At 72.9% G+C, this 53,937-nt stretch carries 52 protein-coding genes and 8 pseudogenes (1 of these 60 only partly in view); 26 read left to right on the top strand and 34 right to left on the bottom strand.

All coding sequences use genetic code 11. From position 1 onward, the window contains the following. The 4 genes from AB0L21_RS34055 to AB0L21_RS34040 all read left to right on the top strand — a co-directional run. On the top strand, nt 1-212 hold the 3' portion of the coding sequence (locus AB0L21_RS34055) for a DUF3592 domain-containing protein (protein WP_365710316.1). 388 nt of this gene lie to the left of the window's left edge; only the last 212 of its 600 coding nucleotides appear in the window; its start codon lies beyond the left edge, outside the window; the stop codon is at nt 210-212. Between the two features lie 221 nt (nt 213-433). Continuing rightward, on the top strand, nt 434-1,402 hold the full coding sequence (locus AB0L21_RS34050) for an acetylxylan esterase (RefSeq protein ID WP_365788167.1): 969 nt from the start codon (nt 434-436) through the stop codon (nt 1,400-1,402). Between the two features lie 109 nt (nt 1,403-1,511). Then, nucleotides 1,512-2,711: a serine hydrolase domain-containing protein gene (locus AB0L21_RS34045; protein ID WP_365788166.1), complete on the top strand. Its 1,200-nt coding sequence runs from the start codon at nt 1,512-1,514 to the stop codon at nt 2,709-2,711. Between the two features lie 153 nt (nt 2,712-2,864). After that, complete coding sequence (locus tag AB0L21_RS34040; RefSeq protein ID WP_365788165.1) at nt 2,865-3,608, top strand: GntR family transcriptional regulator; 744 nt, start codon at nt 2,865-2,867, stop codon at nt 3,606-3,608. Here the strand turns inward: AB0L21_RS34040 and AB0L21_RS34035 are convergent. The 3 genes from AB0L21_RS34035 to AB0L21_RS34025 form a co-directional block, all read right to left on the bottom strand. Next, nucleotides 3,578-4,351, bottom strand: coding sequence for a class I SAM-dependent methyltransferase (locus tag AB0L21_RS34035; RefSeq protein WP_365788164.1), 774 nt, complete (start codon nt 4,349-4,351; stop codon nt 3,578-3,580). The genes AB0L21_RS34040 and AB0L21_RS34035 overlap by 31 nt on opposite strands. Nucleotides 4,352-4,475: 124 nt before the next feature. Further along, on the bottom strand, nt 4,476-4,940 hold the full coding sequence (locus tag AB0L21_RS34030; protein ID WP_365788163.1) for a hypothetical protein: 465 nt from the start codon (nt 4,938-4,940) through the stop codon (nt 4,476-4,478). 27 nt (nt 4,941-4,967) lie between these two features. Then, nucleotides 4,968-5,582, bottom strand: coding sequence for a PadR family transcriptional regulator (locus AB0L21_RS34025; protein WP_365788162.1), 615 nt, complete (start codon nt 5,580-5,582; stop codon nt 4,968-4,970). Between the two features lie 76 nt (nt 5,583-5,658). On the opposite strand from AB0L21_RS34025, the gene AB0L21_RS34020 reads away from it, so the two are divergent. Then, nucleotides 5,659-6,057: a nuclear transport factor 2 family protein gene (locus AB0L21_RS34020; RefSeq protein ID WP_365710270.1), complete on the top strand. Its 399-nt coding sequence runs from the start codon at nt 5,659-5,661 to the stop codon at nt 6,055-6,057. Nucleotides 6,058-6,087: 30 nt separating this feature from the next. Here AB0L21_RS34020 and AB0L21_RS34015 read toward each other — a convergent pair whose 3' ends face one another. Further along, nucleotides 6,088-6,969, bottom strand: a complete 882-nt coding sequence (locus AB0L21_RS34015; protein WP_365788161.1) for a hypothetical protein — start codon at nt 6,967-6,969, stop codon at nt 6,088-6,090. Between the two features lie 113 nt (nt 6,970-7,082). Beyond that, nucleotides 7,083-8,255: pseudogene (locus tag AB0L21_RS34010) on the bottom strand (cytochrome P450). A gap of 455 nt (nt 8,256-8,710) precedes the next feature. Between AB0L21_RS34010 and rho the strand changes: the two are divergent. Both rho and AB0L21_RS34000 read left to right on the top strand, forming a co-directional pair. After that, nucleotides 8,711-9,859 (top strand): transcription termination factor Rho, encoded by a 1,149-nt coding sequence (rho, locus tag AB0L21_RS34005; RefSeq protein WP_365788160.1) that lies wholly within the window; start codon nt 8,711-8,713, stop codon nt 9,857-9,859. 101 nt (nt 9,860-9,960) lie between these two features. Beyond that, on the top strand, nt 9,961-11,145 hold the full coding sequence (locus AB0L21_RS34000; protein ID WP_365710276.1) for a serine hydrolase: 1,185 nt from the start codon (nt 9,961-9,963) through the stop codon (nt 11,143-11,145). A 311-nt stretch (nt 11,146-11,456) separates the two neighbouring features. On the opposite strand, the gene AB0L21_RS33995 is transcribed toward AB0L21_RS34000, so the two are convergent. The 11 genes and pseudogenes from AB0L21_RS33995 to AB0L21_RS33945 form a co-directional block, all read right to left on the bottom strand. Beyond that, entirely contained in the window at nt 11,457-12,383 is a 927-nt protein-coding gene (locus tag AB0L21_RS33995; RefSeq protein ID WP_365788175.1) for a glutaminase, read from the bottom strand. A 144-nt stretch (nt 12,384-12,527) separates the two neighbouring features. Then, on the bottom strand, nt 12,528-13,940 hold the full coding sequence (aspA, locus tag AB0L21_RS33990) for an aspartate ammonia-lyase (protein WP_365788159.1): 1,413 nt from the start codon (nt 13,938-13,940) through the stop codon (nt 12,528-12,530). Nucleotides 13,941-14,056: 116 nt separating this feature from the next. Then, a complete protein-coding gene (locus tag AB0L21_RS33985) occupies nt 14,057-15,073 on the bottom strand; it encodes an asparaginase (protein ID WP_365788174.1) in 1,017 nt (338 codons plus the stop codon). A gap of 41 nt (nt 15,074-15,114) precedes the next feature. Then, nucleotides 15,115-16,554, bottom strand: coding sequence for an amino acid permease (locus AB0L21_RS33980; protein WP_365788158.1), 1,440 nt, complete (start codon nt 16,552-16,554; stop codon nt 15,115-15,117). After that, entirely contained in the window at nt 16,551-17,228 is a 678-nt protein-coding gene (locus tag AB0L21_RS33975) for a FadR/GntR family transcriptional regulator (protein ID WP_365710322.1), read from the bottom strand. Before AB0L21_RS33975 ends, AB0L21_RS33980 begins: the two co-directional genes overlap by 4 nt. A 185-nt stretch (nt 17,229-17,413) precedes the next feature. Then, nucleotides 17,414-18,250, bottom strand: coding sequence for an undecaprenyl-diphosphate phosphatase (locus tag AB0L21_RS33970; RefSeq protein WP_365710282.1), 837 nt, complete (start codon nt 18,248-18,250; stop codon nt 17,414-17,416). Nucleotides 18,251-18,325: 75 nt separating this feature from the next. Next, a complete protein-coding gene (gene crcB / locus AB0L21_RS33965; RefSeq protein ID WP_365788157.1) occupies nt 18,326-18,700 on the bottom strand; it encodes a fluoride efflux transporter CrcB in 375 nt (124 codons plus the stop codon). 101 nt (nt 18,701-18,801) lie between these two features. Further along, nucleotides 18,802-19,263 carry a CrcB family protein gene (locus tag AB0L21_RS33960; protein ID WP_365788156.1) on the bottom strand — a complete coding sequence of 154 codons (462 nt, stop codon included), beginning with the start codon at nt 19,261-19,263 and terminating at the stop codon, nt 18,802-18,804. Between the two features lie 69 nt (nt 19,264-19,332). Next, nucleotides 19,333-20,292 carry an SMP-30/gluconolactonase/LRE family protein gene (locus AB0L21_RS33955; protein ID WP_365788155.1) on the bottom strand — a complete coding sequence of 320 codons (960 nt, stop codon included), beginning with the start codon at nt 20,290-20,292 and terminating at the stop codon, nt 19,333-19,335. Nucleotides 20,293-20,342: 50 nt separating this feature from the next. Next, a complete protein-coding gene (locus AB0L21_RS33950; protein WP_365710290.1) occupies nt 20,343-20,630 on the bottom strand; it encodes a helix-turn-helix domain-containing protein in 288 nt (95 codons plus the stop codon). Nucleotides 20,631-20,821: 191 nt separating this feature from the next. After that, a pseudogene (locus tag AB0L21_RS33945) lies at nt 20,822-21,712 on the bottom strand (arabinogalactan endo-1,4-beta-galactosidase); the annotation flags it as partial. Nucleotides 21,713-21,984: 272 nt separating this feature from the next. On the opposite strand from AB0L21_RS33945, the gene AB0L21_RS33940 reads away from it, so the two are divergent. Next, a complete protein-coding gene (locus tag AB0L21_RS33940; protein WP_365710292.1) occupies nt 21,985-22,335 on the top strand; it encodes a VOC family protein in 351 nt (116 codons plus the stop codon). A gap of 73 nt (nt 22,336-22,408) precedes the next feature. Further along, entirely contained in the window at nt 22,409-22,843 is a 435-nt protein-coding gene (locus AB0L21_RS33935) for a MarR family transcriptional regulator (protein ID WP_365710294.1), read from the top strand. Nucleotides 22,844-23,231: 388 nt separating this feature from the next. On the opposite strand, the gene AB0L21_RS33930 is transcribed toward AB0L21_RS33935, so the two are convergent. Further along, nucleotides 23,232-23,630 carry an SseB family protein gene (locus tag AB0L21_RS33930; protein WP_030644112.1) on the bottom strand — a complete coding sequence of 133 codons (399 nt, stop codon included), beginning with the start codon at nt 23,628-23,630 and terminating at the stop codon, nt 23,232-23,234. Nucleotides 23,631-23,890: 260 nt separating this feature from the next. On the opposite strand from AB0L21_RS33930, the pseudogene AB0L21_RS33925 reads away from it, so the two are divergent. Continuing rightward, nucleotides 23,891-24,159, top strand: a pseudogene (locus tag AB0L21_RS33925) (alpha-L-fucosidase); the annotation flags it as partial. Nucleotides 24,160-24,491: 332 nt separating this feature from the next. Here the strand turns inward: AB0L21_RS33925 and AB0L21_RS33920 are convergent. From AB0L21_RS33920 to AB0L21_RS33905, 4 genes are all read right to left on the bottom strand, one after another. Further along, a complete protein-coding gene (locus AB0L21_RS33920; RefSeq protein ID WP_365788154.1) occupies nt 24,492-25,079 on the bottom strand; it encodes an isochorismatase family protein in 588 nt (195 codons plus the stop codon). Further along, nucleotides 25,076-26,605 carry a cytosine permease gene (locus AB0L21_RS33915; RefSeq protein WP_365788153.1) on the bottom strand — a complete coding sequence of 510 codons (1,530 nt, stop codon included), beginning with the start codon at nt 26,603-26,605 and terminating at the stop codon, nt 25,076-25,078. The genes AB0L21_RS33920 and AB0L21_RS33915 overlap by 4 nt, the downstream gene beginning before the upstream one ends. An 88-nt stretch (nt 26,606-26,693) precedes the next feature. Then, nucleotides 26,694-26,840 carry a hypothetical protein gene (locus AB0L21_RS33910; protein ID WP_365788152.1) on the bottom strand — a complete coding sequence of 49 codons (147 nt, stop codon included), beginning with the start codon at nt 26,838-26,840 and terminating at the stop codon, nt 26,694-26,696. A gap of 15 nt (nt 26,841-26,855) precedes the next feature. Continuing rightward, nucleotides 26,856-27,011, bottom strand: coding sequence for a hypothetical protein (locus AB0L21_RS33905; protein WP_365788151.1), 156 nt, complete (start codon nt 27,009-27,011; stop codon nt 26,856-26,858). 183 nt (nt 27,012-27,194) lie between these two features. On the opposite strand from AB0L21_RS33905, the gene AB0L21_RS33900 reads away from it, so the two are divergent. Then, nucleotides 27,195-27,389, top strand: coding sequence for a DUF2795 domain-containing protein (locus AB0L21_RS33900; protein WP_014670942.1), 195 nt, complete (start codon nt 27,195-27,197; stop codon nt 27,387-27,389). A gap of 59 nt (nt 27,390-27,448) precedes the next feature. On the opposite strand, the gene AB0L21_RS33895 is transcribed toward AB0L21_RS33900, so the two are convergent. Then, entirely contained in the window at nt 27,449-29,164 is a 1,716-nt protein-coding gene (locus tag AB0L21_RS33895; RefSeq protein WP_365788150.1) for a hypothetical protein, read from the bottom strand. Between the two features lie 451 nt (nt 29,165-29,615). Here AB0L21_RS33895 and AB0L21_RS33890 point away from each other — a divergent pair, with 451 nt between their 5' ends. Continuing rightward, a complete protein-coding gene (locus tag AB0L21_RS33890) occupies nt 29,616-30,461 on the top strand; it encodes a CAP domain-containing protein (RefSeq protein ID WP_365788149.1) in 846 nt (281 codons plus the stop codon). Here AB0L21_RS33890 and AB0L21_RS33885 read toward each other — a convergent pair. Further along, nucleotides 30,428-30,636, bottom strand: a pseudogene (locus AB0L21_RS33885) (MFS transporter); the annotation flags it as partial. The gene AB0L21_RS33890 and the pseudogene AB0L21_RS33885 overlap by 34 nt on opposite strands. Here AB0L21_RS33885 and AB0L21_RS33880 point away from each other — a divergent pair. Continuing rightward, nucleotides 30,635-30,948, top strand: a pseudogene (locus AB0L21_RS33880) (AraC family transcriptional regulator); the annotation flags it as partial. The pseudogenes AB0L21_RS33885 and AB0L21_RS33880 sit on opposite strands and share 2 nt — an antisense overlap. A 7-nt stretch (nt 30,949-30,955) precedes the next feature. Here AB0L21_RS33880 and AB0L21_RS33875 read toward each other — a convergent pair. Both AB0L21_RS33875 and AB0L21_RS33870 read right to left on the bottom strand, forming a co-directional pair. Next, complete coding sequence (locus tag AB0L21_RS33875; RefSeq protein WP_365788148.1) at nt 30,956-32,950, bottom strand: sigma-70 family RNA polymerase sigma factor; 1,995 nt, start codon at nt 32,948-32,950, stop codon at nt 30,956-30,958. A gap of 165 nt (nt 32,951-33,115) precedes the next feature. Beyond that, nucleotides 33,116-33,250, bottom strand: a pseudogene (locus AB0L21_RS33870) (transcriptional regulator); the annotation flags it as partial. Here AB0L21_RS33870 and AB0L21_RS33865 point away from each other — a divergent pair. Next, nucleotides 33,246-33,548: pseudogene (locus tag AB0L21_RS33865) on the top strand (alpha/beta hydrolase); the annotation flags it as partial. The pseudogenes AB0L21_RS33870 and AB0L21_RS33865 sit on opposite strands and share 5 nt — an antisense overlap. A 33-nt stretch (nt 33,549-33,581) precedes the next feature. Here the strand turns inward: AB0L21_RS33865 and AB0L21_RS33860 are convergent. Further along, nucleotides 33,582-34,163 (bottom strand): DUF4232 domain-containing protein, encoded by a 582-nt coding sequence (locus AB0L21_RS33860; RefSeq protein WP_365788147.1) that lies wholly within the window; start codon nt 34,161-34,163, stop codon nt 33,582-33,584. A gap of 341 nt (nt 34,164-34,504) precedes the next feature. Here AB0L21_RS33860 and AB0L21_RS33855 point away from each other — a divergent pair, with 341 nt between their 5' ends. Both AB0L21_RS33855 and AB0L21_RS33850 read left to right on the top strand, forming a co-directional pair. Further along, nucleotides 34,505-35,578: an NAD(+)/NADH kinase gene (locus tag AB0L21_RS33855; protein WP_365710310.1), complete on the top strand. Its 1,074-nt coding sequence runs from the start codon at nt 34,505-34,507 to the stop codon at nt 35,576-35,578. A 123-nt stretch (nt 35,579-35,701) separates the two neighbouring features. Beyond that, entirely contained in the window at nt 35,702-36,202 is a 501-nt protein-coding gene (locus AB0L21_RS33850) for a peptidylprolyl isomerase (RefSeq protein WP_365710312.1), read from the top strand. A 73-nt stretch (nt 36,203-36,275) separates the two neighbouring features. Here the strand turns inward: AB0L21_RS33850 and AB0L21_RS33845 are convergent, their stop codons facing one another. Beyond that, nucleotides 36,276-37,055, bottom strand: a complete 780-nt coding sequence (locus AB0L21_RS33845) for an alpha/beta fold hydrolase (protein ID WP_365788146.1) — start codon at nt 37,053-37,055, stop codon at nt 36,276-36,278. A 138-nt stretch (nt 37,056-37,193) separates the two neighbouring features. Between AB0L21_RS33845 and AB0L21_RS33840 the strand changes: the two genes are divergently transcribed. From AB0L21_RS33840 to AB0L21_RS33830, 3 genes are all read left to right on the top strand, one after another. Next, nucleotides 37,194-37,871 carry a PAS domain-containing protein gene (locus tag AB0L21_RS33840; protein ID WP_365788145.1) on the top strand — a complete coding sequence of 226 codons (678 nt, stop codon included), beginning with the start codon at nt 37,194-37,196 and terminating at the stop codon, nt 37,869-37,871. Between the two features lie 14 nt (nt 37,872-37,885). After that, nucleotides 37,886-39,085, top strand: a complete 1,200-nt coding sequence (locus AB0L21_RS33835) for an alanine racemase (RefSeq protein ID WP_365788144.1) — start codon at nt 37,886-37,888, stop codon at nt 39,083-39,085. Nucleotides 39,086-39,161: 76 nt separating this feature from the next. Beyond that, complete coding sequence (locus tag AB0L21_RS33830; protein WP_365788143.1) at nt 39,162-40,145, top strand: threo-3-hydroxy-L-aspartate ammonia-lyase; 984 nt, start codon at nt 39,162-39,164, stop codon at nt 40,143-40,145. Here the strand turns inward: AB0L21_RS33830 and AB0L21_RS33825 are convergent. From AB0L21_RS33825 to AB0L21_RS33815, 3 genes are all read right to left on the bottom strand, one after another. Further along, nucleotides 40,120-40,734 (bottom strand): hypothetical protein, encoded by a 615-nt coding sequence (locus tag AB0L21_RS33825; RefSeq protein WP_365788173.1) that lies wholly within the window; start codon nt 40,732-40,734, stop codon nt 40,120-40,122. The genes AB0L21_RS33830 and AB0L21_RS33825 overlap by 26 nt on opposite strands. A gap of 87 nt (nt 40,735-40,821) precedes the next feature. Continuing rightward, nucleotides 40,822-42,246: a phosphotransferase gene (locus tag AB0L21_RS33820; protein ID WP_365788172.1), complete on the bottom strand. Its 1,425-nt coding sequence runs from the start codon at nt 42,244-42,246 to the stop codon at nt 40,822-40,824. Between the two features lie 5 nt (nt 42,247-42,251). Then, entirely contained in the window at nt 42,252-42,752 is a 501-nt protein-coding gene (locus AB0L21_RS33815; protein WP_365788142.1) for an NUDIX domain-containing protein, read from the bottom strand. 310 nt (nt 42,753-43,062) lie between these two features. Here AB0L21_RS33815 and AB0L21_RS33810 point away from each other — a divergent pair, with 310 nt between their 5' ends. After that, nucleotides 43,063-44,082: a sigma-70 family RNA polymerase sigma factor gene (locus AB0L21_RS33810; protein ID WP_365788141.1), complete on the top strand. Its 1,020-nt coding sequence runs from the start codon at nt 43,063-43,065 to the stop codon at nt 44,080-44,082. A gap of 369 nt (nt 44,083-44,451) precedes the next feature. On the opposite strand, the gene AB0L21_RS33805 is transcribed toward AB0L21_RS33810, so the two are convergent. Both AB0L21_RS33805 and AB0L21_RS33800 read right to left on the bottom strand, forming a co-directional pair. Next, a complete protein-coding gene (locus AB0L21_RS33805) occupies nt 44,452-46,524 on the bottom strand; it encodes a SpoIIE family protein phosphatase (RefSeq protein WP_365788140.1) in 2,073 nt (690 codons plus the stop codon). 89 nt (nt 46,525-46,613) lie between these two features. After that, on the bottom strand, nt 46,614-47,093 hold the full coding sequence (locus tag AB0L21_RS33800; RefSeq protein ID WP_365788139.1) for an ATP-binding protein: 480 nt from the start codon (nt 47,091-47,093) through the stop codon (nt 46,614-46,616). A gap of 324 nt (nt 47,094-47,417) precedes the next feature. Between AB0L21_RS33800 and AB0L21_RS33795 the strand changes: the two genes are divergently transcribed. The 3 genes from AB0L21_RS33795 to AB0L21_RS33785 all read left to right on the top strand — a co-directional run bounded on the left by AB0L21_RS33795 (nt 47,418) and on the right by AB0L21_RS33785 (nt 50,573). Then, on the top strand, nt 47,418-48,275 hold the full coding sequence (locus AB0L21_RS33795; protein WP_365788138.1) for a hypothetical protein: 858 nt from the start codon (nt 47,418-47,420) through the stop codon (nt 48,273-48,275). A 283-nt stretch (nt 48,276-48,558) separates the two neighbouring features. Further along, nucleotides 48,559-49,443: an endonuclease/exonuclease/phosphatase family protein gene (locus AB0L21_RS33790; protein ID WP_365788137.1), complete on the top strand. Its 885-nt coding sequence runs from the start codon at nt 48,559-48,561 to the stop codon at nt 49,441-49,443. 146 nt (nt 49,444-49,589) lie between these two features. Further along, the gene (locus AB0L21_RS33785; RefSeq protein ID WP_365788136.1) at nt 49,590-50,573 is read left to right on the top strand and encodes a peptidase; all 984 of its coding nucleotides are present in this window, start codon (nt 49,590-49,592) and stop codon (nt 50,571-50,573) included. Nucleotides 50,574-50,627: 54 nt separating this feature from the next. On the opposite strand, the pseudogene AB0L21_RS33780 reads toward AB0L21_RS33785, so the two are convergent. After that, nucleotides 50,628-51,272, bottom strand: a pseudogene (locus tag AB0L21_RS33780) (MFS transporter); the annotation flags it as partial. Between the two features lie 98 nt (nt 51,273-51,370). Continuing rightward, a complete protein-coding gene (locus AB0L21_RS33775; RefSeq protein ID WP_365788135.1) occupies nt 51,371-51,769 on the bottom strand; it encodes a hypothetical protein in 399 nt (132 codons plus the stop codon). Nucleotides 51,770-52,033: 264 nt separating this feature from the next. On the opposite strand from AB0L21_RS33775, the gene AB0L21_RS33770 reads away from it, so the two are divergent. From AB0L21_RS33770 to AB0L21_RS33760, 3 genes are all read left to right on the top strand, one after another. Then, nucleotides 52,034-52,372, top strand: a complete 339-nt coding sequence (locus tag AB0L21_RS33770; RefSeq protein WP_365710672.1) for an antibiotic biosynthesis monooxygenase family protein — start codon at nt 52,034-52,036, stop codon at nt 52,370-52,372. Next, on the top strand, nt 52,369-53,256 hold the full coding sequence (locus tag AB0L21_RS33765) for an NAD(P)-dependent oxidoreductase (protein WP_365788134.1): 888 nt from the start codon (nt 52,369-52,371) through the stop codon (nt 53,254-53,256). The genes AB0L21_RS33770 and AB0L21_RS33765 overlap by 4 nt, the downstream gene beginning before the upstream one ends. Next, on the top strand, nt 53,253-53,937 hold a 685-nt coding region (locus AB0L21_RS33760), incomplete at its 3' end, for an amidohydrolase family protein (protein ID WP_365788133.1). The genes AB0L21_RS33765 and AB0L21_RS33760, both read left to right, overlap by 4 nt.

The raw sequence follows: 53,937 nt of genomic DNA, 5'->3' as shown, positions 1-53,937 counted from the left end.
ACTCCCGGGGCCGTAGCGTCGCGCCGCCCGCGGACGACGTCGCGGTATGGCAGCACGCCATCACCGTGGGGCTGTGCGCGGCGGGCGGTACGGCGACCGTCGTCTTCCTCGGGCACGCCATCGAGCGCCGGATCGCCCTGCGCCACCGGCTGGCCGAGTGGGAGCGGGAGTGGGCCCGGACAGGACCGCGCTGGACCCAGCCGCGCGCCTGACATCCGGCCTCCCGCCGCGGCTGCCAGGTGACCCGACCACTGAGAGCGTCCTCCCGCACTCACCCGCCTACGGAGCAAGCGCTTACTCACTTCCGGGCCAGCCGCAACGACACCCGCGAAGGAACATCCGACCCTGGCGCCCCCCGCATGACCCTGGTGAGTCATCCGATCACCCACGTACGGTGAGGCGACGCAGTCACCCTTCACGAAGGCGGTTGTTGATGGCCCTGTTCGATCTGCCCCTCGACGAACTCCGCGCGTACCGCAGCGAGTCAACCGAGCCGGACGACTTCGACGCCTTCTGGGACAAGACGCTCCAGCAGGCCCGCGAGCACGAGCTGGACGCGCGCTTCGAGCCGGTGGAGACCGGACTGTCCACGGTCGAGGTGTACGACGTGACGTTCGCCGGGTTCGGCGGTCACCCGGTGAAGGGCTGGCTGCGCCTTCCGGCCGGCGCCACGCGACCGCTGCCGCTGGTCGTGGAGTTCATCGGCTACGGCGGCGGGCGCGGCCTGCCGCACGAGAACCTGCTGTGGGCGTCGACGGGACGGGCCCACTTCGCGATGGACACCCGCGGCCAGGGCAGCGCCTGGGGCAGTGGGGGCGGGACGCCGGACCCGGTGGGCGCGGCACCCGCGTACCCGGGCTTCATGACGCGGGGCGTCGACGCGCCGGAGAACTACTACTACCGCCGGGTGTTCACGGACGCCGTGCGCGCGGTCGAGGCCGCCCGTACCCACCCGCTGGCCGACCCGGCACGGACGGCGGTGACCGGCGCGAGCCAGGGCGGCGGCATCGCCCTGGCGATCGGCGGCCTGGTCCCGGACCTGGTGGCGGTCGCCCCGGACGTGCCGTTCCTGTGCGACTTCCCGCGCGCGACGACCCTGACGGACCGTCACCCGTACCGGGAGATAGGGCTGTTCCTGAAGACGCACCGCGGGCGTTCGGCGGACGTGCTGCGCACGCTGTCCTACTTCGACGGGGTGCACTTCGCGTCCCGGGGCCGGGCACCGGCCCTGTTCTCGGCGGCCCTGGAGGACCAGACCTGCCCGCCGTCGACCGTGTTCGCGGCGTTCAACGCGTGGGCGCACGAGGACAAGGCGATCGAGGTGTACGAGTTCAACGACCACGAGGGCGGCGGCCCCTTCCAGGAGGCGGAGAAGGTGCGCTGGCTGCGGTCGTACGCCTGAGGGCCGGTGCCGGCGGCGCCGGTCTTTCCTCCGGTCCGACCAGTCGGTACGTTCGGAGCGCCCGGGCCGCAGTGCCGCGGCCCGGGATCCCGGCGACGACGGAGGCCACATGTCCGCGCACGAAGCCCAGGAGACACGGCAGGCACCGGAGACGGACGCACGGATCCACGGGCACTGCGATCCGCGGTTCGCAGCGGTGAGGGAGGCGTTCGCGGAGAACTTCCGCGAACGCGGGGAACTCGGCGCCGCGGTGGCGGTGACCGTCGCCGGGGAGACGGTGGTGGACCTGTGGGGCGGCTGGGCGGACGCGGCCCGCACCCGGCCCTGGGCACGGGACACCGTGGTGAACGTGTGGTCGACCACCAAGGGGCCCGTGGCCCTGTGCGCGCACATCCTCGCCGACCGGGGGCTGCTCGACCTCGACGCGCCGGTGGCCACGTACTGGCCGGAATTCGCCGCCGAGGGCAAGGAGAGGGTGCTCGTACGGCACCTGCTGTCGCACCGCGCCGGGCTGTCCGGGCCGCGCGAGCCGCACACCCTGGAGGAGTTGTACGACTGGGAGCTGACCACCGCGCGGCTCGCGGCCATGGCGCCCTGGTGGGAGCCGGGCACTCGGTCCGGGTACCACGCGCTGACGTACGGCTTCCTGGTCGGGGAGGTCGTGCGGCGGGTCTCGGGACTGCGGCCGGGGGCCTTCCTGGCGCGGGAGGTGACCGGACCGCTGGGGCTCGACTTCACGGTGGGCCTGCCGGAGCGGGACTCCGGCCGGGCGGCGGAACTGGTGCGTCCGCCGACCGCTTCGCGCAGTGAACAGGCGGCGGTCTTCAGCCAGTTGGCACCCGCGGCGCTGGCGGCCCTGACCAACCCCCTCGTCGGGGCGGCGGAGGCGAACAGCCCCGCCTGGCGGGCGGCGGAGATCCCGGCGGCCAACGGCCACGGCACCGCCCGGGCGGTCGCGGCGCTGTACGGCGTCTTCGCCGGGCGCGGCTCGTACGGCGGCCGGCGGATCCTGTCGCGGGAGGCGGCGGAGCGGGTGCGCGAGGGTCAGGGCCGCTGCCGTGACCTGGTGCTCGGTGCGGGGTTCGAGGGCGAGACCGAGGTGGGCCTCGGACTGTGGCTGAGCGGGCCCCAGGGGTCGTACGGGCCGAATCCGCGGGCTTTCGGCCACGACGGGTTCGGCGGATCCTGTGGGCTCGCCGACCCGGACGCGGGGGTGTCGCTGGGCTACGTCATGAACCGGATGGGGCCGCACATCGCCAATGATCCACGGAAGACAGCGCTGGTGAACGCCCTCTACAGCGCCCTGTGAGGGTGCGGTAGGGCACCTGGTGACCGCCGGGCGGGCGGGTGGATTTCGGTCGAACCGGCAGACCGCTCTTCCGTTGTGGTTTAGACCAATGGTAGTCATGGTCGCGCACTGAACCCGCATGACTACCTTTTGTCACCGACAGGAGGGCGCGGCATGGCCCGCACCACCCCGCACGATCCCCCGCCCGGCGACGTCCGGCCCTTGTACGGGCGGATCGCGGCGCTGCTGCTCGACGAACTGCGCGCCGGCACCATTCCACCCGGCGAACGGCTGCCGGGCGAACGGCACCTGGCCGCGCACTACGGGGTCAGCCGGGAGACCGTCCGGCAGGCGCTGGAGGTGCTGCGCCGCAGCGGTGCGGTCGCCACCGACCGGCGGGGCAGCCACGCGACGCTGCCCGGCCGGCCCGTCGAGACGCCGGAATCGCTCACCTTCCCGGTGGGCGCGCGGTCGGCGGACCCGTACGCGGTCGACCGGGCCACGGTGACCTGGGAGCAGCCGCCGCCGGAGCATGCGCGGGCACTGGGCCTGGCCCCGCACCGGCCGACGCTCGTGCACCGCTACCGGTCGGTGACGCCGGACGGCCGGTCGCTGCGCACGGCGGTGACGTCGTTCTCCGCGGTGGTGCTGGCCGAGGTGGCGGAGCTGGCCCGCTACCGGGACCGGGCCGACGGGGCCACGCCCGCGCAGCTGCGGCGGGCCTACGACTGGATGCGCAAGGCGGGCTTGACCCTGCACCACCGGGACGCCATCACCCAGGTCGGCGACGCCTCCTCGGTGCGGGTGACCCGGCGCGTGCACGACCAGTACGCGCGCCCGCTGGAGATCACCGATCTGGTGGTGAACGCCGAACGCGACGCCCTGGTCTACGAGTTCACGCTGCCCGCCGCGGGCTGATCGCCGTGGGGCGCCGCGTCGGCTCGTCGGGCCACCACCAGCCGGGCGCGCGGGCTGCCGTCGGCTCGCCGGCCGAACCCGGGCAGGACGCCCAGCTCGACCGTCAGGCCCGCGCGCTCCAGCTCCCGCAGGACGGTGCTCAGTCGGAAGGTCCGGTAGTACATGACGAACGGCGGTCGCCACAGCGCGTTGCGCACCCGCATCACCGCGTCGAAGCCGAGCAGCGTCCAGTAGCCGGGGTGTGCCGGGCGGGGCGGCGCGAACACCGGGAAGGCGAAGCGGCCACCGGGCCGCAGCACCGAGCGGACCTGGGCGAAGAGCCCGGGCAGTTCGCGGGGCAGGAAGTGACCGAACGCCCCGAAGGAGACGACGAGGTCGAAGGCGGCCGTGAATGGCAGGGCCCGGGCGTCGCCGCGCACCCAGGCGACCCTGGGCCCGTCCGCGGTCGGCACCCGCCGCCGGGCGACGTCGAGCATGCCGGCGCTGAAGTCGACCCCGGTGACGCTGCGGCGGCACAGTCCGGTCAGCAGGTGAGTCCCGGCACCGGTGCCGCAGCACAGGTCCAGTCCGTCCGTGAACGGGCCGAGCGGGGCGAGCGCCTTCGCCACGGAGTCCAGCACGGCGTCGGACGTCCGGAAGGGGGTGTGATCGAACTTCGGCGCGAGCAGGTCGTAGCCGCGCTCGACGGACGACAGCGCCTGCACGGCCAGCTCGCGCAGCGTGGGGCCTTCGGGACCGAACATGACGTCAGCCTATGACGGTGGTGCCGCGGCACGTGCGGCAACGGCGAGGGCCGGCTTCCACCCCGGGCACCCCCGCGAGCCGGCCGGCAGCACACCCCGGGCTCGGCCGACCGCTGTGCGGCTGTCAGCCGAAGGTGTCGTGGCAGAGCCGCGCGACCTCCGGCGTGGTCACGCCGTCCGCCTGGCGGCACAGGTCGCGCATGTGGGCGGCGGCGGGCGGCCAGGAGGCCGGGCGGGGGCGCCGGACCGGGTGTCGTACCGGTGACCGGCGCTCCGGGCGGGGGTGTCGCACCGGCGGGGCGGCCGGTGCCACCGCCCGGGGAGGCGCCGCGGACACCGGTCCGCGGCCGGTCCCGCTGCTCCGGCGGGGCCCGGCCGACGAGCGGGGCCCGTGGCCGGTGCGGACCAGCGCCGCGTGCCCGGACGGCGCTGCGACCGGCTCGTGGACCACCGAGGGCCGCACCACCGTGTCAGGGGCGAGGGAGCGCCGTGGGCGGGCGGCGTCGGGCAGGGGATCGGAGCTGACGGTGGTGCAGCCGGCGACGGTCACCAGCGCCGCCACCAGCAGCGGAAGAAGTCGGCGAGGCACCCGCCCACTGTGCAGCACCTCGCAGGGTCACGACCCGTTCCGCCCGCGATCACCACCCTGATGAGCGATCTGCCGGGCTGAGGCGACGGCACCGCGCCGTTGAAGCACCGTGAGGACCCGCTCGCACCAGCGCAGGTTCTCCTCCTCGAAGGCGATCCCTGCCATGAGGGTGAGGTACGGCCCGACCCGGTCGGCGGTCTGGAGGAACTCCTCCTCCGTCCGCCCGTCGAGCAGGCGCTCGCGCACCCTCCGGTAGCGGTCGAGCTTGCCGCGCCCCCAGCCCATGCGTTCCTCGATCAGCGCCCGGGTGACCTCCGGGTCGCCCCCGTCCATGGCCTGGACCTTGATGAGGAGTTCGTCCCGGATCGCGGTGGGCCGCTTCGGCGGCTCGGCGGTGAACGCGCTCAGCTCGGCCCGGCCGGCCTCGGTGAGCGTGAACATCCGCTTGTTGGGCCGGCGTTCCTGCTGCACGGTGCGGGCCTGGACCAGCCCGTCGCCGGCGAGGCGCTCCAGCTCCCGGTAGAGCTGCTGGGGGGTCGCGGGCCAGAAGTTCGCGAACGAGACGTCGAAGGCCTTCGACAGCTCGTAGCCCGAGGCCTCGCCCTCCAGCAGGGCGGCCAGGACGGCGTACTTGAGCGACATGTGGACAGGCTAGCAGTCAGTTGAGTAATCTCATCCACACTTATTCAACTAGTTGACTAGCAAGTGGGGTGAGCCGATGCGGGCGTTCCGCGAGGCGGTGGAGGCCGGGGACCTGGACGCCATCGAGGCGCTGCTGGCCGAGGACGTCGTCTTCACCAGCCCGGTCGCCTTCAAGCCGTATCCGGGCAAGGCGATCACCGCGGCGGTGCTGCGCGCGGTGGTCCAGGTCTTCGAGGACTTCCGGTACGTCCGGGAGATCGGCGACCCGGACGGCCCGGACCACGCGCTGGTCTTCCGGGCCCGGGTCGGCGACCGGGAGCTGACCGGCTGCGACTTCCTGCATGTGAACGAGGACGGCCTGATCGACGACCTCATGGTCATGGTCCGTCCGCTGTCGGGCGCGCGGGCCCTCGGCGAGGCCATGGGCGCCCGGTTCGAGCAGATCGTCGAGGATGCCGAGGCGCGGCCGGCGTGACGCGCCGCGCCCGCTGCGGCACGGCGGCGATCAGTCCTGGAGCTGCCGCAGCGTGGCCTTGGCGTCGGTCTTCAGCCAGTCGGTGACGTCGGTCAGCGCCGGCGGGTCCTTGTCCTCGTCGTACGAGGTGAGGTAGACGCTGTAGCTCATCGTGTACGTCACCCAGCCGTCGCGGACGGCGAGCGTTGCGTACCGGGAGCCGCTGGAGGAGGAGCCGTTCGTGGTGTCCTGGCTCACCAGGTAGGCCTCGTCGCCGATGCCCTCGACGGCGTCGACGTCGTAACCGGTGTGGCTGTCCCCGTAGTTCTTCCAGGTGGCGGTGAACTCGGGCGCGGGGTCGGTCTTCTTGTGCAGGTCCAGCTGCATGGTCAGATAGGCGTCCGCGTACGACGAGCCCGGCTTCTTCAGACCCAGGCTGCAGTAACTCTCGTCCAGCGCCTTGTCCTTGAGCGAGGTGCGGGTCGGCGAGGAGTCGTTCTCCGTGTACTCGTCCTTGAAGGACGAGTAGTCGGCGCTGGAGCACATGTTGGAGGGCGCCGAGTAGCCGCGCAGGTCCGCGCTGTCGCTCTGCCCGCCGACGAGGAGGACACCGGCCGCCCACGCGGCGGAGGCCACGACCGCGCCGACGGCGGCCCACAGCACCGCACGGCCGGCCCCACCGCCGCCGGCCGGGGGGACGGGCGGCACCGGCCCGTACTGGGGTGCCTGCGCGTACGGGTTCCCCGGCTGCTGCTGTCCCGGCGGGGGCTGGGCGGCCAGGGTGGGCTGCGCGTAGAACGTTCCCGGCTGGGGTGACTGCGGGTTCGGGTACGGGTAGGCCGTCGGCTGTGGCGGGACGGCCGGCTGCTGGGGCTGTGGGGGCTGCTGTGCGGGCTGGTCGGCCGGCTGCGGAACCTGCGGTGGCGTGGACATGTCGCGAAGATAGTGCACGGTTGGTGGTCAAGTCCCCTGACGTCCGGGATCGTTATGGTCTGTCGACTTCTGCTCCCGGCGCTGACGGTCCGGCCGTTCGCGGCCGGGACGGGTCACCCCGCCGCGAGCCGCACCGGCAGGGCGCGCACGCTGTTGCCGACGAAGCCCGCGTGCGGCACCGGGTCGGCTTCGGGCACGGCGAGTCGCAGCGACGGGAAGCGGGTGGACAGCCGCTCCAGGGCGACCGTTGCCTTCAGCCGGGCGAGTGGCGCGCCCAGGCAGTAGTGGGCGCCGTGCCCGAGGGACAGATGCCGTACGGCGCCGGGCCGGGCGGAGCGGGTCAGGTCGAAGCGGTCGGCGTCCGGGCCGTGCGCCGCCGGATCGCGGCCGGCGGCGGAGTACCCGGCGAGGACGGGGGTGCCGGCGGGTACGAGCGTGCCGGCGACGGTCAGGTCCCGCGCGGGGTAGCGGAACGGGAAGTACCTGACCGGCGCGTCCCAGCGCAGCGTCTCCTCCACCACGTCCGCCCAGCTCGCCCGGCCCGCGCGCACCAGGCCGAGCTGCTCGGGGTGGGAGCACAGGGCGCGCACGCGTGGGTGATCAGGTTGAGGGTGGTCTCGTGCCCGGCGATGATCATCAGCAGCAGGGTGCCGATCAGTTCCTGCCCGCCGAGCCGGTCGCCGCCCTCGTCGCGGGCGGCGATGAGCGCGCTCGTGAGGTCGTCGGCGGGCCGCGCCGCCTTCGTCGCGGCGATCTCGCCCAGGACGGCGACGAGTTCGCGGTGGGCCGCGACGGCCTCGGCCGGTGCGGTGTCGGTGGCCACGACCAGGCTGCCGAGCCGGTGCAGTCGGTCCCGGAACTCCACGTCCGCACCGAGGAGTCCGCAGATCACACCCATCGGCAGGGGCAGGGCGAAGTGCCGCCGCAGATCGGCGACCCCGTCGCCCGCGGCGGCGGCGTGCGCCAGGCCGTCGAGCAGTGACTCCGTCAGCTCCTCGACGCGTGCCGCAGTTCCGCCACCCGGCGGGGCGTGAAGGCGCGAGCGGCCAGGGACCGCAACCGCCGGTGGTCGTCCCCGTCGGCGGTGGTCATGCCCGGCACGGTGGCGAACGTCAGCAACGGCCGGCCTCGGCGATCCTCCCCTCGCGCAGGACGGCGAAGTGGCGTGCGTCCTTGGCGACTTGGGGATGCTGCAGGAACTCCTTCAGCGCTTCGTGCCCGAGTACGGCCATGCCCCCGATCCCGCCGGGCAGCTCGACCGGGGCCACGGCACCCTGGGCCAGCAGTCGCGCGTCGACGGCGTGCGGTCAACCGCCGGCGGGGTCCAGGCGGTGGGAGGTGCGGGCGGCCGAGGTGCCCACCGGATGCTCCTGACGTTCCCCTGACAAGGCGAACCCTCCCGACGTCTCCCCGAGAGGACGCCCACCCCGGGAACAGACCGGTCCGGTGTTGTGTTGACCCGATCACGGACGAGGTACTCCACCGAGTGGTACCGTTCCCTCAGCACTCGTGCACGGCCACCGTGGCCGCCGGTGCAAGTTTCTCTCCTTCACGCTGATCCGTCCGCCGTTTCCGGATGTCCGGCTCCCGGCGCGTCAGCTTCTCGGCACCACCTCGCGACGGGCCTTCCGCGCCGTACCCGAGGTGCCGTTCCCGCCGCCCGGAGGCAGTCACAGGCGCCTCCCGCTCGCGGCCTCTCCCCCTTCTTCCGCTCTGATCCGTCCGCGAAAGGACTCCCCCCATGACCACCACACTCGAACACCCGCCCGTGGCCCGGCAGGCCCAGGCCACTCCGCTCGTCACCGGTGTCCTCGACATCGACGCGCACGGGAAGGGGCACCTGAGGGCCGCGAGCCTCCTGCCCTCCCCCGCCGATCCGCAGGTCCCGCCGGCGCTGATCCGCCGCCACGGACTGCGCAAGGGCGACCTGGTCGAAGGCGTCCGGGGCGCGCAGCGGGCCCTGACCGACATCGCGCGCGTCAACGGACGCGCCCCCGGCGAGCTGGACTCCCGGCCGCACTTCCGCGACCTCACCCCGCTGCACCCGCACCGGCGGATCCGCCTGGAACACCCCGCCTCCGGCCTGGCCGGACGCGTCACCGATCTGCTCGCGCCGGTCGGCAAGGGCCAGCGCGGCCTCATCGTGGCCCCGCCGAAGACCGGCAAGACGGTACTGCTCCAGCAGTTCGCCGCCGCCGTGGCCGGCAACCACCCCGAGTGCCGGCTGATGGTCCTCCTGCTGGACGAGCGCCCCGAGGAGGTCACCGACATGCGCCGCTCGGTGCGCGGCGAGGTGTACGCCTCCACCTTCGACCGGCCGGCCAAGGAGCACATCGCCCTCGCCGACCTCGTCGTGGAGCGGGCCAAGCGCCTGGTGGAGGCCGGTGAGGACGTCGTCGTCCTGCTGGACTCGCTGACCCGGCTGTGCCGGGCGCACAACAACGCCTTCGCCGCCGGCGGCCGTACCCTGAGCGGCGGTGTCGACGCCGGTGCGCTGCTCGGCCCGAAGCGGTTCTTCGGTGCCGCGCGCCAGGCCGAGGAGGGCGGCTCCCTCACCATCCTCGCCACGGTCCTCGTGGACACCGGCTCCCGCGCCGACGGCTACTTCTTCGAGGAGCTGAAGAGCACGGGCAACATGGAACTGCGCCTGGACCGGGAACTCGCCGGCCGCCGCGTCTTCCCCGCCGTCGACATCGACGCCAGTGGCACCCGCCGCGAGGAACTCCTGCTCTCCCCGGCCGAGTTGACGGCCGTACACGGTCTGCGCCGCGTCCTGCGCTCCCGGGAGGGCGGACCCTCCGGGCTGGAGACCCTGATGGAGCGGCTGCGCGCCACACCCGGCAACGCCGCGTTCCTGCGGCAGGTCCGGCCCACCCTGCCGGCCGCCTGACCCGCGGTCTCGGGGCGGCCGGGTGCGGCATCCGGGTTGCCCGGGCGACCCGAACGGCCCGGCGGCGTGGTGCATGCGCACCGAGTTCGTACTTTGATCATATGATCACCGGATTCTCTTATCGCGTGGCGGTGTCGGCCTGCTCCCTCTGTGTGGCGGGCCTGCTGGCGCTCACGCCGGCCGCTGCCGCCGCCGGACCCCGGGCCGCGCAGCCCGCCGGGGAGCCCGCCCCGCCCCGCCCCCGGGCGGCGATGCCGGGGCCGTCCCTGCTCTACCGCTCCGGCATCCAGGTCCGGCCGCACCGGGACGCGCCCGGGCTGCCGGACGTCTCGGCGCTCTCCTGGCTCGTCGCCGACGCGGGCAGCGGGGAGGTGCTGGCCGCGTACGACGCCCACCGCGAGCTCCCGCCCGCGAGCACCCTGAAGACCCTCTTCGCGCTCACCGTGCTGCCGGCGCTGCCCAGCGGGCAGCAGCACACCGTGCGGTACGGCGAGCTGGACGACGTCGGCGAGGGCAGCAGCCTGGTCGGCGTCGAGGAAGGGCACACCTACCAGGTGGCCGACCTGTGGCGCGGCGTCTTCCTCAGCTCCGGGAACGACGCCGTGCACGTGCTCGCCCGGATGGGCGGCGGCTGGGAGGCCACGGCCGCCCGCATGCAGGACAAGGCCCGCTCGCTCGGCGCCCTGGACACCCATGTGGTCTCCCCGGACGGCTACGACGCCCCCGGCCAGGTGTCCTCCGCCTTCGACCTCGCGGTGTTCGGCCGGGCGGGCCTGCGCAACCCCGACTTCGCCCGGTACTGCGCCACCGTCGAGGCTCCCTTCCCCGGTGACGGGTCGCCGTACCCCATCGAGAACACCAACCGGCTGCTGACCGGCGAGGACGGCGTGGCGCCGTACCCAGGGCTCATCGGGATCAAGAACGGCTACACGAGCAACGCGGGCAACACCCTGGTGGCCGCGGCGCGCCGGAGCGGGCGCACCCTCGTGGTGAGCGTGCTGAACCCTCAGGCCGACGGCGGGTTCACCGTGTACGAGGAGGCCCGCGCCCTGCTCGACTGGGGCTTCGCCGCGGCCGGACGGGTCGACCCGGTCGGCTCGCTGGACGGGCTGCGTCCGCCCTCCTCCCGTCCGGCGGCGTCCGCGACGCCGGTGGCGGCGGCCGTGGCACCGGACGACGACTCGGACTGGTCCGGCACCGCCGTCGTCGCGGGGCTCTCCGGGCTCGGCGCGGGGGCCGTGGCGCTGGTGCTGCGGGCCAAGGGGAGCCGAGGCGCCCGCGACTGACCCACCGGCAGGCCGAGCGGCATGCCCAGCGCGATCCAGGTGCAGATTGCTGCCCAGGAACCCGTCCGGGCCGGAGGCGTCGTCGAGCCACAGCCACACCACGCTGGTGCACAGCACCGCGTACAGGGCGGCCGCGATCCGCGGGTGCCCGGCGCGGACCAGCACGGCGAAGGAGGGCAGCATGTCGACGCCGGGTGGCCGGAAGGCGACGACAGCCCTGCCGGGCGGGGGCCGAGGTGTGACTGGCACGTCGTGGGTTCCGATCGGATCCGGGTCGGCTCCCCCGCCCCCCGTGCCGGAAGGTGACGCCCTCAGAACACCGACAGCCCGGTCAGCGTCGTGAAACGGTCGAGGGCTGCCACACCCGCCACCGAGTTGCCGCGTTCGTCCAGGCCCGGGCTCCACACGCAGAGCGTGCACCGGCCCGGTACGACGGCGATGATCCCGCCGCCGACCCCGCTCTTGCCGGGCAGGCCGACGCGGTAGGCGAAGTCGCCGGCCGCGTCGTACGTGCCGCAGGTCAGCATGACCGCGTTGACCTGCTTGGCCTGGCTGCGGCTGAGCAGCCGGCTGCCGTCGGCGCGGATGCCGTGCCGGGCGAGGAAGCCGGTGGCGAGGGCCAGGTCGGCGCAGGAGGCGGCGATGGAGCACTGCCGGAAGTACTGGTCGAGCAGGACCGGCACCTGGTTGTCGATGTTGCCGTAGGACGCCATGAAGTGGGCGAGCGCGGCGTTGCGGTCACCGTGGGCGGTCTCGGACGCGGCGACCTCCTCGTCGAAGCCGAGATCGGGGTTGCCGCTCTCGGCGCGCAGGAAGGACAGCAGCTCGCCGGCCGCGTCCCCGGTACGGGTGTGCAGGCGGTCGGTGACGACGAGCGCGCCCGCGTTGATGAAGGGATTGCGCGGGATGCCGTTCTCGTACTCCAGCTGGACCAGGGAGTTGAACGGGTTGCCGGAGGGCTCGCGGCCCACGTGCTCCCAGAGTTCGTCGCCCTCGCGGGCCAGGTCCAGGGCGAGCGTGAACACCTTGGTGATCGACTGCGTGGAGAACGGCTGCCGCCACTCCCCCACACCGTACACCGTGCCGTCCAGTTCGGCGACGGCCATGCCGAACGTGCGCGGGTCACGGGCGGCGAGCGCCGGGATGTAGTCGGCGGACCGGCCGCGCCCGGGAGTGCGATCGATCTCCGCCATGATGCGATCGAGGACCGGTTGGAACTGCGAGGACATGATCGTCATCATGCCGCACCCCTGACGCCGGGGCGCTCGGGGGGCGTCCTGCGCGGCGGCGCCGGGAGCCCGCAGGGGGTCCCTGCGTGTGACGGCACCCGCGGACCGGTCCTGCCGGGGGACCGGGCCGGGTGGCACGCGGGTGCCGTCGGGTCAGATCGCCGGCGTGGTCCCGCTGCCCGCGAGCACCTCGGGCCGGAGGAGTCCCGTGAGCTGTTCTGCGGGCAGCAGGCCCTTCTCCAGGACCAGTTCGGCCACGCCGCGGCCCGTGGCGAGGGCCTCCTTGGCGATGTCGGTGGCGGCGGTGTAGCCGATGTGCGGGTTGAGCGCGGTGACCAGGCCGATGGAGTTCTCGACGGTGGCGCGCAGCCGCTCGGTGTTGGCGGTGATGCCGGACACACAGCGCTCGGCCAGCGTCAGGCAGGCCGTCCGCAGGTGCGTGACGGACTCCGACAGGGAGTGCATGATGATCGGCTCGAAGGCGTTGAGCTGGAGCTGTCCGGCCTCGGCGGCCATGGTGATGGCGACGTCGTTGCCGATCACCTCGAAGGCGACCTGGTTGACCACTTCGGGGATGACCGGGTTGACCTTGCCCGGCATGATCGACGAACCGGCCTGCACCGGCGGCAGGTTGATCTCGCCGAGACCCGCGCGCGGACCGGAGGACAGCAGTCGCAGGTCGTTGCAGCTCTTGGAGACCTTGACCGCGATGCGTTTGAGGACGCCGGACATCTGGACGAAGGCACCGCAGTCCTGGGTGGCCTCCACCAGGTTGGCCGCAGTGACCAGCGGCAGGCCGGTGATGGCGGACAGGTGCCGGCGGGCGGCCTCGGCGTAGCCGGCGGGAGCGTTGAGGCCGGTGCCGATGGCCGTGGCACCGAGGTTGATCTCATGGATCAGCTCGACGGCCTCGGCAAGACGGCTGCGGTCCTCCTCGATCATGACGGCGAATGCGGAGAACTCCTGACCGAGCGTCATCGGTACCGCGTCCTGCAACTGTGTACGGCCCATCTTGAGCACGTCACGGAACTCGACGGCCTTACGGGCGAACGCGTCCTGGAGTACGGACATCGCCTTGAGCAGTCCACGTACCGCGAAGATCGTCGCTATCTTGACGGCGGTCGGGTAGACGTCATTGGTCGACTGGCCGAGGTTGACGTCCTCGTTGGGGTGCAGATACGTGTACTGCCCCTTGGCGTGGCCGAGCAGTTCCAGCGCGCGGTTCGCCACGACCTCGTTGGCGTTCATGTTGGTGGACGTGCCGGCACCGCCCTGGATGACGTCCACGACGAACTGGTCGTGCAGCTCGCCGGCCCGGATCTCCCGGCAGGCGGCGACGATCGCGGACGCCTTCTCGGGCGCCAGCAGCCCGAGTTCCTCGTTGGCGAGGGCGGCGGCCTCCTTCACGGCGGCCAGGGCGTCGATCAGATGCGGGTAGGCGGAGATCGGCGTGCCGGTGATGGGGAAGTTCTCCGTCGCGCGCAGGGTGTGGACACCCCAGTACGCGTCGGCGGGCACATCGCGGTCCCCGAGCAGATCGTGTTCGCTGCGGGTGGCGGCGGTCATGAGGGTACGGTCCTCTTTCTGAGGTACGGAGGTGTGAGCGCCCCGGAGGGGGGCGGGGAACTGCGCGATCAACCACGACGGACCCGCGGGTCCACGGCGGCCGGGGCAGCGGAGCGCTACGCGCAGGCAGTGAGCGGAACCGGGTCCAGCGCACGCACCGCCCGCACACACCCCACCGGCTCCCCGCCCCCGAGCAGCGGCTCCCCCGCGAACTCGGTGAGCAGGGCGGGGTCGACGCCCGCGCGCGCGAGCGCCGCCGCGGCGACGGGAATCCGCGCCCGGTTCGCCCCGTCGGCGATCTTCACCGCGACGGCCCGGCCGTCCGGCAGCGCGGCGACCTGCACGCCCTCGAAGCCGTCCTTGGCCAGCAGCCCCGGCACGGCCCGCATCAGCGCGGCCACGTCACGCCCCGAGCCGGAGGCCATCTCGGCGTGCTCGCGCATCGCGTCGGCGACCCGGGCCTCGGGCGTGCCGGGCGCGGCGGAGGTGATCCGGGCGACGGCGCGGGCGAGTCCGTGCAGGGAGACGGAGAAGAGCGGCGCGCCGCAGCCGTCGACGGTGACCCGGGCGACGCGCTGGCCGGTCAGGTCCTCGACGGTCGCGGCGACGGCCTGCTGGAGCGGGTGCTCCGGCGCGAGGTAGTCGTCCAGGGACCAGCCGTTGAGCTTGGCGGTCCACAGCATGGCGGCGTGCTTGCCGGAGCAGTTCTGGGCGAGCCGGGAGGGCGGCCGGCCCTCGCGGATCCAGGTGTCCCTGACGACCGGGTCGAACGGCATGTCGGGAACGTTGCGCAGGTGGTCCTCGGTGAGGCCGCCGAGTTCGAGGATGCGGCGGGTGCCGGCGAGGTGGCGCTCCTCGCCGGAGTGGCTCGCGGCGGCCAGCGACAGCAGTTCGCCGTCGAGCGGCAGCCCCGCCCGCAGCATGGCCACGGCCTGGACGGGCTTGAGGGCCGAACGCGGGTAGAAGGCCGCCTCGATGTCACCGAGCTGGAACCGGACCTGGCCGTCGGTGCCGAGGACGACGACGGAGCCGTAGTGAATGCCCTCGACGACCCCGCCGCGGACGAGGTGGGCGACGGGGGCGTGGAGGGGTTCGCGGACGACGGGCGCGTCGGCGGGGGAACTGCTGTGCATCACTGCCTGAATCATGGGGTCGGGGTCGGCCGGTACGCGGGTTACGCGTCGGCGCCGGTGGATGTGCGGGACATGCGGGCGCGGATGGCGTACCAGCCCGCGACCAGTGCGGCGACGATCAGCGGCAGACAGAGCACGGTGGTGCGTCCGGCGCCGCCGTCGGCGTACATGAGGACCAGGACGGAGGCGAGGAACGCCAGCGTCACGAGTTCGGTCCAGGGGGAGCCCGGCAGCCGGTACGACGGCCGGGTCAGCTCGCCCTTCTGGGTCTTCTGCCAGAAGAGCAGGTGACAGAGCATGATCATGCCCCAGGTCGCGAGGATGCCGATCGCCGCGAAGTTGAGGACGATCTCGAACGCGTCGGCGGGGACGACGTAGTTGAGGCCCACGCCGAGGACACAGATACCGCTGGTGAGGAGGATGCCGCCGTACGGGACCTGGCTGCGGCTCATCCGTGCGGTGAACTTCGGGGCCGAGCCGCTCATGGCCATGGAGCGCAGGATGCGGCCGGTGGAGTACAGGCCGGAGTTCAGCGAGGACATGGCGGCGGTGAGCACGACCAGGTTCATCACGTCGCCGGCCGCGGGGACGCCGATGTGCGACAGGACCGTCACGAAGGGGCTCTCGCCGGCGCTGTACTGGTTCCAGGGCATCAGCATGGACAGCAGGACGACGGAGCCGACGTAGAACAGGCCCACGCGCCACATGATCGAGTTGATCGCCTTCGGCATGATCTTCTCGGGGTTCTCGGTCTCGCCGGCGGCCACGCCGACCAGCTCGACGGAGGCGTAGGCGAAGACGACGCCCTGGATGATCAGCAGCATGGGCAGCAGGCCGTTGGGGAAGATGCCGCCGTTGTCGGTGATCAGGGACGGGCCGGGGTGGTGGCCGTCGACCGGGTGCTGGGTGACCAGCAGGAAGATGCCGATGCACATGAACACGACGAGCGCGCCGACCTTGACGATGGCGAACCAGAACTCCAGTTCGCCGAATATCTTGACCGAGATCAGGTTGACGGTGAGGACGACCGCAAGGGCGATCAATGCGATCAACCATTGCGGGATGTCCGAGAACATGCCCCAGTAGTGGGTGTAGGTGGCGACCGCCGTGATGTCGGCGATACCGGTGGTCGCCCAGTTGAGGAAGTACATCCAGCCCGCGGTGTACGCGCCTTTCTCGCCCAGGAACTCCCGGGCGTACGACACGAAGGCACCGGAGGACGGGCGGTACAGGACGAGTTCGCCCAGGGCCCGGACGACCAGGAAGGCGAAGACGCCGCAGACGGCGTACGCGATGAAGAGGGAGGGCCCGGCGTCGGCGAGCCGGCCGCCCGCGCCGAGGAAGAGGCCGGTGCCTATGGCACCGCCGATGGCGATCATGTTGACGTGCCGGTGCTTCAGACCTTTGCTGTAGCCGGCGTCTCCGGCGTCGACATGGCCGGACGAGGGGCGCGTCTCGTCTTTGAGGTGCTGCTCGCTCACGCCTCGGGTCCGCCTTCCGTAGGGGGGTCCGTCCGCTGGGGACGCACGATGTCGGTGAGGGTCGTCTCGACGCGGTCCAGGTGGTGGCTCATGGCCTCCACCGCGTCGTGCTCGGAACCGTCGGCCAGCGCCTCGACGATCGCCCGGTGCTCGCGGTTGGACTGCTCGCGGCGCCCGCCCAGCTCGTTGAGGAAGGCCGACTGACGCGCCAGTGCGTCGCGGATCTCCTCGATGACCCGGCGGAAGACCGGGTTCTGGGCGGCCTCGGCCACGGCGAGGTGGAAGAGGGTGTCCATCGCGACCCAGGCGGTGGTGTCCGTCTCCCGCTCCATGCGGTCGAGCAGGTGGGCCAGGTGGTCCAGGTTCTCCGGGGTCCGGCGCAGGGCCGCGTATCCGGCGACCGGGATCTCGATGTGGCGGCGCACTTCGAGCAGGTCGCTGGCGGCGTAGTCGCCGAAGGTCGGGTCCTCGACCGCGTTCGCGACGACGAAGGTGCCCTTGCCGGTCCGGGAGACCGTGAGGCCCATGGTCTGCAGCGCGCGCAGCGCCTCGCGGAGCACGGGCCGGGACACCTCCAGGGTGCGGCACAGCTCGGCCTCGGAGGGGAGCTTGTCGCCGATGGCGTACCGGCCGCGCTCGATGGCGTCGCGGAGGTGGGCGAGCACCGCTTCCATGGCGCTGACGCGCCGCGGGGCCGGACCACCTGTCTGGCTGTCTGACAGGTTCACGGGAGCGATCCTGCGGGGTGCGGGCGGGGACTGTCAAGGCATCGCGTAAGGAAACATTCACGGGGTGCGGTGCCTGAATGCAGGCATCCGCACCCCGTGAATGATCAGCGGCGTCCGCTCGGCCGCTCGGTTCAGCTGCTGAGCGTGCCGGTGGCCAGCAGACCGAGGAGGCCGACGCCGATGACGATCCGGTAGATCACGAAGGCGTTGAAGGAGTGCTTTGCGACGAACTTGAGCAGCCAGGCGATGGAGGCGTAGGCGACCACGAACGAGACGATCGTGCCGACGGCCAGCGGGGCGGCGCCGACCCCCGCGCCGAGGGCGTCCTTCAGCTCGTACAGGCCCGCGCCGGTCAGGGCGGGGATGCCGAGGAAGAAGGACAGCCGGGTGGCGGCGACGCGGTCCAGGTCCAGGATGAGCGCGGTGGACATGGTGGCGCCGGAGCGGGAGAAACCGGGGAAGAGCAGGGCGAGGATCTGGGAGCAGCCGACCCACATCGCGTCCTTGAAGGACGTGTCGTCCTCTCCGCGCTTGTGCCGGCCCATCTGGTCGGCGGCCCACATCACGCCCGAGCCGACGATCAGCGACCCGGCGACCACCCACAGCGAGGCGAGCGGGCCGTCGATCAGCGGCTTCGCGGCCAGGCCCACCAGCACGATCGGGATGGTCGCGGCGATGACCCACCAGGCGAACTTGTAGTCGTGGTGGTAGCGCTCCTCGCGGTGGGCCAGGCCGCGGAACCAGGCGGTGACGATCCGCTTGATGTCCTTGAAGAAGTACACGAGCACGGCGGCGATGGCGCCGACCTGGATGACGGCGGAGAACCCGACGACGGACTTGTCGTCGACGGGGATGTCCATGAGCCCCTCGGCGATCTTCAAGTGGCCGGTGGAGGACACGGGGAGGAACTCGGTCACCCCCTCGACTACTCCTAGGACGACGGCCTGACCGACGGAGATGGCGCTCATGGGATCCAGTTCTGAGGAGAGTTGGTCGACATTGCTGTAGACAGTACTTGCTGTGCCCGGCCGTACGGCAAGCACCTAGGCCCACAGGGCGCCGGCGAGCGAGACCCCGGTGAAGGCCGCCGCGAGCCCCGCCGCCACGCTTGCCACGACGTTCAGGGCAGCGTAGAGGCCCGAGCCGGCCTCGGTGAGCCGCAGGGTCTCGTAGGAGAAGGTCGAGTACGTCGTCAGCGCACCGCACAGCCCGGTGCCCACCAGCAGCTGCACTCGCGGCCCGGCGGCCCCGGCGGCGACGGCGCCGGCGAGCAGCCCGAGGACCAGGCAGCCGACCACGTTCACCACGAAGGTGCCCCACGGGAAGACCGAGTCGTGGCGGGCCTGCACGGCGCGGTCGGTGAGATAGCGAAGGGGTGCGCCGACCAGGGCTCCCGCGATGACGAGCAGCCAGTTCACAACGACTTCTTACCTCCGCTGTCCGTTTTGTCCGAGGCGGGTGGGAGGGCGACCTCGCACGCGGACGCGGGAGGAGGCGCGGGGGCCTTCGGCAGGTGACGTCATCGCTGCCTCCCGGTCAGCACCCGGCGGGCGGCGGCCGAGGCAAGCCACACCGCCGTGAGGGCCGCGAGGAGCGTCGCGGCGAGGTAGGCGAGTCCCACGCCGGGGCGCCCGGCGCCGACCAGCCCGCGGATGTCGACCGCGTAGGTGGAGAACGTGGTGAAGCCGCCGAGGACACCGGTGCCGAAGAACGGCCGCAGCAGGCGGTGGGCGGCCCACACCTCGGTGACGAGCACCATGAGCACGCCCATCGCCGCGCAGCCGGAGACGTTGGTCCAGAAGGTCGCCCAGGGGAACCCGCCGGCGGGCGTGGGCCAGGCGAGCGCGAGTGCGTAGCGGGCCACCGCGCCGAGCGCGCCGCCGACCGCCACGACCGCGACGACGGGCGCCTGCGCACGCCACTCGGACCGCCGCCGTCGTGTGGGCCAAAGGCCGCGGATCTCCGTCTCCGGGAAGGTCATGCTGGTACGTCTCCTGTTCGGCCCCTGTCCCGACGGACGGGTCAAGGCCCGGACCAGGGTACCGCCGCCTCAGCGGGCGGCAGGCCGGGCGCAGACCGCCACACCGGCCTCCCAGAGGCTGCCGAGCACCAGGTGGTCGCCGACGGCGCACACGCTGGTGACCATGCGGAATCCGGAGCGCCGGCGGGTGAGGTGGTGGACGGTCCGGCCCCGGTCGTCGACGGCGACGACGCCGACGGTCCCGCTCGGGCGGTACGGCGCGTGGACGGCGGCCCGCGCGGCGGCGCGGCGGACGGCCGGCGGGGTGCGGTGCAGCAGGTCGAGCGGGGGGACACGGGGGCCGGCCAGGGCGACCCAGACCGGCCCGTCGGGGCCTTCGCGCCACAGGTTGTCCGGCATGCCGGGGAGGTCGGCGAAGGGTTCGGCGTGTCCGGCGCGGGGGCCGGTGAGCCGGCAGCGGGTGAGCCGGCAGGAGCCGGTCTCGGCGATCACCAGGAAGGAGCCGTCCGCGCTGAGGGCGAGCCCGTTGGCGAACTGCAGGCCTTCCAGGAGGACTTCGGGTTCACGGTCGCCGGGGGCGAGCCGGAGCAGGCGTCCGCTGCCGGTGTGTTCGACGATGTCGCCGATCCACCGGGCCAGGGGGTGCCGGCGGCTGGAGACGGTGAAGTACACGGTGCCGTCGGGCAGGGCGACGGCGTTGCTGCAGAAGCGGAGCCGCTCCCCCGCCACCGCGTCCGCGAGGACGCGGACGGTTCCGTCGTGCGGGCTGACGCGCAGCAGGCCGCGTTCGGCGTCGCACACCACGAGGTCGCCGTCCGGCAGGAGTTCGAGTCCGAGGGGACGTCCGCCGGTCTCGGCCAGCACCTCGGCGCGGGCGGTGAGCGGGTCGCCGAGGTGGTGGACGCGGAGGATGCGCCCGTCCGCCACTCCGGTCAGCACGCGCCCGTGCGGATCGGCGACGACGTCCTCGGGGCCGTGGGCGCGCAGGGGGACGTAGTGGAGCGGTACGAGTGCCGTGGATCGGTCCATGTGCGGATCCCCTCGGTCGGTGCCCCTGCCGGCAGCCGCCCCGCCCCCCGTCACCAGCCCTTCTCGAACATCCGGGCCACCTCGGCGATGCGGATCTCGTCGCGCCGGTAGTGGGTGCGGCCGTGGATCCGGCGGGTGCGCAGGACGCCGAGGCGGGTGAGGAAGTCGAGGTGGGCGAGGGCGGTCCGGCGGGGCACGCCCAGCTTGGCGGCGACGGCCCGCGCGGTGACGCCGGTCTCGGCGGGGTCGCGGCGGCGCGGGGCCGGGAAGTGGGCCGACGGGTCCTTGAGCCAGTCGAGGATGGTCTGCCGCATGCGGCCCGAGGGAGTCCCCGTCATCCGTCCGCCCTCCCGTCCCCGGCCTCCTCGTACGCAGTCTGCCCACTGTGGCGCGGGCGACGCCGTCATGTCCGGGACTCGGCGGCCGTTGTCCGGTACCGAACGGCAGTGCGACCGAGGTGGGACGGTTCCGCACGGGAACACGGCGAGGGCCCGGCCGCCGCGCGCGACCGGGCCCGTGCACGGACGGTTCAGCGGTGACCGAACCACGTCATGGAGGAGAGCGCCTTGTCGTCGTAGCCGAACAGGGCCTGGTTCTCCCAGCCGTTGCCGGACGCGGCGTCCGCCGGGTCCCGGCCGTTGCCGGTGACGACGGTCCAGTGTGGCCTCCCAGGAGAAGACGCCGAGACCGCGGCCGTTCGGGACGGCCTCCACGATGCTCGCCACGTCGTTCATCCACCGGGTCTGGCCGGCCACGGTCGCCGGGTAGCCCAAGACCAGTTCGCCGGTGGTGTCGATCTGGTTGGTGAGCGCGTCGTCGCTGTCCAGCCGGAAGGGGTAGGCCGTCTCGGCGACGAACACCGGCTTGCCGTAGCGGGAGGCCGCGTCGTCCAGCGTGCTCCGGAAGTCGGAGAGCGGGCCGTGCCAGTAGCCGTAGTACGACAGGCCGATCGCGTCGAACTTGACGCCGTTCGCGACCGCGTTGTCGAACCACCACTCGGTGCCGGCCTTCTCCCCGCCCTTGGCCAGGTGCAGCGCGACCGTGGTGGACGTGTTGACCGCCTTGACGGCGTCATAGCCCGAGTTGATCAACCCGGCGAGCCGGCTCCAGTTGTCCGTGGGTCCCTCGGACCACAGCATGCCGCCATTGATCTCATTGCCCACCTGGACCATGTCGGCGGTGGTGCCTTGAGCCTTCAAGGCGTTCAACACGTCGTACGTGTGGTTGTACACGTCCGTCTTGAGCTGACTGTACGTATGGCCCGCCCACGCGGCCGGCTTGTTCTGCCGGCCCGGGTCCGCCCAGCTGTCGGAGTAGTGGAAGTCCACCAGCAGCTTCATGCCCTGCGCCTTGACGCGCTTGGCGGTCGTGAGGACGGCGCCTTGTCGTTGAAGCCGTCGGCCGGTTTCACCCAGACTTCGTCCTCCGTCACACGGCGGACGCCTGGGTCGGCAGATGCGGACGTCCGGCGCGCCCCCTGCCGGCCGTCCTCGCGCTCGCCGGTGTCGTGATCGCTCTCCTGGCGCGCTCGTCCCCGCCCGCCGGGCGGCCCGTCTCACCGTCGCCGAGTGCCGCACAACGAGTGACGCGGCAAGCGGTCAGGATCGGAGAAGCCGCGGCGGGCTCCCCGGTCCTAGCGTGAGAGCACCGACGAGGAACCGTCGGGTCCCGCATCTCGAAGGAGTGAGCACCATGACCGCCGGCCTGCAGACGATCATCTACCCGGTGAAGGACCTGGACCGCGCCAAGGCCCTGTTCGGCGCGCTGCTGGGTGTCGAGCCGTACGCGGACGAGCCGTACTACGTCGGCTTCAAGGCCGCCGGCCAGGACGTCGGCCTCGACCCGAACGGGCACGCCAAGGGCATGACCGGGCCGGTGCCGTACTGGCACGTGACGGACCTGCGGGAGCGGCTCGCGGCGCTGCTGGCGGCGGGCGCCGAGCTGCTCCATGACGCGCAGGACGTCGGCGGCGGCCGGCTGATCGCGTTCGTCAAGGACCCTGACGGCAACCTCGTGGGGCTGCTGCAGGACCCGGCGGCCTGACATCCCTACGGCCTCTGCGCACAGCACTAGTTGCACACTCAACGATTGGCCGGATCGGTGCTACCGTGCCGGTATGGCAGGCACGACGGCCGAGACCCGGCTCGAAGAACGCTGGCGGGACATCCTCGCGGTGCACGCGCGCACGATGTGCGAGATCGACCGCGCCCTGCATCCGCACGGGCTCGGCGCCAGCGACTTCGAGGTGCTGGACATCCTGGCGACGGAGTCGCCCCGGCAGGGTGACCAGTGCCGGGTGCAGAACCTGGTCGGCCGGGTGCATCTCAGCCAGAGCGCGCTGTCCCGGCTCATCGGCCGGCTGGAGAAGGACGGCCTGGTGGAGCGCTCGGTGTGCGCGGAGGACCGGCGCGGGGTGTGGGTCGCGCTCACCCCCAAGGGCCGAGCACTGCACGCCCAGGTGCTGCCGGTGCAGCGGGCGGTCCTGCGGCGGATGCTGGCCGGGCAGGAAGGCCGGCAGCGCCGGACCCACCCTGGAGAACCGGCCGCCTAGACGGTGGTGTCGTCGCGCGCCGGGATGCCGGGACAGCGCGGCCAAGGAGCCCTGCGGACCCCGGTGACCGGCACGACGGCCCATGGCGGCCTGCCCGGGGCGCCATGGGCCGACGCAGGGCGCGTACACGAGCACCGCGCCGGTGGCCAGGTCCGCGATGCGGTACGCCGGCCGTCACCCGTGGTCCCGGGGCGGGGGCCGGACCGCAGGGCTCGGGGGGCGGCGAGCCGCGTCCGCAGGTCGGGGGATACGTGTCTTCCCGCCCGAAGGGCCGGTGACCACCGGCGACGGGGAGAACTTCCGGCCGTGAGCCGCGCACGCTTGCGCGCGCGGCTGCGCGCGGTCTGTGGTCGCGGGCCGGGCTTTCGCGCCCCTCAGGGGCGTCGGATCACCGGACCAGCAGGGTGCGCACCCCCTGTGAGGTGAGGGTCAGCCCGTGCGCGGAGCTGCCGTCGATGGCCAGGGAGAGGTCCCCCTCGGGCCACTGGGCGGCGAGCGCGCCGAGCGGGATCAGGCGGTAGCGCGAGACGAACGGCAGCAGCTCGGCCATCTCGCCCTCCGTGGTGAACACCGGGACGACCGGGTCGCCCCCGGGCTGTTCCAGGACGGGCAGGGCCACCGTCGAGGCGTCGGCGCCCTCACCGTCCACCGCGTCGTCCGGTACAGGGACGAGCACGTCACTGTGGGCGAGGGTGTCCAGGGCGGCCTGGTCCTCGGCGTTCTCGGCCAGCGCGTCGAGTGCCTGCTGGGCCGGCGTCGGCTGGGCGTCGTGTGCGGGTGTCTCCATGGCTGATCCCCAGGTAGCGGCGGTGGTACGGGCCGTCCGGGCGGGCTGGTGCCCGGACGGGCTCCCGCCTCGCGTACCCGGTGGGGTGCCCGGCATGCGTGGGGATCGGCGGGAGGTCCGGTGACGAGGAGGTGGACCGGGCGGCGCGCGCACCATGCCAGGTGGACCGGGCGGCGCGTCCCCGATGAGCAGCCGAGCGCGGAACGACCAGAACCGCTGATCGCCACCCACGTCCGCGCGCCCCGCTCCGGCGTGGCCGCATGCCGATGCAACCCTGGTTCCGCGACGCCAGGCTGGGAATCTTCGTCCACTGGGGATCTACGCGGTGGACGGAGTCCCTGAGTCCTGGTCCTCCTACACCGGTCAGGTGCCCCACGACCCGTACATGAGGCAGTTGGACGGCTTCACGGCGGCCCGCTACGACCGGCGCGCGTGTGCGGACCTGTTTCGGTGCCCGCTACGCCGTGCTCACCGCCCGGCACCACGACGGCGTGGCCCTGTGGACACCGCCCACGGCGCGCTCAACGTGGTACGGCGGACGTCCCGCCGAGACGGTGTCGGTGCGCCGGGCTGCGCAACCGGGTCCGCCGGGTGCCGTGCTCGGCACGGGCGCCGAGCTGGGCCACCGGGTCACCGGCGGGCCGCACGACGTACCGGGCGTGACCTGGCTCGACGCGCCGGCGCCGGGCGACGTGGACGAGTACGCCACGGTGCTCGCCGTGGAACTCGACGGGCAGCCGGACCTCTACCGGGTACGGGGCGCACCTGGGTGTGCTGTCCCGCCGAACCGCCCGGCGAGGGAGTGCTCGCCTGGCGGCCGGTCACCCGCCGGGGGCCGCGGGTGCTTGGGCGGGACGCCGGTCAGGGCCCGGCCTCCGCGAGCAGGTCGTCGACGGTGGTGACCCGGACCAGCGGCCGGTACAGCTCCATGATCTGCAGGGCCTTGACGTGGGAGTCGTCGTCCACGCCGGCGCAGGCGTCCGCCACGACCAGCACCTCCGCGCCGGCGTCCGCGGCGGCGAGGGCGGTGGAGAGCACGCAGCAGTCGGTGCTCACGCCGGCCAGCACCAGGCGGCCGTCCGGGCCGGTGCAGGCGGCGAGTTCGGGGGTCCATTTGCCGAAGGTGGTGGCGTCCATGACGTGGTCCGCGAGGCCGGCGAACTCGTCGGTCAGCGCCCACAGTCCGGCGTCCGGGGGCCGGCGGGCGAAGGGCCACTGGTCGTAGTAGGCGCGCCAGGCGCCGGCCGGCCGCTCCGGGGCCAGGAAGCGGGTGAAGGTGACGCGGCCGGCGAAGGCCGGCAGCAGGGCGCGTACGCCGGCTGCCGCGTCGGCGTACCGGGGGGTGGCCCAGGGGCTCGCCGGGTCGGCGAAGACGCGCTGCATGTCGATGACGGCGAGATGTCCGGGGCTCGTGCGAGGTGCCCGGGCGCCGGGGTGTCCGGCGCTCATGGGTTCAGCACCCCTTCGTCGAGCGCCGGGCTCGGCTCCCGGGCCTCCTGGGAACGGACCCGGGGCCGGCCCGCCAGCAGCGTGCCGAGGAAGGCGAGGGCCAGGGCGATGAGGACGCCCAGGTTGGCGTAGGCCCAGGCACCGGTCCTGCCACCGAGGCCGAACGGCTCCAGCAGATAGCCCTGCCAGCTCAGCCAGTGTGCGGCGCTGTTGGTGACCAGGCCCCAGCCGACGGCCGTGGCGGCGAGGGTGAGGACCAGCGGGCGGAGGGGGATGTCGCCGTAGCGGCCGTGCGGGCGGAACAGGTCGCCGTCGTCGTAGTCGCGGCGGCGCAGCGCCAGGTCGGCGAGCATCACGCCGGCCCAGGCGGCGATGGGCACGCCGAGGGTGGTGAGGAAGCCCATGAACTGGGCGAGGAAGGTGTCGGCGAAGAACACGATGTAGATCGCGCCGGCGATCATCAGCACACCGTCGAACAACGCGGCCACATAGCGGGGCACCCGCAGGCCCGCGGAGAGCAGGGCCAGGCCGGAGGAGTAGATGTCGAGGACGGCGCCGCCGACCAGGCCGAGGACGGCGACCAGGGCGAACGGCACCAGGAACCAGGTCGGCAGGAGCGTGGCCAGCGCGCCGATCGGGTCGGCCGCGATGGCCTGGCTCAGCTCCGCGGAGGAACCGGCCAGCAGCAGGCCGAAGACCAGCAGGACGAGGGGGGCCAGGGAGGCGCCGAAGGCGGTCCAGCCGATCACGCCCCGGCTGGAGGACTCGCGGGGCAGGTAGCGGGAGTAGTCGGCGGCGGCGTTGACCCAGCCGAGGCCGAAGCCGGTCATCATGAACACCAGCGCGCCGATGAACTGCTGCGCCGAGCCCGCCGGGACGGCGCCGACCGTACTCCAGTGGATGTGGTCGGCGACGAGGATGACGTAGACGATCGTGAGCAGGCCCGTGATCGCGGTGATCCAGGTCTGCAGCCGCATGATCAGGTCGAAGCCCATCACCCCGCCGACGACGGTCAGCGCGGCCACCACCATGAGGGCGACGGCCTTGGTCTCGGTGCCGCCGCCCCAGCCGAGGCTGGCGAAGACGGTCGCGGTGGCCATCGTGGCGAGCGCGGTGAGGGCGGTCTCCCAGCCCACGGTGAGCATCCAGGAGATCACGGACGGCAGCCGGTTGCCGCGCACGCCGTAGGCGGCCCGGCTGAGCACCATGGTGGGGGCCGAGCCGCGCTTCCCGGCGACCGCGATGAAGCCGCAGAGCAGGAACGAGACGGCGATGCCGAGCACGCCGGACACGAGGGCCTGCCAGAAGGAGATGCCGAAGCCGAACGCGAAGGCGCCGTAGCTGAGCCCGAGGACGGACACATTGGCCCCGAACCAGGGCCAGAACAGGGAGCGCGGGGTGCCCCGGCGCTCCGAGTCCGCGATCACGTCGAGCCCGTGCGTCTCCAACTGGAGGGGACGGCCGGTGGCGCCGCCGTCGAGAGGGCCGGTGGCGCCGCCGTCGAGAGGGTCGTGCGGATGTGTCATCGCCGAGCCACCTGCCCTACCTGTCCAGACGTGTTCGATCACGCTAGGTCTGCCCTCGGGGGCGTCGAGGCAAGCCCGGTTCAACCGGTCAGCGGCCGGACTCCTCCTGGATCGGGGTCTTCGGCTCCTCCCGCAGATGCCGGGAGGGTCCCGGCTTGCCGCCCTGCCGTGCCTGTTCCGCCCGCTGGGTGGCATGGGTGCGCGTGCAGACCTCGTGGACGCTGGTGTGTGCCATGCCCAGGAAGCCTCCCTACGCGTCGTCGGTCTCGTCCGTGGTCGCGTCGGCGTTCTCGTCGGCGGGGTCCGCTCCTTCCGCCTGTGACGGAGTGGTGCGGGGCGGCTGTTCGGCCTCGGGGGCGCCCGGCTCCGGTTCGCCCTCGGCCTGGGAAGGGGTGTTCTCGCTCATCGGATGCTCTCGGTCCTCTCACACGGGGGGCGTTGTCACGGAGCCCCGGGTACCCGTGCGACGCGGGACCCATCACCCGCGGAATCTCTGAATCCGCTTCGGTCGGATGGGTACCTGACCAGTCCGGCGCAGCATGCGGCGCCGGTCCGATGATCCTGAACCAACTCACCGCCTGGAGGAGCCATGGCGGGTATCACCCCACCTGACCTGCAGAAAGCCCTGTCGGGCGCGGACTACCCGGCCACTTCCGACCAGCTTCGGAAGGTCGCCGAGAACAACCACGCCCCCAAGGAGATCACCGAACGGATCTCTCACCTCGGGAAGAAGAAGTTCGAGAACCCCGCCGAGGTCAGCAAGGCCGTCTTCCAGAACGAGTGACGGCGACCGGACAGGGGTGCGCGGCGGCCGGAGGCATCTGCTCAGGCCGCCGCGCGTGGTCAGCGGGGGCCGGGACCGTCACCGGACCGCACGGTGGGCAGGGCGAGGGAGACCGGGCCGGGTGTTCCCGTGGCGCCCTTGCAGGAGTCGCGGCAGTCCTTCTCCAGGCTGCAGCACAGCGAGCAGACCGCACCCTGGTGGAAGGGGCAGGCGGCCATGTCCGGCCGCTCGAAGCCGGTCGCGCAGACCGAGCAGGTCAGGACGGCGGCCGAGGGCAGACCGTCCGCGCCGAGCAGCGGCTCGGACAGGTCGTCGGTGCGGGCGATGTAGTAGCGGCCCCGGGTGAGCACCGCGAACAGCGGCGAGAGCACCATGGCCAGGAACAGCGCGATGAACGGCGAGAACGCCCTGCCGTACGCGCCGAAGGCCTCGAAGTACGCGGCGATGGAGACCGCCGAGGCGATCAGCATCGAGCCGAAGCCGACCGGGTTGAAGTGGTAGAGGTGCGCCCGCTTGAACTCGATGTACGACGGGCTCAGACCGAGCGGCTTGTTGACGACCAGGTCGGCGACGACGGCGCCGATCCACGCGATGGCCACGTTGGAGTAGAAGCCGAGGACGGTGTTGAGGAAGCCGAAGACACCGCCCTCCATCAGGGCGAGCGCTATGCCGACGTTGAGGAAGATGTAGACGACCCGGCCGGGGTGACGGTGTGTCAGCCGGGAGAAGAAGTTCGACCAGGACAGGGAACCGGAGTACGCGTTCGTCGAGTTGATCTTTACCTGGGAGAGGATGACGAAGAAGGTGGCCAGGCCCAGGGCGACCGGCGCGGCGAACGTCCCGAACCCGTGGACGTACTGCTGGATCGGCTCGTTGGCCTTGCCGAGCCCCACGCTGCCGGCGATGTAGAAGGCCAGGAAGGCGCCGCCGATCTGCTTCAGCGCCCCGAGGACCACCCAGCCGGGGCCGGCGCCGAGCACCGCGGCCCACCAACGCCTGCCGTTCTCCGGGGTCTTGTCGGGCATGAAGCGCAGATAGTCGACCTGCTCCCCGATCTGCGCGATCAGCGACAGCGCGACGCCCGCGCCCGCCCCGACACCGAGCACGCCGATCGTCGAGCCGGTGGGCGAGTCGCCCGCGAAGTGCGTGAACTCCGAGAACTTTCCGGGCTCCTGGATCGCGATGGACACGAACGGGGCCACCATCAGCACCAGCCACACCGGCTGGGTCCACACCTGCATCTTCGACAGGGCGGTCATGCCGTGGACGACGAGCGGCAGGATGACCAGGGAGCAGATGACGTAGCCGACAGCGAGCGGGATGTGCAGGCCCAGTTCCAGCGCCTGCGCCATGATGGAGCCTTCGAGGGCGAAGAAGATGAAGGTGAAGCTCGCGTAGATCACCGAGGTGAGCGTCGAGCCGAGATATCCGAAGCCCGCGCCCCGGGTCAGCAGGTCCATGTCGATGGAGTACTTCGCCGAGTAGTACGAGATCGGGATGCCGGTGAGGAAGATGACCAGCGCGGCCGTCAGGATCGCCACCAGGGCGCTGGAGAAGCCGTGCGAGACGGCGATCGAGCCGCCGATGGCGAAGTCCGCGAGGTAGGCGATACCGCCGAGGGCCGTGGTGGCGACGACGTACGGCGACCAGCGGCGGAAGGACTTGGGCGCGTAGCGCAGCGAGTAGTCCTCCAGCGTGTCGTTCTGTGTCCAGCCGTTGTACGTACGACCGCCGGGCGGGGCCGGTGGCGCTTGGGTGTCGACGATCTCCGTCACGGCGCTCCCCTTTGCCTGCGCTGCGCCCGGACGGCCCGGGGCAGTGCAGGAAGGTTCGTGCCGCGGTATTGCCCGGCTGTTTCGCCGTCTTTACAAGACGGCGACCTGGCGAGAGGTGACATCCGTCACAGCGGGGCCGACGACTAAGCGGTGCGGATAGTAGACGCCACTCCCGCGACATATGGGATTTGTCCGGCTTGCCGTAGCCGCGCGTCACGGTTCGAGCCATGGCACGCGCGCCGCACGGCACCTCGCCGCATTGTCAGCCGCAACGCGCTTCTGACGATCCGACAGCGTTGCGCAAACATCGCGGTTGCGAAGTCTGCATCTCTCGGCCCGCCTGGCAAGGGCCGCGCAGGTCTACGAGGCAAGGTAGTAGAAACGCCCTTTGCACTCGGCGTGAAGCCGTCTTGAGAATGAGCGCTCCGCGATCACCGAGTGAGGTTGACGTATGGGCCAGCACCGCAAGACCAAGCACTACCGGCGAATAGTCGTCACCGCCGCCGCCATCGGCGCCGTGGGCGTGCCATCCGTCGCCCTGGCCTGTTCCGAGTGGCCGTACGGAACGGACGACCCGGCGCAGACCACCGCGACGAGCGCACCCGTGGGGCAGTGGCAGTACACGCCCCGAGATCACGACAGCAACGGCTACGCCACCGCAGCGCCGCTGACCATCGCGCCGGAGATCAGCGTGCCGCCCACGCCCCGGGCCACCACGCATCCGACGACCCGGCCCAGCACGCCTTGGCACGCCAAGAAGAACGCGCCTTCGCACAAGTCGCACAAGAAGAAGGCCGTGGCCCACAAGGTCAGGCGGACCACCGCGCCCAGCACGCCCCAGGCCACCGCCCCCGCCGCCAGCGCCCCCGCCTCCGCGGCCCCCGCCGCGCCGAGCAGCCCGGCGCCCACCGCCACGGCCTCCGGGGTCACCGCCGAGATCGTGCGGCTCGTGAACGCCGAGCGTGCCAAGGCCGGTTGTCAGCCCCTGACCCTGAACTCGACGCTGACCAAGGCCGCGCAGGCCCACAGCGACGACATGGCGGCCCACCAGAACATGTCGCACACGGGATCCGACGGCTCGTCCCCGGGCGACCGCATCACACGGGCCGGCTACACCTGGAGCAGCTACGGCGAGAACGTCGCCTACGGCTACAGCACGGCGCAGCAGGTCATGGCGGGCTGGATGACCAGCCCGGGTCACCGGGCCAACATCCTCAACTGCGGGTTCAAGGAGATCGGCGTCGGTCTCGCGCAGCCCGGCAGCTACTGGACCCAGGACTTCGGCACGGCCCGCTGAGCGTCGGCGGGCGGCGCGGCGGCCCGTCCGGGCCCCGCGGGTTCGGGGAGCGTGCGGAACAGCAGCCGGCTCGACGCCGGCATCCGGACCTGCGGGGCCAGCCGATGCTGACGGTCAGACCAAGGGTGATGCCGCCCGCGGTGCCGACCCGTGAGGGCAGGTAGTCCTGGCCGAGGGCGCGGCTGCGCGTGGTATTGCCGGACCAGCTGCGCTCTCGCCCCAGCAGCCGCTGCACCTGCCGGCGCCCGCGTCACCCGTGCTGCGCGCGCTGTGCGACATCCTGCGCGCCGATCGCCCGACGGCCGCACCCTGGCCGAGCCGGCCGGGAGGTCAGGGCGAGCGACCGTACGCTGTCTGGTCCTGCCGGCCGAGGACACGCCGGTGACCGCCGTGGCGCACCGGTGCGGCTGGTCCTCGGCCGGCGCGTTCAGGCGACCTCTTCGGGCGCGCCTTCAGTCACACGCCGGGCAGCGCTCCCCGCTCCTGACCGGGGCTCAGAGCTTGGCACCGAAGGCCTGGGTCCACCAGGGGCCGCCCGAGCCGTCGTGGACGCCGACGCCGATGTTCTTGAACGCGCAGTTGAGGATGTTGGCGCGGTGGCCGGGGCTGTTCATCCAGGAGTCCATCACCGCCTGCGGGGTCTGCTGGCCCTTCGCGATGTTCTCGCCGTACGTGGACCAGCGGTAGCCCGCCGCGGTGATGCGCTCGCCGGGGCCGTCGCCGTCCGGGTCGGCGTGGTCGAAGAAGCCGCGTGCGGCCATGTCGTCGGAGTGGCCCTGGGCGGCGGTGTCCAGTCGGGGGTCCTCGGTGACCGGGCCGCATCCGGCGGCAGCGCGCTCCTGGTTCACCAGCGCGACCACCTGGGCCACCGTGCCGGTGGGCGCCGGCTGCGCCGGCGCGGTACGGGAGGCGCGCGGAGTCGTGGGCGCGGCCGGCTCGGCCTGGGGAGTGGTGCTCTTGCGCGTGGGGCGGGGGCTCGTGGAGGCGCTCGGCTTCTTCTTCGCGGGGGACGGGGACGGCGACGGCGACGCGGATGCCGAGGGCGACGAGGAGGTCTCGACGGCGCTGGGTTCCGCGAGGTCCACGACGGGGGCGCCGGCGGTCTGCGCTGCGGTCGCCTCCCTGGTGTCCGCCGGTCCGGAGTCGGTGCCGAAGTACCACAGGCCGCCGCCGGCCACACAGGCCGCCACCACGGCACCCCCGACGGCCCGGCGCCGGACCCGCCGCCGTCGCCGCGCTTCGCCGCGCCCGCTCGTACGACGCCGAGAGGCCCGCAGTCCGACGGGGTCACCGGGGCGGCCACCGCCGACGCCGGGTCCGGCGGCGCCAGGGCCGGACCCGGCGGTGCCAGGGGCCGACTCGACGGTGCCCAGGTCCGACTCGACGGTACCCGGGTCCGCTCCGAGGGCCGCGTGATCCGACCCGGCGGCGGCGCCCTGCCCCGTTCCCATGGCCCCATGGCCCGACCCGACAGTCCCGTGATCCGAACCGACGGCGGTCCCCTGACCCGACCCCCCGACGCCATGATCCGCCCTGGCGGCGCCCTGTCCCGATCCCGTGGCCCCGTGGCCGCCCCACCCGACCGTGCCCTGGTCCGGCCCGGCGGCGCCGTAACCCGACCCGTCTACGCCCGCGTTCGTGTCGGGGCCCAGGTGGGTCGGCTGAGGGGCGGCTCCAGTGGTCGCGGTCAGGGTGGCCGTCGCCGACCGTGTCGTCGTGAGGAGCGTCGACGACACCGCGACCAGCGCCAGTCCGGCCAGCAGTCCCTCCGCGGGCATCAGGCCGCTCCACAGGCCGCCGCAGCGCGGGCACTCGCGGGCGTGCCGGGCTATTCGCTTGCGCCAGAGGGCGGAGGGCAGGCCGTCCCAGGAGGCCAGTACGGCGCGCAGTTCGTCGCAGGCGGGCCGCGTGTCCAGCGCCCGTACCACCACCCGGGCCGCCTCCAGCCGCGCCTTCATCCGCTGCACGCGGACCGCCGTGTGCTGCGGCGACACCCCGAGGGCCGCGGCGACCTCGGCCCGGGTCAGTTCACCGGCGCACTCCAGCCACCACAGCGAGAGCACTTCCCGGTCGTCCGGCTCCAGCCAGCGCGTGGCGCGCGCGGTCTCCTGGCGCTGGCCGGACAGCTGGAGCCGGACGATGGTCAGGTCCACGAAGTCGGCGCCGGGGTCGGCGACGTCGCCGGTCTCCTCCACGGCGCCCGGGGCGAGTCGACGGTCCTGCCAGTGCGCCCGGACCCGGTTCATCGCGATGGCCACGAGCCAGGAGCGGAAGTTCTCGGGGGTCCGCAGGTCGCCGAGCGAGCCGAGGGCCCGGAGCATGGTCTCTTGGACCACGTCGTCGACGTCGACCGAACCGTTCAGGGCCCGCCCCACGATGTTGTAGACCAGCGGGAGGTAGGCGCTGACCAGGGCGTCCTGGGCCGCCGGGTCTCCCGCTCGGGCGGCGTTCACCAGTGCCGCCGCATCCACCGTGTGCTGTGTCCTCATCAGAGCTTCCCTGTCCTCGACGCCGAACGATGCTGTCCGTTACCTGGGAGACCGCTCGGTGCGGTGCCGATAACAGTTCTTCGGAAAATCGTTCGACGGGAGACTCACAGGAGCGGCACGACGGCCGCAAGGGAGGAGATCACACCCCGGGGGACCCCGGCCGGTTCACGCCGCCTGATCGCCGGTCAGCTCGTTCGCCGGGTCGACCTCGGCCATGTGCTCCTCTGCCCGGTTCCGGACGGCGGCGAGGACGGTTTCGAGGGACAGGCCGAGTTCGGTGAGCCGGTAGTGCACGCCGGGCGTCCGTGCCGAGTTCGTCCGCGCGTACACCGGGACCGAGGCGCTGCGGGCCGCGTTCGGCGCGTGCCGGGCCCCGCCCGCCGGCGCCCGGCAGATTCGTCAGGCCGTGGCCGGCGCCCGCCTCACCGTCCCCGCGCTGACGATCGGCGCCCGCCCGGTGGGCCGGGCACTGGAACGCCAACTGCGGCCGTACGCCGACTGGTTGACGGGACACCTGATCCCGGACTGCGGCCACGTCATCCCGCCGGACCGTCCGGACGCGCTGCTGGGCCTGTTGGAGCCGTTCCTCGACGCGGACGACGGTACGGTCAGCGGGCGGACGAGAGAGCGCTCAGGAGGGGCGCGTCGCCGACACCGCCGTCACCGTGACCTTGTTGTCGCACTCGGCGATCTCCCCGTCCGCCAGGGCGACTTGGTGCTTTCCCGCGCCGGGCAGGCCGACCACCAGGGTCGGGAACACGGAGGGCGTGGCGCCTGAGACGCAGTACCCCTCCGCCTCGCCCTGCACCTGGACGAAGGTCAGCTTCACCCATGCCTTGCCGCCCGGCGCGACCCGTACCGGGGCCGCGATGCCCTTGCGGGTCACCTTCAGCGGGAGGGAGCGCTCGGGGGAGCCGTTGCCGGCCACGGCCACCGCCGGATGACCCCGCAGCACGCACGCCCGCGCGGAGACGTTGGTGAACTGGACGATCGCCGCTCCGGTGCCCGTGCCCGGGGGCCGGTGGGCGGCCTGGTACGCCGTCGCCTCCAGCGCCTCCGGCGTGCAGGCCGGGGCCCTGGCAGCAGGAGCCGTGGCGGCCGGGGCCGCCTCCGCCGAGGTGGCGCTCGCCGTCTGGACGGCCGCCGGGGACAGGGTGGCGGCGATCGCGGCCAGGGCCGCCGCTGTGACGCGGGTGCTGTGTCGGTTGTGCATGGGATTCCCCCGGTTGTCTGCGGTACGTGGTCGGGGCGTCCGCCGCGGCGCCGGTGCCCATCGGCACGGGCGCGGCGCCGGTACTCACCGGCACGGACCGGACGCCGGGACACCGGGTTCCCCGGTGCGTCCGCCGTCACACGCGCGGCGGAGGTGCACGGAACCTCGCGGAGGTACACGGAAAGCGGAGGAGGCGCACGGAAAGCCGGATGCCTGGGTCGGCGCCGGACGTGCGCGGACAGTCGCGCGGCCGGCTCCGGCGGCGTGGCGTGCGCCGGGCCGGCGCGGTCCGCGGTGAGGATGACGCTCGGTACGAACCGGCTGGGAGGCGGTGTGCGGGTATGACGGTGAACCGTGTCGGCCTGGTCGTGCACGGCGGGCGCGCCGAGGCGGCGACCGCCGCGCGGGCCGTGCGCGCGTGGTGCGACGAGCACGCGGTGGGATGTGCGGACATCGACGTGTGGCAGGAGGGCGCGCGGCACAACGCCCGCGAGGAGGTCGACAGCGCCGGCGACCCGGACCTGATCGTCACCCTGGGCGGCGACGGCACGTTCCTGCGCGGTGCGCGGCTCGCGGCCGAGAACGACGCCCTGGTGCTCGGTGTCGACCTCGGCAGGGTCGGTTTCCTCACGGAGGTCCCCGCGACAGCGGTGCGGGACGCGCTGGACGCCGTACGCGAGGAGCGGATCAACGTCGAGAGCCGCATGCTCCTCACCCTGCGGGCGTCGTGCCGGCTGGAGGTGCCCGCGCAGATGGAGGCGCTGCTGCGGTACGGCAGGGGGCCGCTGCTGCCGCCGCCGCAGGTGCGCGGGGAGTGCGAGGTGGGCAGTGACTGGGGTGTCGCCCTGAACGTCACCGCGCTGAACGACGTGGTCCTGGAGAAGCTGGCCCGGGACCGGCAGGTGTCGGTCGGGGTCTATCTGGCCGGCCGGCTGCTCGCCTCCTACTCGGCCGACGCCCTCCTGGTGGCCACGCCCACCGGGTCCACGGCCTACAGCTTCGCCGCGGGCGGTCCGGTGGTCTCGCCGCGCGCGGACGCCCTGGTGTTCACGCCGGTCGCGCCGCACATGGTGTTCAACCGTTCGGTGGTGGCCGCACCGGACGAGCCCATCGCGCTGCGGGTGCTGGAACGGTCGGGCCAGGCCGCGGTGAGCATCGACGGCCAGCTGCGCGGGGTGCTGAGCCCCGGCGACTGGATCGGCGTGTACGCCGCCCCGCGCCGGCTCAAGGCGGTCCGGCTCGGTCCGACGGACTTCTACGGCCGGCTGCGTCAGCGCATGAACCTCACCGACGCACCGGCCGCGCTCGCCGACGGGGAGGCCGCTCCGCTGTGGCCGGTGACGACGCCGCCGCCGGGCGATCTGGCCCATCTGGCCCTGCCCCCGGGCCCCGGCGACGCACCCCGGCTGTCCTGAGGAGATAACCCGGACGGATGGCCGTTCGAACCACGGGGTGCTGCGGCGCGGTCCATGTGCCCTGTGGTCGTATATTCCGTACCGTAGGCGTGGGCAAGCCCCACCGGAATGAGGAGATTTTTGATGTCGACAGTCGAGCTGAACACCAACTTCGGCCGGATCGTGCTGGAACTGAACGACGCCGAGGCGCCCAAGACCGTCGAGAACTTCCTGTCGTATGTGCGCAGCGGCCACTACGACGGCACGATTTTCCATCGGGTAATTAACGGCTTTATGATCCAGGGTGGCGGTTTCACCCCGGACATGGACCAGAAGCCCACTCAGGCGCCGATTCAGAATGAGGCCGACAACGGCCTGAAGAACGACAACTACACCGTGGCGATGGCGCGGACGAACGACCCGCACTCCGCGACTGCCCAGTTCTTCATCAACGTTTCGGACAACGCCTTCCTCAACTACTCGGCGAAGAGCCCGACCGGCTGGGGCTACGCCGTGTTCGGCAAGGTCACCGAGGGCCGGGATGTCGTCGACTCCATCAAGGCCGTCAAGACGGGCAGCCGTCACGGCCACCAGGACGTCCCCACCGAGTCCGTGGTCATCGAGTCCGCCAGGGTTCTCGGCTGACGCACACCCCCCGCGGGGCGGCACCGGACCACCGGTGCCGCCCCGCACTGCTCGGTGGGTCCCGGCCGCGGGCTCAGGCAACCGCTCCGCTGCCGGGACCCAGTCGCCGTAGCGTCGCCTCGATCCGGGCCACCACGGCCTGCTGCTGCGCCACCAGGTAGAAGTGGCCTCCGGGGTACACGTGCAGCTCGAACGGGCCGTCGGTCTCCTGGTCCCAGGTCCGGGCCTCGTCGGGCGTCACCCGGGGGTCGGCGTCGCCGGTCAGCACGACGAAGGGGCACTTCGACCGCGGTCCCGGGGCGCGCTGGTACGTCTCCACCGCACGGTAGTCGGCCCGCAGCGCGGGCAGGATCATCTCCAGCAACTCCTTGTCCTGGAACAGGGCGGTGTCGGTGCCCTCCAGCTTGCGGACCTCGTCGATCAGCCGTGCGTCGCCGCCCTTGTGGACGGTCTCGATCCGGTGGACGGACGGGCCCCTGCGGCCGGAGAGGAAGACCACCGCGGGAGGCCGCCCGGCGGACTCCAGGAGCCGGGCCAGCTCGAACCCGACCAAGGCGCCCATGCTGTGCCCGAACAGCGCGAGGGGCGTGTCGTCCTCCTCGTCCAGCGCGCGGAACACCCCTTGGGCGAGTTCCTGGACGGACTCCGCCGGGGTTTCCGCGAGACGGTCCTGACGGCCGGGGTACTGCGCCGCGAGCACGTCCACCGCGGGCGACAGCGCCTTGGAGACGGGGAAGCAGAAGCTCGCGGAGCCGCCGGCGTGCGGCAGGAAGAGCAGCCTGGGCGCGCCCGGTGTCGCCTGGTGGAAGCCGCGCAGCCACAACCGGCGTGCCGCGCTGGAGCGGTCGGTCATGTGTCCCCCTCGGTGGAACGGAAGGCAGGTGCCGCCCTCGGCCCCTTCATCCGATCACGAGTGATCGCGGTTGACCCACCGCACCTCCCTCTTTAGGCTCAAAGTCCAGAGATAGACGACAAGTCTACGGAGGATGGCGTGGCACGGGGCGGCACGGACGAGGACAGCGCGGACAAGGACAGCGCGGACAAGGACAGCGCGGACGAGCACCTCATCCGGGAGGCCGAGAAGATCGCCGTCGCGCTGGGCCGCATGTTCCCCGGTCTGTGCGAGGTGGTGCTGCACGACCTGCGGGATCCGGACCACGCGATCCGCGCGATCGAGAACAACCTGTCGGATCGTCAGGTGGGCGACTCCGCCACCGAGTTGGGCCTGGCCCGCATCGCCGATCCGCAGTACCCCAGCGTCATCCAGAACTATCCCAACCAGTTCCCCGACGGCCGCCCGGCGAAGAGCACCTCCATCGGCATCAAGAACACCGCCGGCGAGTACATCGCGGCACTGTGCCTGAACCTCGACGTGTCCGTCCTGTCCCCGGTCACCCTGGCCTTGTCCAACCTCGTGGCCACGGACACCGAGCACCGCGACCACCCGCTGGAGACCTTGCGGGACCGCACCGCGCGCGAGCTGCGCCAGGCGGTGGAAGCCCGGGCCGCCGAGCGCGCCGCCACGCCCCGCTCGCTGAGCCGGGAGGACAAGAAGGCACTCGTACGACAGCTGCAACGGGACGGCTACTTCGACTCGCGCGACGCCGCGCAGACCATCGCGGACCTGCTCGGCGTGTCCCGGGCCACGGTCTACAACTACGCGAAGTGAGAGGTCACCTGCCCATGACGACCGGGCCCGTCCCTGCTCCGTCCTCCCCCGCCGAGCCCTCCCGTGCCGCCCGCAGCCTGGCCGACCCCGACACCCCGTTCGCCGTGGTCGACGTGCACCGGGCTCGGCGCAACGCCGCCCGCCTGCGGGCGCGGGCGGACCGCCTCGGGGTCGCCCTGCGCCCCCATGTGAAGACGGCCAAGAGCCTGGACGCCGCCGCCCTCCTGCACGACGGCACCCCCGGCCCCGTCACCGTCTCCACGCTCGCCGAGGCCGAGGCGTTCGCCGACGCCGGCTATCGGGACATCACCTACGCCGTCGGCATCGAACCCCGCAAACTCCCGCGCGTCATCGCCCTGCTGCGCCGCGGTGTCACCCTGCGCGTCCTGCTGGACAGCACCGAGCAGGCGACGTTCGTCGCCGCGGCTGCGCGGGAGGCCGGCATCGCCCTTCCCGCCCAGATCGAGATCGACTGCGACGGCCACCGCGGCGGCCTCAGGCCCGACGCCCCCGGACTCACCGGAATCGCCGGCATCCTGCACGACGCGGGCTGCCTGGACGGCGTACTGACCCACGCGGGAGAGTCGTACTCCTGCTACACCGCCGGGGAACGGCGCACGGCGGCGCGGAACGAACGCGATGCCGCGGTCGCCGCGGCCGAGCGGCTCCGCTCGGCCGGCCTGCCCGTGACCACCGTCAGCGTGGGCTCCACCCCCACCGCCCACGCCGCCGACGACCTCACCGGAGTCACCGAACTCCGCGCGGGCAACTACGTCTTCTTCGACCTGGTGATGACCGGCCTCGGGGTCTGCGACCTGGACGACCTCGCCCTGTCGGTCGTGGTCACCGTCATCGGCCACCGTCCCGAGTACGGATGGGTCGTCACCGACGGCGGCTGGATGGCCATGTCCCGCGACCGCGGCACCGCCGTCCAGCCGCAGGACCAGGGCTACGGCCTGGTCACCGACCTGTCCGGCACGCTGCTCCCGCACCTGGTCATGACCGCCGCCAGCCAGGAACACGGCACCCTCACCGCCCGCGACGGCGCCGCCCTGCCCGACCTGCCCATCGGCACCCGCCTGCGCGTCCTGCCCAACCACGCCTGCGCCACCGCCGCCCAGCATCAGGGCTACCACGTCATCGACGGCTCCGGCGGCACGGAAGCGCCCACGCCCGGCATCGAGGCGTACTGGCCTCGCGTCTCCGGCTGGTGACCCCGCCCGCCACCCGTCTCCCCCGCACGTCTCCCCACCCGTCTCCCCGCCCGTCAAGGACACTTCGAGGACACCCATGGCCGCCACCGCACCACCCGTCACGTTCGCCGATGTCCGCGAGGCCGCCGTCCGCCTCGAAGGCATCGCCCACCGCACCCCGGTCCTCACCTCCCGCACGCTCGACTCCCTGGTCGGAGCGGAGGTGTTCATCAAGGCGGAGAACTTCCAGCGGATCGGCGCCTTCAAGTTCCGCGGCGCCTACAACGCCGCCGCCCAGCTGCCCCCGGACCAGCTGGCCAAGGGCATCGCGGCCTACTCCTCCGGCAACCACGCCCAGGCTGTCGCGCTGGCCGCCCGGGAACTGGGCACCACCGCCGTCATCCTGATGCCCGAGGACGCTCCCCGCTCCAAGCGGGAGGCGACCGCCGGATACGGGGCGGAGGTCGTCACCTACGACCGCTACACCCAGGACCGCACCGCGCTCGGCCACGCCCTGGCCGAGGACCGCGGCCTCGCCCTGATCCCGCCCTACGACCACCCCCACGTCATCGCCGGCCAGGGCACCGCCGCGCTGGAACTCCTGGAGGAGACCGGCCCGTTGGACGCTCTCCTCGTGCCCGTGGGCGGTGGCGGCCTCATCGCCGGCAGCGCCACCGCCGCCACGGCACTGCACCCGGGCATCCGCGTCATCGGCGTCGAGCCGGAGGCCGGCGACGACACGAAGCGCTCCCTGGAGACCGGCACACGGGTCACCGTCCCGGTCCCGCGCACCATCGCCGACGGACAGGCCCTGGCCACCCCGGGCGAGATCACCTTCCCCCTCAACCAGCGCCTGGTCGACTCCATCGCTCTCGTCAGCGACGCCGAGATCGTCACCGCGATGCGCTTCGCCTTCGAACGCCTGAAGATCGTCCTGGAGCCGAGCGGCGCCACGCCCCTGGCCGCCCTGCTGGCGGGACGCGTCGACGACCCGCCCCGGCGGATCGGCGTCATCGCGTCCGGCGGCAACATCGACGTGGACCGCTTCACCGCGCTCACGGCACGGCCGGACCCAGCGTGACGCGGGTGCAGTACTCGGTGCCGAGCGGGCGGTTCCGGGTTCCTCCGGAAGTCGGGAGAGGAGGCGGGCAGCGCGCGCTCTCCCTCCGCCTGGCCGGGGTGCGCCAGGATCGCGGCCCACGGCCTCGTCGAGCGGCACATCGCACCCACGGGACCGACCGGGAGCGAACGCGGGGCCCCGGTGGTCGGCACAGCCGGGCAGCCGCGGCGGCTCCCGGACGCCCAGGGCCGCCAGCGCGTCGGCGAGTTCGCCCGCGCGCGGACTGCCGGGCCCCATGTGGCCGTGACGACGGCTGCACGGACGCCCGCGCCGGCATGCCGGGCGAGCAGACCTCCGGTGAGAAGAGCGGCTCCCCGCTCATATCTCCCCCCCAGTCCCAGGTGTCGAAGTACTCGGCCACGCCCGTGCGGCGGGCCTTCGTCAGGGCGTTCAGCCGGGCGAAGTCCTGGGCCGGCATCAGTGGTCGCCCCGCCTCCAGCGGCAGCACGCGAGACGGCGGCCGGCAGCGGGGCGGGCCGGAGCCCTTGATGCCGGTTTCCTCATGGCACTCCCCCACTGCCGTCCCCCTGGGTCGCTCGCCGGGCTCCATCGTGCCGCCGGGCATCTGCCGCTGGTGCGCGGGGCTGTACAGGAGTCAATTGCTCGGCGTACTGCTCGGGCGGCACCCAGACACGGCTCACGGCGTCTCCTTTCCACCGGCACGCAGCCGGGCCAGGGTGCGTCGACCGCGCTCGACCAGCTCGGGGTCGCCGTGCGCGGCGCCGAACCGGATTCCGGACACGGCGTCCAGCGCCGAGTCGACCGTCAGGCGTTCCGCTTCGGCCGAGGTGAGCTGCCTGCCGTACCCGGCGAAGAACGCCTCCCGGAGGTCCGGGCGCCCGACCCACGCGTCGCCGAGCCGGACCAGGTCCCGTACGGCGGGACCGGGCTCACTGCGCTCGAAGTCGATCACTGCCAGGGAGCCGTCGTCGGCGCGCAGGAGGTTGCGGAGCTGAAGGTCACCGTGGGTCTCCACCCACTCCGGCGCCGGCAGTGTCGCCGCCCTGTCCAGCAGCGCGCGGACGAACTCCTCGTCGCCGGGCTGAAGGTGGGGCCGCGCCGCCGCGAGGTGGCGGTCGGCCTTCGCCACGGCCGGATCGGCTCCGGTGGGCGCGGGGCGTGCGGCTGCGCTGTCGTGGATCAGCCGGGCCAGTGCGCCCAGTCGGCGAAACGCCGTGCGCCCCTCCTCGGGCGAGAGGACCGCGCCGTGCAACGGGCGGCCGGGCACCGCCGTGACCACCACGGCCCGCAGCCCTTCGTCGGGCGCCACCAGCCGGGGTGCGGCGGCGCCCAGTGCCAGGGCCCAGGTGCGATAGGCCCGCACCTCCCGCGCGTGAAAGCGGTCGTTCTGATGGACCTTCACATACCAGGTCCCGCCGTGCGCGCCGCGCGCCCGCCAGACGCGGCTGTCCGCGCGCGCCCAGCCGGTGTCGGTCCAGGTGTCGATCCGGCCCACCGCGCGCTCGGTGAACTCCCTCACAGCGGCGTCCGGTCGGCCGGGCGGCGGGTCGGCGTCGACGCCGGGGACGACGTGGAGCCGGTCGGCGGCGGGTTCGTGGAAGATCGCGTCCCGCGGCTGCTGGAAGTGCACCGCGAGGCGGGCCCCGGCCGCGTACGCGTCGAGGCCTGCCTTGCAGTAGGCGACCGTCCGGGTGGGGAGGGCGTCGAGACGGACCCACGCCATCGCGTCGCACACCTCCGGTTCCGCGATCCGTGGCTCTCCCGTCCACCGGCGGACCTCGAAGAAGAAGCCGGTCCGGGAACGCCCGCCGGGGGCGCGGTGGTGCACGGTGACGGCGGCCCGGACGTCGGCCGGGTCGATGACGACACCGGTCTCCTCCCGCGCCTCGCGGACCAGGGCGGTGACGACGTCCTCGTGCGGTCCGTCCAGGTGCCCGGACGGCAGGTGCCACAGCCCGGCGGCGTAGACCGCGCCGGCCCGTCGGGACAGCAGGACCTCGGGTGCGCCGGCGGTGTCCCTCCGCAGGATGAGGTGGACGTCCAGCGGCTCCCGGTGCCGCTCGCGGCCGGAGCGGGTCGCCTGCGACCCGGCGGTGGTCATCTCCCTCACCAGCCCAGCTCCGTGTACGGCCGGCCGGCGCGGATCCCGTCGATCGCGGCCCGGGTGTAGGGGACGATCGGTTCCGGCAGGCTGTCCGGCGACCACCACTGCCAGGCCAGGCACTTGTCGGGCTCGCGCACCTCCGGGGTGCCCTGCCAGCGGCGTACGCGGAACACCAGTTGCATGCGCGGCGGTGAGCCGGGACCGTCGAGGAGGTGCACGGCGTGCGCGTACTCCGCGTCGGACGGGTCGATGACCAGCCCGGCCTCCTCGTAGGCTTCCCGGACGAGACAGCCGACGGCCGGTTCCCGCTCGCAGTGTCCCGCGAGGAAGTGCCAGGTCCGGCCGGCGTAGGCGGAGTCGGGGTGACGCAGCCCGAGCAGAACCCTGCCCTCCTCGTCCTCCAGGTAGAGGTGCACGCCGATCACCTGGAGCTGGGTCCGGGACGGCTGGTCGTCGGCTGCGGGGCGGGGCGTTTCCCTGCCGGTGCGAAGATTCCAGGTCACCGCGGTCCCCCTCGGCGGTCGTCCGGTGGCGTCGTCGGGTTCAACGACCGGGCCACGGTATCGAACACACGTTTTTCGGACGGACCGCGAACCGCCGTACGGAGCGGGTCCCGGAACATGCGGGGTGCACGGACCCTTGTCCGGCAAGAGCAGCGCCGAGGACGGGGTTGGCCGAAACGCCGCTGTCGCGGGGCGGTGGGCCGGCCACCGCGGGGCCCTCTGTGTCGTGGCCTTCCGCCCGGGTACCCGGCACCCCGCTGGAAGCCGAGAAGAAGAGTGAAGCGAGCGACAGAGTCGGAGGGCCGGAACCATGCCTGCGCCGGCACGATCCGCAGCGGCGGATTCCCGAGAGCGCCGCCGTGCCGCCGCCCGCTCCGCACGTCCGCGGAGCAGGGTGCCGGAGACCGGGGAGGAACCCGATCTGCTGGGCCAGTACCTGGCCCAGATCGCCGCGACCCCCCTGCTCACCGCCGAGGACGAGGTGCGGCTGGCCCGGCGCATCGAGGCCGGTGTGCACGCCACCGGGGAACTGGAACGGGCCGAGGCCGCCGAGAGCGACCTCGCCGCGCACCGGCGCCGGGAGCTGGAGGCGGCCGTACGGGAGGGCCTGCACGCCAAGGACCACATGATCCGGGCCAACCTGCGGCTCGTGGTGTCGATCGCCAAGCGGCACGCGCACCGGGGCGTGCCCCTGCTCGACGTCATCCAGGAGGGCAACCTCGGCCTCATCCGGGCCGTGGAGAAGTTCGACCACACCAAGGGCTTCAAGTTCTCCACGTACGCCACCTGGTGGATCCGTCAGGCGATAGAACGGGGCCTGGCCCAGCACGCCCGTGCCGTACGGCTGCCCATGCACGTCGTGGAGGAGCTGCAGAAGCTCGCGAAGGCCGAACGGCGGCTGTACCTGCGCCTCGGCCATGAGCCGACCGACGACGAGGTCGCCCGGGAGAGCGGATTCGACGAGGGGCGCGTCGTCTGGCTGCGCCGTGTCGGGCGGCAGACCCTCAGTCTCGACACGCCCGTGGACGACACCGGCGAGACCGTGGTCGGCGACCTCATCCCCGCCTCCGACGTGCTGCAGGCCCCGGAGGTGGCCGAGTACCGGGCGCTCGCCGAGGAGCTGAGGGACGCCCTGGGCACGCTGGCACCCCGTGAGGCCATGATCCTCAGCCTGCGGTACGGGCTGCACGACGGGCAGCCCCGCACGTTGCAGCAGGTGGCCGACCGGGTGGGACTCACCCGGGAGCGCGTCCGCCGGCTGGAGAAGGAGTCCCTCGGCCGGCTGCGGGCACCGGAGGCGGGCGAGCGCCTGCTGGAATGGGCGGGCTGACGGCACGAGCGCGTCCGGGGTGCGGGGGCCCGGTCCGGCGTACCAGACGGCGGGGCGGAGCCGGTCCTGCTGCGCGAGGACCGGGACGCACCGTCCGGAACCTTCCTGCACTGGCTCGTCACCGGCATCGATCCCCGAGCCGGGGGCGTCGCCGCGGCTGAGAGCCACTGGGCGGCCGACCGCATCGCCACGGCTTCGGGGAGCCGGGCGGGGGCGGCCCGCGGCCCCGGTCGGCGACGACGCCCACCGGTACGTCTTCCGGCTCCACGCCCTCCCCGCGCCGGTCTCGCTCCCGGACCGGGCGACCGCCCGGCACGCGCACGCCGTGCTCGACGCGCAGCAGCCGGCCGGCGGCGCGTGCCGAGGACTTCAGCCCTCCGCGCGGGCCACGAGCAGGGCCACGTCGTCGTCGCCTCCCGGGGGCCGGAGCCTCTCCAGGACCCGGTCGCAGGTCTCTGCGAGATCCTGGCCGGCTGTCGCGGTCAGGGCCTCGAGAAGGGTGCCGAGACGGGCGTCGATCGGGTCGCTGCGGGTTTCGACCAGGCCATCGGTGTAGAGAGCGAGTTGATCACCGGGGCGGAAGTCGAACGCCGTCGTCTCGAAGGCGGTGCCGCCGACACCCAGCGGCACGCCGGACGGAAGGTCGAGGAGCTGCGCCGGCCGGCCCGCCCGGACGAGGGCCGGGGGCAGATGACCGGCGAGGCTGATGCGGCACTGGCCCCGCTCGGGGTCGTACCGGCAGTAGGCGCAGGTGGCGATGGTGTGCTCGACGTCCTCGGTGAGACGATCGAGCTGCCGGAGCACCTCGGCCGGGTCGAGGTCGAGCCCGGCGAACGCGCGGGTGGCGCTGCGCAGTTGCCCCATGCTGGCGGCGGCGTTGATGCCGCTGCCCATCACGTCCCCGACGACCAGCGCGGTCCTGTCCCCCGGCAGGCGCATGGCGTCGAACCAGTCACCGCCGATCTCGCTGACGGCTCCGGCCGGCAGGTAGCGGCAGGCGATCGTCAGGCCGGGCAGCCGGGACGGCAGCTGCGGGAGCAGGCGGCGCTGGAGGGTGAGGGCGGTGTTGCGCGCGCTCTGGTACCAGCGCGCGTTGTCGATGCAGGTCGCGGCGCGGCCGGCCAGCTCGCAGGCGAGCAGCGTGTCGTCTTCGTCGAAGGGCGCGGGGGTGCCGACGCGTTCGAGGCTGAGGGCTCCCAGGACCTCTCCGCGGGCCAGGAGCGGCACGGCCAGGTAGGAGTGGACCCCCGTCGTCTCCGGGAGGGAGGCGGCCTCGCTGGTGCGGGCGATGTGCCGCAGGTCCTCTCGGGTGGTCTCGGCCACCAGTACGGGCCGGCGGGTGCGCACGCACTGGGTGAGCGGGCAGTCACTGTCGTAGGTGGCGACCTTGCCGGGCGGGTCGGCCAGGTGCGCCGCTTCGGACGCGTGGGCCGCGGCGGCGGCCACGACCCGGAAGCGGGCGGGACCGGTGACGGACGGGACGCGCCCGCGCAGGACGCTGTCGAGAACGTGGACGGAGGCGACGTCGGCCAGGTCCGGTACGACGACCCCGGCCAGTTCGTGCGCCGTCTGCTCCACGTCGAGGGTCGTACCGATCGAGGCGGAGGCGTTCGCGATGAGGGCCAGCCGGTTCCGGGCCCGGTTCGCGGCGATGGTCGCTTGGTGCCGCTCGGTGATGTCGATGACGGACGTGGCCACGCCGAGCACCCGGCCGGCGGCGTCCTCCAGCCGGTGGTACGACACCAACCAGGCGTGCTCGCGCTGCGGATCGGCGGTGGGACGGCCCACGACGTACCGGTCGGTGACCGGCTCGCCGGTCTCCAGGACCTGCCGCAGACGGCCCTCGACGGCCTCGCCGTCCAGGAAGGTCAGGACGTCGCGGACCCGTCGGCCGAGGTGTTCCGCGGCGGGGCGGCCGTGGATGCGTTCGAGGGCGGGGTTCACGGTCAGGTACCGCAGGTCGGGGTCCAGGATGGCCAGGCCGATCGGGGACTGGGTGACCAGGCGTGCCGAGAGGGCGACGCCCCGCTCCACCCGTGCCACGGTCGCCTGGTCCACGGCCAGGCCCAGGGCGTAGATGTCGCCGAGGTCGTCGAGCAGCCGCATGTTGCGGAACTCCACCAGCCGCGTACTGCCGTCCTTGTGCCGGACCGGGAAGGCCCCGGCCCAGTCGGTGCCGGACTCCATGACCTCGGCGAACAGCGCGATCACCTCGTCCCAGTGCTCCTGGTGGACCAGCAGCCGCGCCGCGAACCGGCCCAGCGCCTCGTCCGCGGTGTAACCGAACAGTTCCTCCGCCTGGGGGCTCCAGAAGACCACGCGCCCGTTCGTGTCCAGCACCACCGCGGCGACGCTCAGCAGATCGAGCAGGCCTGTGGGCGACGCGCCGACACCGGCCAGGGGCCGGCCCCGGCCGGGCCGGGAGACGTCCGTTCCACCCATACGCCGTTTCTCCTCTGCCACTCGGTCGGAGCACGCGCCGTGGCCCGTGGGAGCCACCGGGGACGAGGCCGGCGGCCGCGCACCGGTCCTCACCCCGGCGAGCGGCCGGCCACGTCTCCCCCGGGGTCGTCCGCCAGCATCACGGACGCGGTGATCCGCTTGCCGACCGGTTCCCGGTGCACCTCGAAGCCCTGGCACACGGCCATCACGATCTCAAGGCCATGCTGCCCCACCCGGCCCGGATCGGCGGCCTTGGCCACCGGCAGCACCGGCGCGGTGTCCCAGACCGTGATCCCGACGCTGTCCCCGGACAGCTCCAGATCGACCAGGCACGGCCCCGACGCGTGTTTACAGGCGTTGGTGACCAGCTCGCTGACCACCAGCCGGACCACGCCCATCGCCCGCTCCGACACCGGCAGGCCATGATCGGCCTGCACCCGGGTCAGGAACGCGCGCGCCAGGTCACGGGCCGCCGCGATGTCGGCGGGGGTGCCCTCGTACGCGGCCGAGGCCATGACGGGTCCGGCACGGTCCGTCCGCCGGTCCCCGGTCCGGGCAACCTCGTCCATACCCATCGCCCTCTGCCTGAGCGCCTGATCCCTACCTCGCGTGTACCCAGAAACGGCCGGTATCCGGCCTTGCCGGGGACGGCGAAGACATGAGCGACGCCGGCGTGGGCCCGCGCTGCGGTACCGGCCCGGCCGGAGACCGGGCCGTCAGGTGCGGCTACGGACGGCCCGGTGGTCAAGCGGCCCCCGGACAGGCATCATGCCGGGACGAGGCAGGCGGGCGGCGGGGGGCCGATGGTCGGCGGGGTACGGCGGGACGGGGACGGCGGCGGGCCGGCGGGACGGCAGCAGGCACGGGCCGAAGCGCTCCAGGAGGCTGACCGGTTGCCGCACGCAGCGACGGGCCGGGAGCCCGCCGAGGCGTGGAGTCCGGTGATCGACCGGGTGACCGGCGTCGAGGCCGCGTTGAGGGAACACGGGGAGGACCTCTCCGTCGTCCTCGTCCTCGTCCTCGTGGGTCCCGTGCTCGGCATGCGCGGCCCGAGCAGGGGTGACCGCGTGCCGTCCGGTTCCGGCGCGGAGGACCGGGCGGAGGCGTTACGGCGCCCGCGGTGGGCGGACCGGCAGGGGCCGCAGGACCACCTGCTCGTCGCAGCGGCCCGCATGGTGCTGGTCTTCCTGCTCGCGCCCTGGGCCCTGCCCCGCGCCGACGGTACCGGCACGGTGCGGAACGTGCTGCTCAGCCCCGGTCACGGGGAGGGTCTGCTGACCGAGTCGGTGCGCCGGGATCTCGGCGAGGCCAAGGAGATCGTCGGCCGGATCGCGGCGGCCCCGATCGACGCGGGGTTCCAGCAGCGGACCGCGGACGTCAAGCGGGTCATCGAGCGGATACCGGCTCCCGGCACGGCCCTGTTCGACACGCCGTGCCACACCCCGGCCGCCACCGCGGCGCCGCCGGCGGGGCAGATGCAGGCGCAGACGCGGACACAGCCGCGTCCGGTGGCGGACCGGCCGTCGACGCCGTGGACGACCCCGAGACCGCGCTGCTCGACGCCGTACGCGGCCTGGTGGCCCTCGCCGGTGCGCGCGGCACGGCGGCCTTCACCCGCATCCTGCTCCGGCTGTTCACCACCCTGCGGTCCGGGACCGGCGACCACCCGTACGAGGAGCTGCGACGGGACCCGCGGGCAGCGGCGCTGCCGCGCCGGGCCGCCGACGGCGGAGCGGCCGGCGGCGACCTGACTCTGCGGTCGCGCCACGCACTGCCACCGGACGCGCCCGAACGGGCCCGGGTCGCCAGGATGCACGCCTGTCTGCGCGCGCCGCCCAGCCGTGGATGCCCGGCCCCCATCGCCGGCTCCCGTTCGACCTGGACGAGCCGCTCCGCCACGAGGCCGCACGCCTCGGCCTCCACGGCGTTCATCACTGGCGGCCTTCACCCGCCAGGGCGACCCGGCGCCCGCACCGACGTGTTGAGGCGGAACACCGCCCGGCCGACCTACGAGGATCACCTCTGGAGGATTCAGTGGACCGCAATCCCCGACGCGCCGTTCTCCACGTACTGGCCGCCGTGTGCGCCGCCACCGCCGCGCTCGGCGCCGCGTCCCCCGGCGCGACCGCGGCGGACCGGGTGACCGGCGTCGAACCGGCCGCGTCCCGTGTGCCGTTGCGCGTGGCCACGTACAACATCCACGCCGGAGCCGGCCAGGACAACGTCTTCGACCTCGACCGCACGGCGACGGCGATCCGGGACCTGGACGCCGACGTGATCGCACTCCAGGAGGTCGACGTGCACTGGGGCGCCCGGAGCGACTTCACCGACGAGGCCCGGGAACTGGCCGGAAAGCTTCGGATGCGGGTCTTCTTCGCGCCGGTCTACGACCTCCCGCCGGCCACGCCCGGTGGGGAACGGCGGCAGTACGGCGTCGCGATACTGAGCCGCTGTCCGGTGCGGGGCGCGTGGAACCACGAGATCACCCGGCTGTCCACCCAGACGCCCGACCCTGTGCCGGCCCCCGCGCCGGGCTTCGCCGAGGTGGCGGTCAAGGTCCGGGGCACCTTGGTGCACGTGTACGCGACCCACCTGGACTACCGCGCGGACCCGTCGCTCCGGCGCGCCCAGGTCGACGACATGCTGGGCATCCTGGCCGAGGACTCCGGCCCGAAGGTGCTCCTCGGCGACTTCAACGCCGAGCCGGACGCTCCTGAACTGGCCCGGCTGTGGGGGCCGTTGGCCGATGCGGCGCCGAGCGGCGGCAAGACCTATCCGGCGGTGCACCCGGTCAAGCGCATCGACCTCGTGACGGTCTCACCGGACGTCACCGTCACGGGCACGCGCGAGTCCGATACCACGGCCTCCGACCACCGCCCGGTGGTCGCCGACCTCCTGCTGCACGGCCGGGGCCGCTGAACTCCCTGCAGCGGAACGGCTTTTACGCGCTCCTGACAATCCGTGATCCCCGTGGCACCCTGCTCACGCACGTCCGTCCGCACCGTTCTTCGTTCCCCCACCCTGCCCGGACCCGACCGGTCCGGGCACGGCAGAAGGAGACCTGCGTGAGACGCCATCGCACTGCCGCGGGCATTCTGTTGGCCGTCGGAGCCCTGTTCACCGGCGGCCTCGTCCAGGCCGGGACCGCCGGTGCCGCACCGGCCCCGACGCCCTCCGGTCCGACGGCCCCGGCCCACACCGCCTCGACGGCCGAACAGCACAAGGCCCGCGCCTTCTGGACCGCCGCGCGCATGCGCGGCGCCACCCCCCTCGACCTGCTGCTGCCCGAGCGGACCGCCAAGAGCCTCAAGGCCCCCAAGCCCCACGGGAGTCCGACCACCGTCGCCCCCACCGCCGCGCTCGCCTCCTTCCCACAGGCAGGTGGCCCCTGGGCCGGTGGCGGCGCCGTCGCCACCACGTCCGGCCGGGTGTTCTTCACCTTCCAGGGACGCACCGCCTCCTGCACCGGCAACGCCGTGACCAGTCAGAACGCCAGCACGGTCATCACGGCCGGGCACTGCGTGAAGTACCAGGGCAGCTGGCACACCAACTGGGTCTTCGTGCCGGGCTACGACAACGGCAACGCGCCCTACGGCCGGTGGACCGCGGCGAGGACGCTCACGACACCGCAGTGGGAGGCGAGCGAGGACATCAACTACGACGTCGGCGCCGCGGTCGTCAGCCCCCTGAACGGCAGGACGCTCACCTCGGTCGTCGGCGCCCAGGGCATCCAGTTCAACGGCGGCTACAACAAGCCGATGTACTCCTTCGGCTTCCCCGCCGCCTCGCCGTACGACGGCACGAAGCTGATCTATTGCAGTGGCAACAGCTCCAAGGACTTCCTCTTCTCGCAGGACCACAGCCTCGGGTGCGACATGACGGGCGGCTCCAGCGGCGGCCCCTGGTTCACCGGCTTCAGCGAGGCGACCGGCACCGGTCTGCAGGTCTCCGTGAACAGCTTCGGCTACACGTTCCTGCCCAACCGGATGTTCGGCCCGTACTTCGGCGACGTGGTCAAGGCCCTGTACGACAAGGCCCAGGCCTCCTAGGCCCTGTCGTCCGTGCGGCCCGGCCCTCCGGTCGTCCGACCCTCGCATGACGGCGAGCAGGAGGAGCGCGAGGGCCTGGACCGCGGTGACCACCGTGATCAGGAGCGGGACCGAGTAGCCGTACAGGGCACCGGTCAGCGCGCCGCCCACCAGGCTCGCACCGCCCACCACCCCGGCGAAGACGCCGTACGCCATCGCCCGGCGCGGCGAGGGCACCAGGTCCGCGACGGTCGCCCGGAGCGTGGACTCCTGGATGCCCGTCGCCGCGCCCCACACCAGCGATCCGGCCACGGCGGGGGTGACGGTGTGCGTGAACGCCAGTGCCGGTACGGCGGCGGCCAGCACGGGCAGCACCGCCAGCACCCGCGGGCCGGTCCGGTCGTAGAGCCAGCCGGTGGCGAGGGCAGCCACCGCGTCCACGGCCATGGCCGCCGCGTACAGCACCGGCACCCACGCCGTCGTCAGCAGGTGCCGTTGGACGAGGTGGTACGACAGCACACCGAAGGTGGTGAAGCCGGCCGTCGTGGTGGCGGTGAACGCCGCGTACGTCCAGAAGGCGGCCGGCAGACGGCCGGTGGGCACCGGGCCGTCCGGCGCGGCGGTCCGTGCCGTTGAACACCGAGGGGCGCCCTGTTCGGCGCCCACGAAGCAGGCAGGGTCAGCATGAGGAGGCCGAAGAGGACCGCCCCGGGGAGCCATCGCCTTCAGCGGCAGCTTGCGGGGACGGCGGGAGGGGCGGCTGTCGGCCGGGCGGCGGTCTGCGCCATGCCAGGACCGGACTGCGCACGGCCCGGGTCTCAGGGATCCGCGCGCCGCCGGGGCGGTGCGAAGGCGTACAGGTCGAGGATGTCCGGCAGGGGAGCCACGCCCGGGCCGCCGGCGCGCACCCAGGTGACGATGTCCTCGGTCGCGTCCGGGTCGTTGACGAGCCCCAGCCAGACCGGCCGCGCGCCGGCGGCCCGGCCGGCGGCCGAGGGCTGTACGACGATGACGTTGGCCTGGTCGCAGACGTCGAGGCAGTCGGAGACACGCACAGGCACCTCGGCCCGCAGCCGCGCGGTCTGCGCCGCGTGATCGACGCCGGTCACCTTGGGACTGCCGCAGCAGCAGTCCCGGCACACCACGACCCGGCACGGCGCCGCACCGGTTCCCTTCGCCGCCTCGCCTGCCGCTTCTTCCGCCGGCCTGTCGGGCACGCCGCGCCACTCCCCTCCCGGGGAGGTCCGCCCCGGTGTCACCTCAGAAGGTGATCATCCTTTCATCTCCGGCGACGCCGTCACCCGGCCGCCGTACGGAGGGTCACCCGTCGGCCGGAACGCCGTCAGTCACTCGAAATGACTAATGACGGAACGTGAACCCCTTGTGCCGACCGGCCTCTCCCCCGTTCGGAGTTGCAGCCGTACGAGGGACATGAGTCCGTTGGTGTCGTGTCCTGCCGGATCTCACTCAGGAGGAGACACATGGGCACCAACCACAACGGCCTGTCGGCCGGGAAGCTGAACGTCGTCTTCGCTGTCCGCGTGGTCGAGGGCGGCGAGCAGGGCTTCCTGGATCTGTACGAGCACCTCCGGAAGTCCGTGTCCAACACCCCCGGCCACATCGTCGAGCGGCTCGGAGAGCCCGTCGACGACTCCCGCCAGTGGGTGATCACCAGCGAGTGGCGGTCGGCCGAGGACTTCTTCGCCTGGCAGCAGAGCGAGGAGCACCAGGAGCTGGTGGCCCCGCTGCGCCAGTGGGTCGACCAGCGGCAGTCGATGCGGTTCCGGGTGATCAAGGAGACCAAGGGGGTGTCCGCATGACGGGCAGCGTCAACGGCCCCGTCGCCGTACTCGGCCTCGGCACGATGGGCGCCGGCCTGGCCGGTCGCCTCCTCGACCAGGGGATACCGGTCCGGGTCTGGAACCGTAACCCGCGGCGCACCGCGCCACTCGCCGAGGCGGGCGCCCACGCCGCCGCCCACCCCGCCGACGCCGTCGCGGGCACGAGCGCCGCCCTCTGCGTCGTGGCCGACGGCGAGGCCCTCGGCGCCGTGCTGCACGGGCCGCACGGCGTGCTGGCCGACGGCCCGTACCCCGGCGTCCTGATCTGCGCCAGCACCGTCGCCCCCGACGAGGTCGTGCAGATCGCCGGTGAGGCGCCCTCGGTCCTGGACGTCGGCATGCTCGGCAACCGCGACCACGCCCGCGACGGAGAGCTGCGGCTGTTCGCCGGCGGCGAGAAGCGTGTCTTCGACGCCGCCCGTCCGCTGCTGGACACCTTGAGCAAGGAGGTCGTCCATCTGGGCGCACTCGGGTCCGGCATGCGGATGAAACTGCTCCTCAACCTGCTGATGGGCATAGAGGTGCAGGCCCTGGCCGAGGCCACCGAACTGGCGGACGCCTGCGGCCTCGACCGGCAGCTGGTCCTCAAGACCATCGCGGGCAGCGGCTTCGCCTCGCCGGTCATGGCGTTCAAGTCCCGGCGCCTGGCCTCCGGCCGCTTCGACGAGCCGGACTTCCGGCTGCGGCTGATGGCGAAAGACCTCATGCTCGCTTCCAAGCAGGCAGCGACAGTCGGCCTGAGTCTGCCGTTGGCGACCGCCGCGGCGGAGACCCACGTCCGCGCCACCGAGCAAGGACTGGGCGACCAGGACTGTGCCGCGGTCACCCGCGCACTCGCACCGAAACCGGAAACCGACACGTGATCATCGACATCCACGGGCATCTGTCCCCACCGGAAGCGGCCGAACGCTTCCCCATGCCCCCGAGCCTGACCGACGTCGACGGCATGCTCGCCGCCCGCGCCGAGGCCGGGATCGACCTGACCATCATCGGCAGCCCCGTCGGGGCCGGCGCGATGGCGCGGGTGCCGGGCGTCGACAACTACGCCCAGCCCCGCGACCGGCTGCGTGGCTTCCACGCCTGGATGTCGGGGCTGATCCGCAGGTTCCCGGACCAGTTGCGCGGCTACGTGTACGCCAACCCGTTCGGCGACGACGATCACCTCGAAGGAGTCCGGGAGACCCTCGCGGACCCGGCCTTCGTCGGTCTGATCACCACGTCGAGCGTGCACGGCGAGCTGCTCGGCTCACCCCGCGCCGACTCCTTCTTCGCGCTGGCCGCGGAGGCGGGGGTGCCGGTACTGGTGCACGCCCCGGCCGAACCGGTCGGCACGGAACGGGTGGACGAGACCGGGTTCGTGGAGCAGATCGGCCGCTTCGGCGACGTCACGATGGGCATGGCCATGATCGCGTTCGCGGGATGGCTGGACAAATACCCGGGTCTGCGGTTGATCGGCGCGACCGGCGGCGGCGCGATGGCGCTGCTGCCGGAGCGCCTGCAGACGGCGGCGCGCCCCCGGCACTGGGCCGGGGGGGCGCCGCCCT

Origin of the sequence: Streptomyces sp. NPDC052721 (genome assembly GCF_040678315.1) — a bacterium.
Lineage (GTDB): Bacteria > Actinomycetota > Actinomycetes > Streptomycetales > Streptomycetaceae > Streptomyces.
The sequence above is the reverse complement of the archived record's forward strand: the minus strand, read 5'-3'. Positions and strand labels throughout refer to the sequence as shown.

Excerpts from the sequence above, each read along its gene's own strand:
- AB0L21_RS34050 (WP_365788167.1), top strand. The coding sequence starts at position 434 with ATGGCCCTGTTCGATCTGCCCCTCGACGAACTCCGCGCGTACCGCAGC.
- AB0L21_RS34045 (WP_365788166.1), top strand. The coding sequence starts at position 1,512 with ATGTCCGCGCACGAAGCCCAGGAGACACGGCAGGCACCGGAGACGGAC.
- AB0L21_RS34040 (WP_365788165.1), top strand. The coding sequence starts at position 2,865 with ATGGCCCGCACCACCCCGCACGATCCCCCGCCCGGCGACGTCCGGCCC.
- AB0L21_RS34035 (WP_365788164.1), bottom strand. The coding sequence starts at position 4,351 with ATGTTCGGTCCCGAAGGCCCCACGCTGCGCGAGCTGGCCGTGCAGGCG.
- AB0L21_RS34025 (WP_365788162.1), bottom strand. The coding sequence starts at position 5,582 with ATGTCGCTCAAGTACGCCGTCCTGGCCGCCCTGCTGGAGGGCGAGGCC.
- AB0L21_RS34020 (WP_365710270.1), top strand. The coding sequence starts at position 5,659 with ATGCGGGCGTTCCGCGAGGCGGTGGAGGCCGGGGACCTGGACGCCATC.
- AB0L21_RS34015 (WP_365788161.1), bottom strand. The coding sequence starts at position 6,969 with ATGTCCACGCCACCGCAGGTTCCGCAGCCGGCCGACCAGCCCGCACAG.
- rho (WP_365788160.1), top strand. The coding sequence starts at position 8,711 with ATGACCACCACACTCGAACACCCGCCCGTGGCCCGGCAGGCCCAGGCC.
- AB0L21_RS34000 (WP_365710276.1), top strand. The coding sequence starts at position 9,961 with ATGATCACCGGATTCTCTTATCGCGTGGCGGTGTCGGCCTGCTCCCTC.
- AB0L21_RS33995 (WP_365788175.1), bottom strand. The coding sequence starts at position 12,383 with ATGACGATCATGTCCTCGCAGTTCCAACCGGTCCTCGATCGCATCATG.
- aspA (WP_365788159.1), bottom strand. The coding sequence starts at position 13,940 with ATGACCGCCGCCACCCGCAGCGAACACGATCTGCTCGGGGACCGCGAT.
- AB0L21_RS33985 (WP_365788174.1), bottom strand. The coding sequence starts at position 15,073 with ATGCACAGCAGTTCCCCCGCCGACGCGCCCGTCGTCCGCGAACCCCTC.
- AB0L21_RS33975 (WP_365710322.1), bottom strand. The coding sequence starts at position 17,228 with ATGGAAGCGGTGCTCGCCCACCTCCGCGACGCCATCGAGCGCGGCCGG.
- AB0L21_RS33970 (WP_365710282.1), bottom strand. The coding sequence starts at position 18,250 with ATGAGCGCCATCTCCGTCGGTCAGGCCGTCGTCCTAGGAGTAGTCGAG.
- AB0L21_RS33960 (WP_365788156.1), bottom strand. The coding sequence starts at position 19,263 with ATGACCTTCCCGGAGACGGAGATCCGCGGCCTTTGGCCCACACGACGG.
- AB0L21_RS33955 (WP_365788155.1), bottom strand. The coding sequence starts at position 20,292 with ATGGACCGATCCACGGCACTCGTACCGCTCCACTACGTCCCCCTGCGC.
- AB0L21_RS33950 (WP_365710290.1), bottom strand. The coding sequence starts at position 20,630 with ATGACGGGGACTCCCTCGGGCCGCATGCGGCAGACCATCCTCGACTGG.
- AB0L21_RS33940 (WP_365710292.1), top strand. The coding sequence starts at position 21,985 with ATGACCGCCGGCCTGCAGACGATCATCTACCCGGTGAAGGACCTGGAC.
- AB0L21_RS33935 (WP_365710294.1), top strand. The coding sequence starts at position 22,409 with ATGGCAGGCACGACGGCCGAGACCCGGCTCGAAGAACGCTGGCGGGAC.
- AB0L21_RS33930 (WP_030644112.1), bottom strand. The coding sequence starts at position 23,630 with ATGGAGACACCCGCACACGACGCCCAGCCGACGCCGGCCCAGCAGGCA.
- AB0L21_RS33920 (WP_365788154.1), bottom strand. The coding sequence starts at position 25,079 with ATGAGCGCCGGACACCCCGGCGCCCGGGCACCTCGCACGAGCCCCGGA.
- AB0L21_RS33915 (WP_365788153.1), bottom strand. The coding sequence starts at position 26,605 with ATGACACATCCGCACGACCCTCTCGACGGCGGCGCCACCGGCCCTCTC.
- AB0L21_RS33910 (WP_365788152.1), bottom strand. The coding sequence starts at position 26,840 with ATGGCACACACCAGCGTCCACGAGGTCTGCACGCGCACCCATGCCACC.
- AB0L21_RS33905 (WP_365788151.1), bottom strand. The coding sequence starts at position 27,011 with ATGAGCGAGAACACCCCTTCCCAGGCCGAGGGCGAACCGGAGCCGGGC.
- AB0L21_RS33900 (WP_014670942.1), top strand. The coding sequence starts at position 27,195 with ATGGCGGGTATCACCCCACCTGACCTGCAGAAAGCCCTGTCGGGCGCG.
- AB0L21_RS33890 (WP_365788149.1), top strand. The coding sequence starts at position 29,616 with ATGGGCCAGCACCGCAAGACCAAGCACTACCGGCGAATAGTCGTCACC.
- AB0L21_RS33875 (WP_365788148.1), bottom strand. The coding sequence starts at position 32,950 with ATGAGGACACAGCACACGGTGGATGCGGCGGCACTGGTGAACGCCGCC.
- AB0L21_RS33860 (WP_365788147.1), bottom strand. The coding sequence starts at position 34,163 with ATGCACAACCGACACAGCACCCGCGTCACAGCGGCGGCCCTGGCCGCG.
- AB0L21_RS33855 (WP_365710310.1), top strand. The coding sequence starts at position 34,505 with ATGACGGTGAACCGTGTCGGCCTGGTCGTGCACGGCGGGCGCGCCGAG.
- AB0L21_RS33850 (WP_365710312.1), top strand. The coding sequence starts at position 35,702 with ATGTCGACAGTCGAGCTGAACACCAACTTCGGCCGGATCGTGCTGGAA.
- AB0L21_RS33845 (WP_365788146.1), bottom strand. The coding sequence starts at position 37,055 with ATGACCGACCGCTCCAGCGCGGCACGCCGGTTGTGGCTGCGCGGCTTC.
- AB0L21_RS33835 (WP_365788144.1), top strand. The coding sequence starts at position 37,886 with ATGACGACCGGGCCCGTCCCTGCTCCGTCCTCCCCCGCCGAGCCCTCC.
- AB0L21_RS33830 (WP_365788143.1), top strand. The coding sequence starts at position 39,162 with ATGGCCGCCACCGCACCACCCGTCACGTTCGCCGATGTCCGCGAGGCC.
- AB0L21_RS33825 (WP_365788173.1), bottom strand. The coding sequence starts at position 40,734 with ATGGAGCCCGGCGAGCGACCCAGGGGGACGGCAGTGGGGGAGTGCCAT.
- AB0L21_RS33820 (WP_365788172.1), bottom strand. The coding sequence starts at position 42,246 with ATGACCACCGCCGGGTCGCAGGCGACCCGCTCCGGCCGCGAGCGGCAC.
- AB0L21_RS33810 (WP_365788141.1), top strand. The coding sequence starts at position 43,063 with ATGCCTGCGCCGGCACGATCCGCAGCGGCGGATTCCCGAGAGCGCCGC.
- AB0L21_RS33805 (WP_365788140.1), bottom strand. The coding sequence starts at position 46,524 with ATGGGTGGAACGGACGTCTCCCGGCCCGGCCGGGGCCGGCCCCTGGCC.
- AB0L21_RS33800 (WP_365788139.1), bottom strand. The coding sequence starts at position 47,093 with ATGGACGAGGTTGCCCGGACCGGGGACCGGCGGACGGACCGTGCCGGA.
- AB0L21_RS33770 (WP_365710672.1), top strand. The coding sequence starts at position 52,034 with ATGGGCACCAACCACAACGGCCTGTCGGCCGGGAAGCTGAACGTCGTC.
- AB0L21_RS33765 (WP_365788134.1), top strand. The coding sequence starts at position 52,369 with ATGACGGGCAGCGTCAACGGCCCCGTCGCCGTACTCGGCCTCGGCACG.